We start from the raw sequence: 55,964 nt of genomic DNA, 5'->3' as shown, positions 1-55,964 counted from the left end.
CTGTAAAGAAACGGTCTTCATTACCCCGATGAAGACCAAAACTACGGTCATCCTCTAGAGAAACGGTCTTCATCTACCCCATGAAGACCATAACCTCAGCCATCTGGCAGATAAACGGTCTTCATTAACCGGATGAAGACCGTTTCATCGAGTTTCAAAATTCAAAAAAGCGAACAACAGTAAAGTCATCCGCTTCCAGTAAATTAAATTAAAATGCATTCAATCTAACATGCTCATCAACTATCAAAGTCGGTTCCGTACTATTCTGAATATCCTCCACCGTATACCCTTCTGCGACTTCTACAAGCTTCAATCCTTGCTCCGTCACATCTAGCACGGCACGGTCGGTAATGATCCGGTCCACTACGCCTTTTCCTGTCAAAGGCAGGGTGCAAGCTTTTAAGATCTTCGCTTCCCCTGCTTTATTTACATGATCCATGATAACGATGATACGCTCTGCACCATGAACAAGATCCATCGCACCGCCCATACCCTTGATCATCTTCCCTGGGATCATCCAGTTGGCAAGGTCGCCGTTTTCACTTACTTCCATTCCTCCAAGGATCGCGATATTCACGTGACCGCCGCGTATCATTGCAAAGGATTCCGCACTGTCAAAATAGGCAGCACCAGGAATGGCAGTGACTGTTTCTTTTCCAGCGTTGATGAGGTCCGCATCTACCTTATCCTTTGTTGGATATGGCCCAATGCCAAGGAGGCCGTTTTCAGATTGCAATACTACCTGCTTGTTTTCGGATATGTAGTTCGCCACAAGGGTTGGCATTCCGATTCCGAGGTTTACGTAGTAGCCGCTCTCGATTTCTTTTTCTGCACGTTTTGCGATTTTCTCACGTGTGTTCACTGTTTCTTTTGCCATGTTAGGTTCCCCTCCTCGCTAGTCTCTTGTAGTTACGCGTTCGATTTTCTTTTCCTGCCGGCCGACGATCAGGCGCTGGACATAGATGCTTGGAGTCTGGATATGGTTTGGATCCAGCTCCCCGATTTCCACAAGTTCTTCCACTTCTGCAATCGTCACTTTACCGGCCGCTGCAATCATCGGGTTGAAGTTTCGGGCTGTTTTGTTGTAGATGAGATTCCCCATTTTATCGGCTTTATCTGCTCGTACCAAACTGAAATCCGCTGTGAATGCTTCCTCCAAAAGATATTCTTTTCCATTGAATTCTCGCACTTCCTTGCCCTCAGCAATCGGGGTACCGACTCCTGCCGGCGTGTAAAATGCCGGGATACCCGCTCCGCCTGCACGGATTTTTTCGGCAAGCGTCCCTTGTGGCGTCAGCTCCACTTCTAGTTCACCAGACAGTACTTGACGTTCGAACTCCTTGTTTTCCCCAACGTAGGAACCGATCATTTTCTTGATTTGCTTGTTTTTCATTAAAAGGCCGAGTCCCCAGTCGTCCACTCCGCAGTTGTTGGAGATGACAGTCAGGTCTTTCACACCTGTTTCAACTAATGCCAGGATCAGGTTTTCCGGGATTCCGCAAAGGCCAAATCCGCCGACCATGATTGTTGCACCATCATGGATATCTTTTACCGCTTCCGTAAATGATGTGTAAATAGGTTTCATCGATGTTGCACCTCTCTCTATAGGGTTAGATGTTTTCTACAATCGTTGCTACGCCCTGACCGCCACCGATGCAAAGGGTAGCTAGTCCTTTTTTCGCGTCACGGCGCTTCATTTCGTGTATGAGTGTAACCAGGATACGGGTTCCACTTGCCCCAATCGGATGACCAAGGGCAATCGCACCGCCGTTGACATTCAACTTTTCGGAGTCGAACTCAAGCTCTTTTCCGACTGCGAGTGCTTGTGCGGCGAATGCTTCATTTGCTTCTACGAGATCCATCTCTTCCAGTGTCTGTCCGCCTTTTTCCAAGGCCTTCTTCACGGCAGTTACCGGCCCGATGCCCATGATGCTCGGGTCCACTCCACTGCTGGCATTGGCAACGATTTTCACTAAAGGCTTGATGCCCAACTCGTCGGCCTTTTCCTTGCTCATGACCACCACTGCTGCTGCACCGTCATTGATACCGGAAGCGTTACCTGCAGTCACTGATCCGTCTTTTTTGAAGGCAGGACGCAATCCGCCAAGCTTTTCGGCAGTTGTTCCCTTTCTAGGATATTCGTCAGTATCTATCGTCAGAATTTCTTTTTTCTTTTTCACTTCTACAGGAACGATCTCGTCCTTAAATTTCCCGTCCTCGATTGCCTGGACAGCTTTCTGCTGGCTGTTTGCAGCGAATTGGTCCTGCTCTTCCCTTGTCAAATCATATTTCGTGCAGAGGTTTTCCGCCGTCACTCCCATATGATAATCATTGAACGAGCACCATAGCCCGTCATGGACCATGCTGTCTGTCACCTTTTGGTCGCCCATGCGATATCCGTCGCGTGCTCCTTGCAGGAGGTATGGCGCCTGTGACATATTTTCCATCCCGCCAGCTACCACAATATCCGCATCTCCGGCAATGATAGCTTGAGCCGCCAGATGCACAGCCTTCAGACCTGATCCACACACTTTATTGATTGTCATGGAAGACACTTCGTTCGGAAGGCCTGCCCCGATCGCTGCCTGCCTTGCCGGGTTTTGCCCAAGCCCCGCCTGCAGCACATTCCCCATGATCACTTCATCCACACTATCTGGTGCAAGCCCGGCTTTTGCGAGCGCCTCTTTGATTACTACTGCTCCCAACTGTGGAGCGGAAACATCCTTCAATGCACCACCAAAACTTCCGATCGCCGTCCTGACAGCGCTTACAATGACTACTTCTTTATTTGACATGATTCCATCTCCTCTCGTTTCAATAAATTCTTGATTCCTGTCGAAATTCCTGCTTTTTTTAAAAAATTTCTATTATTCTTGCTTTTATGGCACCCTTCTAACTAAAATTGAACTAACGACATTCCATTTATCAGGAGGCACTCAAAATGAATATTCCTAACAAGGCGACCATCATCGAAGTAGGACCTCGAGATGGCTTGCAGAATCTGAAAACCTTTGTTCCAACGAATGCTAAAATCGATTTTATCCAGCAACTGAAAAAGGCCGGCATCAAGGAAATGGAGCTCACTTCTTTCGTTTCGCCGAAATGGGTTCCGCAAATGGCGGATGCACCATCTGTGATTGAAGAATGTTTGGATGAAGAGACACGGAACTTTGTACTGGTACCAAATCAAAAGGGCATTGACCGCCTGCTTGGCACATCCTGCAAGAATGCAGCGGTATTTGTCGGGGTAAGCGATACATTCAATAAGAAGAATATCAATAAAACCACTGAGGAAAGCCTGCTTGAGCTCCACCCGATCATCGGGGATCTGAAAGAAAGAGGATTCTTTGTACGCGCCTGCATCTCCACCTCCTTCTATTGCCCATATGAAGGAAAAGTGGAGGTGAGCGATGTTGTGGCATTGTGTAAAAGGTTTGAGAGTTTCGGAGTTGATGAACTCAGCGTGGCAGATACAATTGGGATGGCCAATCCAAAGGAATCCTACGAATTATTTTCAGCACTGAAGAAAGCGCTACCAAGCATCATGCTCACTGCTCATTTTCATAACACAAGAGGAATGGCGCTTGCGAATATATTCGCCGCCCTGCAAGCAGGTGTCGACCGCTTCGACACATCAGCTGGAGGGCTAGGAGGCTGTCCGTTTGCACCAGGAGCATCAGGCAATGTTGCGACAGAAGACGTCGTCTACATGCTCGAGCAGATGGGAATCCAAACAGGAATCAACCTCAAAAGGGTAGTAAAAGCACTTGAAAATCTTTTGCCCCACTTGGATAAGCAGTATGAAAGCCAATATTTTAAGCTTCAGGGGACAGGGCCGCTGACTCAGGTTTAAGGACATTTGGAGACAGATCACGTGTCCCACTCCAAACGAATGAATAAAAAACCCTTCCCCTATCCACATTAACAAGTGATATCAAGGAAGGGAGAGTATTCCAATGTCCAAGCACAACAAACAGGGCCCTAGTCAAAAAGGGCAGCCAAACGCAGAGAGTGCTAAGCAGGTTGTATCTGCTGAAGAAGTCGAGCGTGCAACTCATCCTACAAAGCGACAGAACTCCGAGCAATAATTCCAGGGACAATGAACCTGTCCCCATGGACCACCCTTACGTACGAAAAAGAGCCCGCAACGCCTTTTGTTGCGGGTTTTCGTGCTTTTGGCGTGTATAAGGGCACCTGTCATGCTTTATCTATTTTCTGTTCGAGTGATTAGTGTATAATATAATAGAAATAATATGCAGTAAGTGAGGGAGGTCATAGCCATTAATCGGAAATATGTTTCAATAGTACTGGCTGCCTTATTTGGCTTTCCTCTTTATTTATCCATTTTTTTTGATAATAGATTAGGATTTTCAGATTTTAGTGATAGCAGCTATCTTATATTCCATACCATTTTAGAGTTTTCGGCCATATTTATCGCTATAAGTATTGCGCTGCAAGGATGGCTCTTTTTCAAGGGTCCCTCTTCTGCAAGGATATTCATCTTTTCTAGTGCATTCCTGGCGGTTGGTATTTTTGACTTCATACATATATTGTCTTTCATGGATATTACTGGACACCAGGTTGAATTTCCTATTGTAAGCTCTTGGTTCTGGCTATCGGCAAGGCTCACTGAAACGGTACTATTCGTTGTTCTCGTGTCTAAAATGGACAAGCAACCTAACACCCCGGACTTCAGACAAATTCTCATCACACTTACCATCCTTTTCACAGCAGGGGTTTCCATCATCCTTTTCACCCTGTCACCAATCCTGCCTCCCTTATCCCAAAACAGGGAACTCACATCATGGAGCTATTGGTTCATTTCCATCATCACACTTATTCACATTGCGATTTTCATACAAGCTATCTTTCGTACCAAAAGAGGTCTTCACCAAGACACGGAATATATTGCACCAGCTTCCATGTTCCTGATTTTCTCAACTTTGACTTCATTGAGCCAGTTTTTCATAACGGACTGGAGTAACTTCGTCTCCAATATCTTCAAAGTGGTCGGCTACATCTATTTATTCAGGCTTGTTTTTATTCGGTACGGGGAAAGGCCGTTTCAGGAGCTCGAGGAGATGTCTGCCACCTATAAACGTCTCCTCAACAGCGTGGTGGAAGGAATTTATGGCATTGATAAAGAAGGAAAAGTAACTTTTATCAATGAGCCGGCTTCCAGGATGCTCGGATATAGGGAGGACGAACTTTTAGGACGTGTATGCCATCCCATCATCCATCATACGAAATTTGATGGATCAGACTATCCAATGGAGGAGTGTCCGATCTGTCATGCAGCCATAAGTGAAGAGCATACATATGCACCCAATGAACTTTTTTGGAATAAGAGAGGCGAAAGTTTTCCTGTTGAATATTTTACAAGACCCATTTATGAAAACGGGCAGGCTAAAGGGACGATTGTGACGTTTCTTGATTTGACCGATAAGAAAAAGTTGGAAAGTCTCGAAGTACAGCATCAACATATGAAACACGAAGTGGCACTTGCCGCCTCGGTCCAGCAATCCCTTTTGACAGCTTTACCGGACTTCCCGGATGGTGTGGATATCGGCTACCTGAGTATTCCTTTTAATGAATTAAATGGTGACTTTTATACTCTATATCCCAAGGAAGATGAAATCTCCATCGCCATTGCGGATGTTTGTGGAAAAGGTATTCCTGCAGCCATTCAGATGACCATGATGAAATATGCAATGGAGCAAGGCAACACCCCAGATCATGCCTTGACGGAGATAAACAGGTTCTCCAATCAGTATATGGATGATACGTCATTCATAACCATGTTAGCCGGTACGTATCATATCGGGACCCGCCTGTTTCATTATTCATCTGCAGGACACGAACCTGCCCTTCATTATCAGCATCGTGAAAGGAGATTCATCGAACTTTCTACAACGGGTCCAATCTTGGGGATAATGCCAGAAATGGAGTATCAGACTAAAAGCACTTTACTTGATCCGGGGGATTTCATCATTTTATATACAGATGGAATGATTGAAAGAAAAGAAAACCTTGACGATAGCAACAAAATAATAAAGGAAAGTTTTCTAAAATTGGATATATCGAAGAGTGCCCAAGAAATAACACAGGAATTGTTTGATCTTATTAATGAAAGGCAGCCGTTCCCCATCCAGGATGACCAGACACTTATCCTTTTAAAAGCGGAAAACAGGGAGATTAGTATATGATGGAATTAAATATGAATATCAGGGATGTTCTTCTCAATTTTTTTCTGATTTTCACTCCTATATTTTTTTACCAGTACATTGTCACCAATTACACAGCCACAAAGAGCAGATTATTCCTAGGAGTAATCTGTGGGGTTGCCGCTGTTCTATGCATGCACTACCCTATCCTATCAGGAGAAGGATTCCTTTGGGATCTAAGGTGGATCGCACTGATGATAGCAGTCCTATATGGAGGTACTCTTGCAGGGAGTATTACTGCCACTCTGATTATAGTCTATCGGTTCAGTCTAGGTGGCCTGCTCGGCTCTGTGAATGTATTGCTTGTCGCAGTTGTGTTGTTTGTGATTTTCATCCTGCTAAGAACAAAATATTTTCAGAGGTCCCATAGGTCCAAGCTGCTTTTTGCAGTTATGCTTGCCTTTTTCACATGGATTGTTGCTGTATCAGCAATTACCGCTCATTTTATGATTTCCGGCAATATTGATTACATCATCCAAAAAAGCCTACCCATCTTCCTTATTATGGGTGCGTGCTATATGGCTTCCAGCTTTATATATATCTATTTTTCTGAAGAAATCAGAAACTATACAAGGATGAAAGAGAATAGCTTTCAAGCAGAAAAGCTTAATCTAATTACCGAGCTTTCTGAACTTTTGTCGTTTGAATTGAAGCGGTCCCTTGACACTACAAGTGAACTGTTGGAGAATGCTCAAAATGGCAGTGACTATCATAGAAGAGCAAGCATTCCAAAGGCACTTAAAGAAATAAAGAAAGCAAAAAAAGCGATTAATGGTTATGTGAATTATTCCAGCCAGTTTTCAGACATCAATCCAAAAGCGCCGCTTTATCAATTGGCACTGGAAATCAAAGATTTATTGACCCCCTATTCCAATCAGAAGAAAATTACTATCGAGCAGTTGATCCCTGAATCCTTCCATGTAGAGGTGGATGCCATACGCATGAAACAACTGCTACTGAATCTGGTGAAAAATGCAGCAGATGCTACACCCAAAAATGGAACAATCAAAATAGAGGCTGCCAAACGAGGCGAAAAAATATACATCATCATCAGTGATACAGGCATAGGCATGTCCAAATCCCAACTGTCCAATCTCATAGACTTCGGCGCATCCACCGACAACACCGGCATCGGCCGCGGATTGATGGTGACCTTTCACCTCATCCAGGAAATGGGCGGCACCCTATCTTTCAACAGCACCGTCGGCAAAGGAACAACAGTAACAATCAAATTAGGAGCCTAGTAACTGGTCCCTGGTCCCTCTTCTCAAATGATACCCAGCAATGGATAATTACGCTAAAATATTGGTAATCTAGTAAATGTCAGGAGGATAAGGATGATAACCGGTATCCATCACGCGCAAATCACCATACCAAAAGGTGCGGAAGAAGAAGGCAGAAATTTTTACTGCAAGATACTTGGTTTAAATGAAATAGAAAAACCAGCTCCGTTGAAAGGTCGAGGCGGTTTTTGGCTCCAAGTGGGAGATCGTGAGGTGCATGTAGGAACCGAAGATGGCTTTGATCGCCACACGACAAAGTCCCATATCGCCTATCAAGTAGAGGACGTGGCACCATGGCGAGCAAAGCTTAAGGAAAATGGAATCGCAATACTGGAATCTGTCGCCATTCCAAATTATGACCGCTTTGAATTCCGAGATCCATTCGGGAACAGGGTCGAAATTATTGCTTCTGTATAACAAATAAAAGATCAGAAGCCAGTGCTTCTGATCTTTATCCTTCTACGCCCTCATACCATTCCATCCTGTCGCTACCTACCAATTCTTCTATCGTTTTCAGATGATCATTATCGCTTATAATTTCATAACCACTAAAATGGGTTTTATCTATAGAAAACATCAGCTTATCTGTTACCAAAAGATTATCTTTTTCGTTCACAACAAGCATTTCGACAATATATTTACTGTTTAGCTCATATTTCGAGTAGTTCGTCTCCTTCAATTCCAGCCCCTTCAAATCGTTAAGCAGTCTGTCAACCAGCTCTTCATCCTCTAATGTCATTTGTCCAATTGTTTTCCAGGAATCTTTTTCAGAATCACTCTCCATATCCTTCACCTTTATTGTAATGCTCCTGATTTCAGAATCATCCTTTATTGTGCCAGAAGTCATTTCATGGAAGTCCGTGTACTTCATTTCGTTCTGAAGATACCCCACACCTATTGCCACTATGATCAACGCGATTCCGACTACTACCTTTTTGCGGAAAGACAGCCAATAGAAGGCTCCGCCTATAAGGATAGCCAAAACAAAATAATCTGAATAATACACTAACCAGCCTAACATCTGCTCCATACGATTTCCCCCCTTTTGTGCCAAGGTCCGACAATTTGCTCTCTAATTAATGTACGTTCGATTTCGAAAAAGGTTTCAAAATGGTAGCAAAGTCTCTCCCTTCTCCGGGAAACCATTGGTACCAGCTCACTTTTTACATCAATTGTTCCCCAACAGGAAAAGGTAAACATAACCCGCAAAGAAGGAGATGTCGATTTGATAATAAAATATGCAACAGCTCTAATATTTTCTATACACTTCCTAGTCCCTTTTCCCTTGATTGAGCCCCAAGCAACAGCCATGCCAAAACCTCCCGAGCAATCAAGGGAAGAACTGTACCATGATATGTTTCTGACACTACTTTCAAAAGATATAAATGAAGCTGTTGCTAACTACTATTCGGATTATTTAACCACCTCTCCGATGGTACATGGGTACATGGTGGATGTAGTCAGTGCGGAGAGGGAAGGTGGATACCGCTCCTTCGGTTTCACAGTCACTCTTGAAGTGACACCGGTGGTAGGTCCTCACCTCTCAGTAGGAATTGAACGGCTTATTTTTGATATTGGTCCACGAGGAGGAAAGCTGCTGGAGTATGAACATTTAGAGACCCATGAGCTTCCTGATAATTGGAAGCATATTATGAAAAACAGTTCACCTTAAAATAAGAGTTATTCCCATTTCCCTCCCGGCTATTCCAAATGGTAAACTAAGGTATATATATCCATTTTGGAGGTTTGCTCAGTGAATCAACTTAAACGGTTGTTTATAGTACTTGGCATCATTCTTTCCTATGTGCTGTTTGTCGGGATCTTTTTCACAAACAAAGTAATGTATATACGCAAAAAGACTAATGAAGAAATCCTCGAACGCGAAATGAGGCTTGGGCATTATAAGGAAGAGGTCCTCTCCACCCTTCCAAAAAAAGAACTCACCATCCCTTCCCCTCTTGGCTATAACATTTATGGGGAATTATACGATGTACCAAATTCCAACAGATTTATGATCTTCAGCCATGGAGTGACACAGAATACCCTGAATTCCATCAAATACATGAATATCTTCCTGGAAAGAGGCTGGAATGTTGTCCTGTATGATCACCGCCGGCACGGGAAATCCGGTGGGAAGACGACGAGCTTTGGTTTTTATGAAAAGCATGATTTAAAAGCGGTGGTCGACTGGGTACGGGAACAGGCACCGGAGGATGCAGTGATTGGGGTCCATGGTGAATCGATGGGTGCTGCGACATTGCTGATGTATGCTGGTGGCCTTGAGGACGGTGCTGATTTCTATATCGCTGATTGTCCATTTTCCGATCTTGAGGAACAGCTTACCTACCGATTGAAGGCTGACTTCCGGATACCAAAGCAGCTTGTCATGCCGATTGCCAATACGTTCCTGCGCATTCGCGACAAATATTCAATCCGGGATGTTTCCCCTATCAATGTAATTGAAAACATAGACAATCCGGTGCTTTTCATCCACAGTGAACCCGATGATTTCATACCGATCATGATGACGCAGCAGCTTTTTGAGAAAAAGAAGGATAAAAAGAAGCTGTATGTAGCAAAAAACGGCAGCCATGCGATGAGCTACTCTGAAAACCGCGAAGAGTATGAAAAGGCGATTGATGAGTTTTTGGAAGAGATCGGCTACGGAAATCAAGAGAAATTTCACCAGGAAGAATAATTTCCCTCTTATAAAAGAACGCTATAATTAGCGATGACTTTTAAGGAGAGATTTTAATGGACGAACAGATCAAGGAATTAAACGCATTCTTGGAAGGCGAATTCATGGGCATCCATGCGTACGAGCATTATATCCAGAACACACAGGATGAAGCAGTGAAAAAGGACCTCCAAACCATTCAGCAGAACCATAAAATGCACGCCATTTTTGTGGCAGAGCGCATCCAGAATCTTGGTGGGACTGCAGTCGATGATGTTGGATTGGTCGGGGCATTCCAGGAGCGCGTTGCCCAGGTTAAAGGATATCCCAAGGATAAGGAAGCAATTATTAAGGGAGCCATCAAAGGCGAGGAATTCGGATCCGATATGATGGCCGAGTTTGTAAAAGGTGACCTTGACCAGGAAAGCCAGAGCATGGTGCAGTCCATTTTAGCGGAGCATAAAAAGCATGTCGATATGCTGAACAAGCATTTATAACAGTGGGCTTACAATGAAAGCAGGACGGAGTTTTCCGCCTGCTTTTTTGATGTTTTGATTGCTGGGAGCGGTTTTTTCACCGTTGCACCATTAAATAATTATCCGGTTTGCGTTTTTTTAGAAATACAGCACCATCAAATCCTCATCCAGATAGCTTCCATTCACGTTCAATGCTCTTTTGTCCTTGCCATAACACTCAAAACCAAGTGATTGATACAGCCTTTTAGCTGGTTCATTCCCAGATGAGACAGTCAGATACACTTGTTTGATTTGCTCGATGCTTTTCGCCTGCTCGATGGCCACGTTCATCAACCTCTTTGCTACCCCTGTACCGCGCTTTGCACCCGTGACATATACAGCATAAATATTTGCCCTGTGCTTCATCTTCAACTTTTCTTCCAATACGAGACTGACCATGCCGATCAGATTCCCTTCATCAAATGCTCCATATGTATAGGAGGATTCCCCCTCCAGTCTGTTTCCATATACTTCAGGGCTTCTGACGCTTTCTTCCTCATAGCTTGAAGCAAAAGCTTCAGGATTCTGTTGCAGCGCTTCCAGTCTTAATGCAAAATAACTCTCTGCATCTGATCTACCCAGCTTTCTTATGTCCATGAGGCTACCTCCTATTCTGTGAGAACCTTTTCTTTAAAAGCATATACTTTATATTTCCCATTATCGGATGAGTATGCAAGGATGTTGTTATCAATCGGAGCACTTTTGAGGTATGCTCCAATACAACCAGTGGTGCATCTATGTCCCGATAGAAGTATATTCACTTCCTGATCACGATGCTGATCCTCTAATTCGTGCATAAAATCAAATATCCTCGTCAAGTAGTCTTGCATGTCCTCTATACCTTGATATATTTTTCGATCAGGAACGATGCCATCCATTTTCACTTCGCCCTTTTTTAGTCCATCCGCTTCCCCGACATCATAAACATCAAGCCTACTATCGATCTGAGCGCTTTTACCCGTAACTAATTCAGCTGTCTGAATTGCCCTTTCCTGCGGGGAGCTGTATATATAGTCAAAGTGGACATGCTCAAGCTCGTCCCGGAGTGCCAACGCCTGCTCCACTCCGATTTCGTTAAGCGGCAGACCGCACCTTCCCTGGATCCTTCCTTCTTTATTCAAATCTGTCTCCCCATGTCTGATCACATAAATCATCCATTTCTTACCTCCATTTCATCCAACACTCGCCGCCACAAATTGGAATATTGCTCCTCGTTAGTATCCTTCATCGCTTCTGCTCTTGAAGAAACGATGTCGTCGTAAACGATTGGATGGCAGAATTGTGATTCTGTAAAATCAAAGCGTTCTCCATCAATGTGATTGTAGAAGTGCCAACCTTCCTCCAATTTTGTTTTTAGGATTCTCCCGCCATAAAAATTGTTCACTACTAAAGCACTCACTCCACACTGACCTTTTGCCGGATTATTCTCCGTCCACTTTGTGCTTGAATCGGTCGACCAGCTTGCGAATAAAGCATCAGACAGTTTCTTCATTTCTCTGTTCATAAGAAGCATTCCTCTCTTGGAATCTCTGCTTCACAAAGCCGTTCCAATCATCATCTGTAATCGAATAGAGGACGGCATTCCGGATATAGCCATTGGCAAGAATCCTTTCTTTCCGAAGAATCCCTTCCTTCGTGGCACCGAGCCTTTCGATGGCTTTTTGACTTCTGACATTACGCTCGTCAGTTTTTAGCTGTACACGCATCAGCTTTAATGTTTCAAAGCAATATTTCAACAGCAGATATTTGCAATCGGAGTTCACAAAGGTCCTGCGGTAGTCCACCCCATACCAGGTCGACCCGATTTCGCATGACTTGTGCACCTCATTCAGCTCATATATCCGTGTGGTTCCGATGATTTGACCTGTCTCCTTCAGGATGACAACGAATGGGACAGCGAGCTTTTCCTGATAGAGCTTTACCGCGGCAGCCACCCACTCATCCATTTGCTCCTGCTCTCTTACTTCCAACAGCATGTATGACCAGGTTTCAGGGACATTGATTTTATACAACTCGATTGAATGCTCCTGTGACATCGGGACGAGTCTGATTCTTTCATTCTCCAACGTCAGCTGCCTTGAAAACAACATTTCTTTCATTCTTGTCAGCTCCTATCCTACGATTGTATAGAATATTCTACCAACTAATGTTGCATTTGTATTGCTTTTTTAATCTAAGGTGGAAAAATAAAAAACAGCCACATGGACTGCTTTTCTTCAACTCAAAACCTCATCAATTGTAGGTATCGACTTCGCCGCACCTTTTCGCGAAACCGCTATGGAAGCGGCCTTTGAAGCAATCCTGAGAGCATCTGGCACTTTACCGTTTTTAAAAACGTGTGCCAGAAAGTATCCCAGGAATGTATCGCCTGCAGCTGTAGTGTCCACCACCTCGACCGGAAAAATATCCTGCCGGAATTCTTGAGTGGCATCACGGTATACAGAGCCGGCAGCACCAAGAGTGAGTACCACCTTCAATGTAGGATAATCATTGATAAGTTGATCAAGTATATCCTTTGGCTCGCCATGTCCAGTGATTTCGCGCCCTTCCACTTCATTGAGAATTAAATAATGCATTTTAGATAGATCAATCTTATTTACCGATTCATCCATCGGGGAGGGATTTAATACTACTGCAAACCTTTTTCGATAGGCAGACTCTATCAGGTAGTCAAGATGGTTTATTTCATTCTGAAGTACCAGAACATCCCCTTCCCCAAATTCTGCAAGAACCTTATCGATTTCAGATTCTGTTATCTCCCTATTTGCGCCCCCATATAACAGGATGCAGTTCTCTCCATGTTCGTTGATCTGGATGATGGCATGGCCGGTAATCATTCCTTTTTCTGATATACCCTTGACCTTGATTCCTGCTCGTGATAATTCCTCTTTAAGGGAATGACCGTCCTGGCCTATCTTGCCGGCATGATGGACATCCGCTCCGGCCCTTGCCAGCGCGATGGATTGATTCAGCCCTTTTCCGCCGGAATATTCGGCATATCCTAAGGAAGCAAGTGTCTCGCCTGCTGTGACAAAATGCGGGACCGTGTAGACTTTATCCTTGTTTAGCGAACCATAGTTTAAGAACTTCATTCCACTCCACCGTGTCCTTGAAGACCCTGCATCCTCTTTCCCCAGCGAGCGAGGGCTCTCAGATGATCCACAAGCTCCTCCCCTTCCACAGTAAGCGAGTATTCCACTCTTGGAGGCATTTCTAAATACTGTTTGCGCACAATCAGGCCATTGCTTTCCAATTCCTTTAACGATTGTGAGAGCATCATGTTGGTTATTCCTTCTACAGTCCGCTTCAGTTCATTATAACGGAGCGTTTCGTTCTGCCTGATTGCCCAGAGAATGGGCAACCGCCACTTACCGCCTATCATATTCCTCGAATAGGTAAGAGGACAATTTTCCAATCGGGTATTGCCTTTTATATCTCTATCCATATTGAATCCCCCTTACTCAGTTTTTTCTTACTAGGTCAGGTGAAACTGCGTACTTGTCATCATCCACTTTTATACTAAAATGAATATATATCCATTACAAAAGAGGAGAAAGAATCATGAAGCTTACATATGAAACGATTAGTTTTAACGATATCGAAATCCTGCGGGAACCATGCAATGCACTCATGGACTTTCAGAAATCAAAAGCAACGATCACCCCTGAACGGTTTGACGTGATGAACTTTGATACACGATTGCTTCCCTCCATTGAAAAGGCCGTTCATAATTATATAGTTGTAGTCAAAGATGAGGAAAAAGTAGTCGGCTATGTGTACACCAACGTGTCTCAAAAGGAAGTTTACGTCAGTGATTTTGCCACATTCTTTGATCTCTCTTCGGTAAAAGCGGACCTTGTCGGCTGTCTATCACAATTTTATATCGATGAAGGATATCGTAAGTATGGCATTGGCTCGAAGCTCTTTCGAATGTCCATGGAATGGCTGGATCAGTTCAAGGAAGTGGAGGATCATTTCATCTTCGTGTCCAACGGCAATGACCATGCCCTCGAATTTTATCAGCAAAAAGGCTTTAAAGTGAGTCATGACATTCTGGATGGGTTCATTACGGTACTTAGAAAATGATCTAGAGGCCTAGAAATATTGATCCGCAATGGATGGGGGCTGTTTTGGAATCTTGAGGTTGTTTATCCCTTCATATTGTTCTTGAAAAGGATTCAACCGATAACCCAAAAGCCTTCATTTTATTATGTGATCACTCTACCTCTCACGTTTATGGATATTGTTTTTATACAGTATCGGGTTATCAAGGTCATCATTATTTACTACTACATCTGCAAAATGTTGTGGAGCATGCTCTTCGAGGTACAGCTTAGAGGCAGCATGATACCTTTTTTTAAATATCTCTTCCGCTTTTATCAAACTACCAAATGCTTTTTCTTCCCTTTTCGATCCCCTTTTTCTGGCAATCTCAAAATCTGTTTCTACAAATATTTTAAAATCAAATTGACCGATCAACTCCTGCTTGAATAAAAATGTGCCATCCACGATTAACACGGAGTCTTCTGTTGCTGACTCTTCATTGGACGAAATATATTCATCTTTTTCCAAATTAAAAGATGCAGGTTGGTATCTAAGGTGCCCAGAATCTCCAAGGGGAATCAGCAGCTTTTCCATAAAAGATGTATAATCATGCGCATCGTTGTAATAGCCAATCGCTGAATCTTTCCCTTGTTTATAGCGAATTGTCTTTGGGTTATGAAAATGATCAATACTAGTTCTGATAACTTTTTCCCCCCTGTATTCCAATGCAGTTGCAATTTCATTTGCAAGAGTTGTTTTACCTGATGCTGTAATACCGCTCACTCCCACTCGCACAGGATGAGGCAGATGAATGTCACATATAGTATTTAGTAGAGTTTCAATAAGCTCTGACCTTCTCATCAAAGTCACTCCCAATTCCAATCATCTTTTTTCAAACAAATACAACTCACCGTTATTGGCAATCTTGAATTCGGGCCCTCGGAATCCCCTTCTCAACAACTCTTTTCGCAAAAGCATCATGACGCCTCCATGGCTGACGATGAGGGTGTTTTCTTTGCTGGAAAGTATTTTATCCAACGTATCACTTATTCGTGTTTGCAATTCCCTTTTACTCACAGGCTGCGACTTATGGTTAAATAGCCAAGCCATGCGGATGGATAATAGATGAAGTTTGAGGGGGAGCCTTCTATTGGGCGGGAAAATCGGCGCCACGGTTATTTCCCTGAGCTCCTTCAAAAGTGTAATATCTCCCTTAAAAGCTTTTTCTGCCGTTTTTACGGCCCGTGGGAGATCACTCGAGTAGCATCTCTTCCAATCTATATTTTTTAAATCCAAATCGTTCTCTTCCACTTCCGATGCATCATATTCCTCCACCCACTTCAGGAGTTCCTCGGCTGTCACCCGATTGTCCGGGTACCCCCGTGTCACCTTGAAGTGCCTGATTAGACCGACCTTCATCCTGCCAGCTCCGTTCTTTTTTGAATATTTTCATTTTATCATTAAAATGCTTTCATCTACTCAATAATTTTATATAATAAGAGGTACTAAGAATGAAAAAGGGGCTTATAAATATGCTTGAATATTTTACTGTCACCATCACTCCCTTCGAGTCCGATAGAAGGGTCAGTGTCCTATTGCCGAAAAGCTACCATACTTCTGAAAAACGTTATCCTGTTCTATATATGCATGACGGCCAGAATCTGTTTCTCGATGAGGAGGCAAGCTTCGGTGTGAGCTGGGGGTTGAAGGATTATCTCGAGCAGAGCGACCTCGAAATAATCATTGTTGGGATCGACTGCAACAGGGAAGGATTTGAACGTTTCAATGAGTATGCACCATGGGAAAACCGGGAGTTGGGTCAGCGGTTATTTGATGATGAGAATCTTACTGGCGGTAAGGGTAAGGAATACATCGAGTACATCACGCACGAACTAAAGCCAAGGATAGATGAGAAATATCGGACAATCCCCGATGATACAGCAATGGCAGGCAGCTCCATGGGCGGGTTGATATCCACTTATGCCGGTTGCAGATATCCAAATATCTATAAAAGGATAGGATCCCTCTCCTCCGCTTACTGGATCAATCAGACCGAAATCGAAGCTTACATAAAAGAAAGAGATTTGACAGGATTGGAACGCTTTTATTTAGACATTGGAACAAAGGAAGATACTTCATTCATCAATCATCAGGTCTACATCGATTCGAGTCAGGCGGTATATGATTTGTTGAAGGAAAAGGTGGCGCATGTCCGGTTCGAGATAATCGAGGATGCAGTCCATAATGAAGCGGCATGGCGTGCAAGGCTGCCGGAGTTTCTGGGCTACCTTTATGAAAAATAGGCAAAAAATTGATGACCGGATGTTCGGCCACCATGAATCTGGCTATACTATGAAGGACAGATGAATACGGGTGGATCGGCTAAATCCCTGTGGAGAATGGGGGTGGCGCCGCATGAACGAACTGCAAATCTTTTTAACGTCCGGGATGTTCATTCTGGAATTATTGAGCTTTGTGGTCGTCCTGATCGAAATCAATCGAAAAAAATAATCCACCCGTCCAAAGCTTGCATGTGCAGTACGGGTGGATCTTTTCGTTTGCCCACAGTAGCTGTGCCACTGCAGCATTCATCTGTCAGGAGTCAAAGCGTTGGTCTCGCTTTGACTCCTTTTATTATGTGTTCCTTTATATTAAATTATTTTCACAATCCGGAAACAATAAACCTCTCCTCCATCAGTAGAGCATTTTCAGGAAGAATTTAAATGAAAGTCTGCTTCACAATCCCTTTCCCATCCTCCACTTCCACTTCAGCAAATGAACCGTTGATCAGCGTGATTTGTGGTGGTATATGGCCGCAGTCTATGTCATAGAGCACAGGTACCTTAATGTCTCCATATAAATCCTGATAGACATCTTCTATTAGATAATCATCCACCGGCGTATTGGCAGGACTTCTTCCGAACATGATGCCTGCGCATCCATCAAACCAGCCTGCAAGCTTCATCTGCACCAATGTCCTTCTTAGATCCGTCGTTTTCATATTACAGTTTTCGAAGTACCATATTATTGGTTCACCATCTGTAAAGCTGCTGCGGAACGTTTTCACATCTCCAAACGGTGTTCCGATCATATGCCGCACAATATCGATGCAGCCACCAAGCAGGCGCCCGGACATCGTTACACTTCCACCTGCAACAGACTTCCAGCTCGTCTCTTCGGTCAAGTGGAATATCATAGGTGAGGGATTCTCGTGATGCCATTCCTTTTGGAACTTTTCAGAAGAATACTGGACGATGGAATTGCCTTTTTGTGTAGCCAACACATTCCTCCACATTGCAGTGGTCTTATCCGAATATTCGCCGCGCAGGTCCACCAGATTCGTTCCATGTGCAGTTGCTATCCCGGTTTTCAAAGTAATGGCAAGCAGCAGCATGCTCGTATCTGAATAACCCATGACCCACTTCGGATGTATCTTCTCAAAATCAATGTGTTCCAGGGTTTCTATCAATAGCTCACCGCCCCATGGTGGAATGATGAGATCAATATTCTCGTCCTCCATCATCCTTTGAAAATCTTCTGCTCTCTTTTTGGCAGAAGCAGACCTTGTCTTCACATCTGTCCAGACTATCTCACTGCAAATAACTTCGTATCCTTCCGCATTTAACCTTGAAACTGCTCTCTCCACGATATGGTGCAATTCTTCAGGAACACCGGATGAAGGTGCGGTCACTCCGATAGTTGCGCCCTTTTTTAGTATTGGATATGTAATCATGCTCCTCACCTCGCACGCCTTTCTTTCCACTCACGATCTAACATACTATACGTTACCAAGTCTTCATAATGGTCATATAGCCACTGCCCGTCCCGTTTAATTCCTTCTTTTGCAAATCCCAGCCTATGGGGGACTGAAATGCTTTTAGTATTACCGACCGCACATTGTATTTCCACTCTATGAATCTTCAGGCTATCAAACAAGTAATCCAGCAATGCCGAAATCGATTTTGTAATGATACCATGACCCTGAGCATCCTCGGCAAGAAAATAACCGATACTCGTAGATTTGTTCTTCCAGTCGATATAATGCAGACCGATCATCCCCACAAGCTTTCCGTTAAATCTGATACCAGCGTCAAAGCCATTGTTATCTGCATAGTTTTGTAGCCAGATCGGAATGACCGGTTCCAAATCATCTGGTGACTGACGTTTATCCACCCACAGGAGCCACTTCCTAAGATGTTCGCGATTGGCATCAATCAAAGTAAATAACTCTTCTGTGTGATGAAGCTGAAGCAATTCGATGGATATCTCTTTATCTACTTTGTACGAAAACATCCTTACTCCCCCAAATCATTGATTAAAACCAATAATGATGCATATCCTTTAGAAACTTTCCTGTAATGGGGTACCCGGAATTGTCCCCTATAACGGAATCTATTCCACAATAAGGACAAAGAGCAGTATCCCCATTATCGCACCACTCTTCTATTTCTTTTGGGCTGAAGATTTTCAAGCAATAAAAGCATCCGCATACCTTACCCGATTCCAGTTCTTTTCTATGCCTGCTGCTGAAGCTGTGTGCTTTTTTAAGCGCATTTTCCATGTTCTGATCCGCCTTCCACTTATATATTCATGACAAAATACTTGAGGCGGTTTTAATTAAATATTTAAATAAGCATTCTCTTTATAGTCTATTTCAACTTCAGGCAATTCGCACATTTTTATGGCATTTGTAATGCGGCGGCTGAGTTCCTCTTTCATCTGTTCATACTGCTCAGATGTGATTGACTGTTGCCAAGCCAATTGTTGGTGAAAAATATCGCTTTCCTCCGTTTTTTCCAACGGATTCAAAGCCATCCCGCCTTTCGTTACTTGAGCGTTCGTCTGCGCACACATGTTCAGCAGCAGCACTTCTAGAATTTTTGTTTCACGTTCATTTAATTGAAGGCCGCTCAATTTCACTTTTACGTCTACCATTGCAATGTTTATATGAATCTCCACCTTAAATCAGTTTCTATTTTTACTTAAGTTTCGACAAAATCCTGGTAAATCCTTCTATTTTAAGTGAAAATTCTATTGATCTTTGCGGCTGATTCCTTCATCTAGGATCAAGACGGTTCGCACTTATCGGTTGGGAGATCAGATTTAGCGCTAGAGCCGATAAATAGACGGAAATATTCCGCTTATTTAGTAATTACTATTAAAAAAGGCTGAAATAGACGGAGAAATTCCGCCTATTGGCTCGAAAAATTCAAAAATGGATGATTTTGCTGTGCATAAGCGGAAAATCTTCCCTTATTTTCCCCGCTACAAGCTACAATCTGCATTTAACCGGAAAATCTCCGCTTATTTATATTATTTTTATCATGCTGCTGGTCGTTCGGCATGAACTCCCGACCTTTCCGCACGAGCTCCCAGCACCCTGACCCAACTCTGCCCAAAGAAACGTTTATTGAATGACTCTACTATATCCCAACACGCTCTTTTACATATCCATTTATTAAATCCTGATTAATAAACGGCACAACGGGCAGGATTTCCTTTAATCCTTTTTCAGAAACTGCCTTCAGCGCAATTTCGTTTAGCACCTTTTGATCAATAAAGGGGCATATAGGGACAATCGATTGGATGCCATCCTTTTCAAAGCTTTGTTTTGCTATGGAGGAGATAAAATCTTTTTTTAGGAATGGCGCAATGGCACTTATTTGCTTTATTCCTTTTGTTTCAAATTCCTTTTCGGCGATGCTAGCTAGCTTGTCCTTGCTGATGAATGGGGCGATGGGAGCCAAGGATTTGATTCCTTTCTCATCATTTAATGATTTCTCGGCACATTCGTTGATGATTTCCTGGCTTAAAAAAGGCGCGATGCCGACTAATGCTTGAATTCCTCCTTTTTCAAACTCTCTCTTGGCACACTCATTAAGCACTTCCTGGCTTATGAATGGAGCAAATGCAGCAATGTCATGCATAGTGAGCTCCTCTGTTAATCCTTTAAATACTTCATCTGCCTTTTCTGAATCCAGCAGCGGCGCAACATTGGAAAACTCTTCAACGGAAACTACGTATTCAGTCTGATCCCCTTCGATAATCTGGTTGATCAGCGTACTTCCTTTTTCATTATTGAGGAGCTCATCAATACTTACCTCTAGAATGCTTGCGAGTTCTGGTAACTTTGCAATATCCGGCATCGTTTCGCCACGTTCCCAGTTGCTCACAGCCTGATAACTGACACCAAGCTGATCTGCCAAATTCATTTGTGTCAGCTTTTTTGCCTTTCTCCAATTTGCAATCTGTACCCCGATTTTCTTCATATTGAACACTTCCATCACCTCTTCGTTTTGATACTTTTATTGTAAGTTTTTCCTTCAACTATGTATATCAAGTTATGATTGAGTTGTTTTGATACAACAAAAAAAGCCCACCTTGCAACAATTGCAAAGCGGGCCTTCCATTCTATCCATTAAAATGTTTCGTATGCAACCACTTCATCAAGAGGTAAGCGCAATGTTCCGTGTGCCTCTGCGGCAGCTTTACCAACCGAGATCAGCATCACCGGGATGTAGCGTTCTGGAACGTTGAACTCCTTTTTGAATGCTGCGCGGTCAAATCCACCCATAGGAACAGTATCATAGCCAAGGTCTTTTGCAGCAAGCATCAGTTGCATCGCCGCAAGAGAGCTGTTCATCACAGCTTCGTCACGAGCGAATTGATCGTTCGTATAAGCACCATGAATTTGGCCAGTGAGCATTTCTTTCACTTCTGGGGTCATGTAGCCTTTGTTCACGACTTCCCCGTATACTTTTTCCGCATTATGGTTCGCTTCCAAGTCTCCAAGAATGGCAATGGTTACAGAGCTGTCGACCACTTGCTGCTGGTTGTATGCGATAGGCAGAAGTTTTTCCTTTTGTGCATCTGACTGGATGACAAGGAACTTCCAATGCTGCAGGTTCCAGGACGATGGTGCTGTGATTGTCGCCTCAAGGATAGCTTGCAGATCTGCTTGTGGCATTTCATATTGGGTATATTTACGAACAGAATGACGTTCATTCATTACAGAAATAGCTGAATTTTTATTGGTAGTAGTCATGAAGAAATCTCTCCCTCTTCTTGTTGGATTATTATTTACTTAACATTTTTATCATATACATATCTCGATGTCAAAATGTTTGCTTTCGAGATATTTGGGATATTTATGTACAGGATGAATTTTTTAGCAGGAAAGTAAAATTCATCATTCTTTGCTATTGACCAAATGAAAATGTTCCATATAAATGTCAGGCTTAAAGTAGTGACCAACCGCTTTGTTCCATTCCTCAAATAGTTCCGAACCTACAAAACCCCTCATATGATCGTCCAATGTCTCCCACTCCACCTGCACCATATATTTGCCTTTAGTTTCAATGCATGCATGTAAGGAATGAGAAATATATCCTTTGGACTGCGCGATTGACTGCACTCCTATGACGAAATCTTTTTCAAAATCTGCTTCCAAACCCTCTTTAATATGAAAAAATGCTACTTCTGTTATCATGTAAATACTCCCTTTCTTTTATGTCTAGCTAGATTCTACATCATATCATTCCCCAACAAAAATACGATATAAAAGATAAATCTTTTTTCCTATCTTATAGACAGCCTACCATGTCCTTTCGCTCATTTTTCAAAAAACACTTCTGAAATGATACCGCTTTCCGATAGGATAGATGGGGAGAAGATCTCCCATTTCCTAGAAGAAATGGAGTGGTGGAATGAAAAGGTTGGTGTTGATTTTGCTTATTGCAATTCTTGTGGTACCCGTTTCTGTAAATGCAGGGACGATCGGCGGTAAAGATGATCCCGGCGGAGTTCCAGGGCAGTGGTATGTCGGGGATACTCCAAGCTATGTGGATCCGAACAAGCCCGTGATCGTATTTGTCCATGGAATCAACAGCTCTTCTAAAACCTGGTGGGAAAACAACAATATGTATCAGACTGCGTTGAATAACGGCTATCAGACGGCATTCATTGATGTTCATCCAGATAAAAACATGTGGGATAACGGTTCGATTGTAAGTGCGAGAATCCGTGATATCTACAACCATTTTGGAAATAAGAAAATTGTCATCGTTGCCCACAGCAAAGGCGGTATCGATTCACAAAATGCCCTAGTCCATTACGGGGCATACCCTTATGTATCAAACCTCATCACCTTATCCAGTCCTCATTACGGTTCACAGCTTGCAGACCTCGCATACAGCGGCTGGGCAAGTTGGCTATCCAGTATTCTTGGAAGCAAAAACGATGCAACCTATTCGCTTCAAACAGGCTATATGAACAGTTACAGACCTCAAATTGATAACCACACAAATCGTTCTCGCAATAAAATCTATACCTTGGCAGGCACAAAATGGGGAAGCTTCGGCTCATCCCTGTATTGGGGCGGATTGTACTTAAGCTCCTATGGCTCCAACGATGGCGCAGTTACCGTTGCAAGTTCACGTCTCCCATACAGCACGGAGGTCAAGGTGAGCAGCTGGAACCACACTACCGTACGCGAGGGCGGCACGTTCCAGTATTTCCGGCCATATTTGACGACCACTCAGACAGCAGGAGTTGCTGCTCTTAGCGAGGTAAGTGCGACGGTCGAGCCTGTTGAGCAGGAGCCTACCAACATCAGTGCCCTGCACCGCGGTGGTGAGTTTCAAGTGGAAGGAAAAGAAACATTCTTTGTCGAGGAGAATGTACAGAAGATCGACCTTGATTGGTTAAGTGACAAACAGACCAAAAAAATCGAAGTTATCAGTCCTACAGGTGTTGTGTACCGTGACTTCAAGCATGCAGTTGATCAGGATATTTTCAAAGGCGGACATCATCACACCTTCCAGATCTCCAATCCCGAAGCTGGTGTTTGGACGGTAAAAGCGAAGAAGGATAAGGCAGCCTACTTGATGACCGTCGGCTTCCATACCGAGCTGAACGAAGAAATCATTCTTGAGGATTCAACACTTGAATTGAAGAATAAAGGAAACAAAATCAAGGACTTCAACGTGGACGTAAAAGTAAACAAAGATGGGAAAGCGAAGCAGAACTTCGGAATGAAGATGGCCAATAAAGGAAAAGTGGCAATGAACTTTAAAGAGGAAGGCGTCTATACGATTACGCTTGATGTAAAAGGCGTAACAAAGGACGGGAATGCGTTCGAGAGGACGATCGTGAAATCTGTGTATGTTGATAAGAACGGAAATAAGTATTAAACAATGAAAAAGCCGGGGACTTTGCTGATTGTTTGTCAGCATGGTTTCCGGCTTCACTATTATCAGCGTTCAGCATTTCTAGTTAATTGAAGATAGTTCAAACTGGCATAAATGGTCAGCAGACCTCCCGAAACGATCAATGCCGCCATCATCAGTTTCCCTCCTTCAGTAGGAGATCCTCCCACAAGCATCGCTCCACAAAAAAGCATCACCGCAATCCCTGCCGAATAAACCGAAAGTATCCCCTTTCCTTTCATCCACCTTTTCCCCACTGCAAAAAGGATATAAACGAAGCTAATCAACATCAAAATTGGAAAAAGGGGTTTGTATTTTAACGAATATATGAAATAATCGAGCTGTGAGATGTTCTCCCGTTCCACTGCCCCGTGATTCCACCATGATGTGATTTTTGCGGTACTATCCCATTCAAATGGCCTTTCCACCAAATCACTGCCTTCATACCAGGATGCAAAAGTTGCGATGCCAAATAGCATAACAGCTAAGCAGAATATTACCATACTTCTTACTCTCATCTACTTCCCTCCAATTATCTACTCTGTTTTTTCTGAATGTCTCATACTTTCCTATTACTGAAACGTTTTAAGGACTGAAATAGTTTTAACCTCACTACAATTTTATCTTTTTTCTATATCAATTGTGTTTTATGAGAAAAAGCCCCCTCAACAGGAGGCTCCCCTTATTTGACGCTTTCTTTTTTCAATAAATGCCCAATCACCGTACATAGCATCATCAATCCAACAAACAAACCAGTATTCCCAGTTTCCATCCCCAAAAAACGCGGGCCTATAAAGAGTTCCAGGATAAATATCAGGATGGCTCCTATTAAGAGAATCTTATAAATCATCATCGGCCACTTCCCAGTTCATTATTAATTCCCTCTTTCTCCTTCATTGCTCAGCTTTTCCACTTTTTCCTCCAAACGATTCAGTTGAATCGTCCGCTGCTTAATGCTTCTGAATACAAAAGCCACGAACAACACAAGCAGAACAAGAAAACCTAAACTAAACAGTTGAAACAGAGCGTCCCCTAAATTAAATGCACCCATATTTGTCACCTCTATAAAGAATATTTAACGAATATACGAAAAGTACATGAAAAAGTTTCATAATCCGTACTGTAGCCTGCAACATACCGCACCCTATCTTCCATCTACACGAATCCACTCTTCCTTGCCTGTTTTTGCTGAATAAAATTTCCCCTTTTCAAAGTAGTCCAGTGCAGGATTCATATGGACCAGTTCGAATTTTCCGGTTATGGCGGAATAGATCACCACGGTTTTTGATAATCCTTGCTTGTTGAACGTTTCCAACGGAACAGCTATTTCAAGGTCCTGCTTTTCAATATCCTTATAGGACGGAACATCCTGATTATGGCGAAATGTATCTATTTCACCTGTTCTTGCATTTACCGTCATTACTGTATCCTGTTCAAGCGGAGTATAAAGCGGATAGCCTTTATAATTAGGTATTATTTTGAAGCTATATAGCTTATAGTATTTACTTTCATTACTGGCATTTCCCCCGATCGGTACCAGGTCGTACGTGAAGTTGCTGCCATATATTTTCTCTACATGGCCTTTCACCTTTTCCTCCGTTTCATCTTTCGCCAGAGTTGGACCACCAAGTTCTGTAGGATAGCTACGCACCTCCAGCAATTGCCCAGTGATTCCATCTATCGCACCATCATATTGCCCATCAATATGAAACTGATAGGTGTAGGGACTATCGTTTAAAGGACTCTCTTTTCTCAATTCCACCTTTTTCTCGTGAACGTCCAATATATGGGCCACATGTTTTGCGAGTTCCTTTTCATCCATTGGCTGCAGTTCCTCTGGAAGCTTGTGAAAACGAGTATAACTGTCACTCAGGTTATTAATATCTTTGTAAAATCTGTCGAATTCTTCCACGTCGAGTGTTTCAAAATATGAGCTAAATCCATGCTTGAATTTTCGGTATTGCCTGTTTGACAGTTGGTTGAGTTCGTCAAAATATTGTTGCGTGACTTGATATGCCGCCTCATCCGTATCCGACCACATCCCCTGCTCAAAACGGAATTGCATGATTTCAAGCATCGAGTTGAAGTTTGAGGTGTTGATGCTTAAGTAATATTCCGTGTTGTTTAGTTGATGTTTTTCGAAAAAATTAAGGTGCTCCTCGAGCGCTATCATATCTACAAAAAGTTGATTCACGGCACGGCTTACATACTCCAGTTCACTATGTTCTGGTTCTTTCACTATATTAAACATAATAGGCAGTAATTCCTGACTTCTGTAGTAATTTTCAAATTCCAATATCAACTTTTCTCTTCCACTTTTATAGTCACTCACAAGCAGGGTCAGAATGATTGCGGTTAATACTGCAGTGATCCACTTATACCTGGTGAGTCTGATTTTCATCCTGACCCTTTCATCCACCGTGTTCGGAACTTCAGTATTTTCCAGTTCCTTTATATGATCAAAAAATTCTTCTCCTGTCTGATAGGTGTTCCTGCATGCTTCACATTCACTCAGGTGGGCATCGACTGCCTGTTTGACTGCAGGACTTAATTCGTTTTCCATATATAAAGGGTACAGATCACGGACTACTTCATGTTCTAGCTTCATCGTTCCTCCCCCACCTCCCTCTTATAGATTTCGCGGAACTTTTTTCTGGCCCTATAGATGCCCACCTTCACCTGTGCGATCGACTCATTGGTGATTTCTGCGATTTCCTCATAGGTCTGTCCGTTCCCATCACGCAACAGGATATAGGTCCGGTAATTTTCAGGTAGCTTCAACAGAATCATCTGAATCAGCATCTTATCCTCTGCATGTTTGTACGGATCATGCCGGACAGCCGCCCTTTCATCCAACGTCTCAGATTGCACCTCCAACTGAGTTTGCTTTTTCCCGTTAAAATTAATGTAGGTATTCCGGGCAATCTTAAAAAGCCACGTTTTCATGGAAGCATCCCCCCTATAAGTGGAGAGGGATTTGAATGCCCGAAAAAAAGTCTCCTGAGTCAGATCCTCGGCAATATGCCTGTTTAGTGTGGAGCGATATAAATACGAATAGATCGCCTGTTTATGATTTTCATATATCTCTATCCTAGGGTCGGACATCACATTTCCCCTCTCTCCCATATACAGACAGTCTTATCCGCCGAAAGTTACACCTAATATTTAGTTTTCCATATATATTTTACCAATTGTCCATCTTGGATACTACTGAACTTGAAAACTAGCTGTTGCATAGAAAAAAACTCAGGTCATCTGAACTGAGTTTTGAGCTCTTACTGCATAGATTCATACGTATTCAATATTGATTGTATGGAATAGAGGTTATGGATGATTTTTATAGAATTTATTATAGATAGTAAAGAGCAAAGGGGTAAATGAACATTGATTGATCAAATAATACCAGCATTGATTGCTTTTGCAGTTGTTACAATTTTATCTCCACTATTTATTGCCGTTTTGAGAAAACTTAATCTCATTCAACCCATAAGGAAAGAACTTCCTAAAGGTCATCAGTTAAAAAAAGGCACTCCACTAATGTTCGGCATCATTCTTTTTGTAGGAATTATAGTATCACTACTTTTTTCGCCTACTCCATTGATGTATTTTTTGTGTGTTACTTACATTCTTTTTAGTTTCATAGGGTTTTTGGACGACTTTTGGAAAGCCTCTCGTCAAGATCCAGGAGGGGTATCGGGAAAGACCAAACTCATTCTTCAATTTACTTTTACAGGTACTTTGCTTTTTTACGTGATCAACGAGCTAGGTGTGGATACCAGCATCAGTATTTATAAAAATATTTCCTTGGATCTTCCAATGATGTTATATGTCATTGTCATCACCCTATTTGTCGTTGGTTCTGCAAATGCCATTAACTTTACGGATGGATTAGACGGTCTTTTGGGAGTTGTTGCAATCCCTACATACTTTTTCTTTTTTATGGTTTCAGACAGTCCAGAGGTGCAGATTTTTTGTTTAGTTATGATTGGATGTTTACTTGGTTTTCTCATTTATAATATTTTCCCTGCCAAAGCATTTATGGGGGATACGGGATCATTGGCCATTGGGGGTTCGCTTTCATTTCTTGCAGTCATTGAGAAAGTTGAAATCTTGATTCCCATTTTATTCTTCATATATTTTGCTGAACAGCTCTCGGTCATTTTACAAGTTTCATCTTTTAAACTTACTCATAAGCGCATTTTCAAAATGACACCTATTCATTATCATTTTGGCTTAAAGTACGGATGGTCCGAAACGACCATTGTCGCGGTATTCGGATTTATTTCTTGGCTTTGTGCATTTATCTGTTTAGTTTATTGGAAATTCCTTCTATATCCATAAATAAAGTCAGAATCATCCCAATCAATATTAGAGGTAACCAGGCCACGCACAATGCCGCAAACAAATACCAAGGTCGAAAATCTGCCACCACATAAATTGATGCACTAATCAATACTCCGATAATCAAATAAACAAGGATGATACCCATTTTGTCACCGCACTCCTTTTTAGTATTATAAAAGTGTGCACGGATAGGGGTTCTACATTTTGGAATAATATTATTTTTTTTCATGTTAAAACGATCTTCGAGTTGAAGATCGTTTTAATCTGGAATAACATATTCATATTCCCGTATTCAATCGTTTCAGGATTTCTCAAGTTTTTTTTCCTAGAGAAAAACCATCAAACAAGCGCCCTCCATGGGACTCTAATATCCCATCCACAAGTTGAATGATTTTGTTTTTATTACCTGTTTTATAAAAATCATCAAAAGCGTCGACAAAACATTCTGCGAACTCCATGTCAAATTCCCTTAATGACCTTACAATCCATTTTGAAGCGCCAACCCACCTATCATTGGTCCTCAATACAAATTCACTTACTAATTCAGCAAGTGTACTCGCGATAAAAATTTCTTCTGCTCTATTCTTACTACCAATCAAGTCGTCTAATGCATCAGATATAAAATACCTTTTAGTCTCAATCGTCTCTGTTGACCATTTCTCTGGACCTTTGGCCAATAAATCTTTCGCCTCTTTTTTTATGGACTCCATGATCCCATTATCTTTTAAGACTATGCCTTCAGATACCATCCTTGGCATCGAGGGTCTGGCCCTTTCATAATCGCTTTTAAAAAACTCTTTATAAGAAATGAATCTATGTACAAAAACTTCAATATTCCACCCAAAATCAATCAGTGACTCTCTATATGAGGAATGGAGGTTTTTATCGAATACTACAATGTCAAGGTCAGATGTTTCCGTTTCCTCACCTCGAACCACACTCCCTGCCAATAAAGCCCCGTCACAATCGGGAAAATGCTTACTAATAAACTTATGGGCTGCATCTATTGGGTCTATTCTATTAAAACTACTCATTGCGCACCTCTTAATAAGCTTTTGGAACAAGCGTTTAAACGCTATTGTTCAATATGATCTACTTTGAATTTATAAAATAAATTAGATTATCAGTCCATTCGCCAAATTCATGAATGAAACCTTTTCTTATACATTCGAATTCCATTCCAATGCTTTCTGCTAATTTTATTGATGGAGTGTTATCAAGGTTTATATGGGCCTCTATACGATGATAATTTAATTTCTCAAATGCAAGTTTAATTGCTGCTTTTACAGACTCCTTACCGTATCCTTGTCTCCAAAACTGATTATGAATGGTATAGCCAAATCTTGCCCATTGAAAATCTTCCCTCATAATAGTAGAAAAGTCTATTGCACCAATATGAGCATTATCTTCTTTTCTAAATATCCCGAATATGTACACCTCATCATTTAAAGCCATCTCCTGATGCTTATCTATCAATTCTTCAAACCATTGTACAGATACTCATATCAATTTTTCCATCATCGTATTTATGTTGTGAAGGCATCCTATTATTATATTGATTCAGCCAATTCAAATAATCTTCCTTAATAAATGGTCTGATATTTAATCTATCTGTCTCTATGTTGTATGTGAAACCATTCAAGTAAACACCTCATCTTATATCACTTTTTTAACATTGACAATTCATGGTTAATAACATCTTTTATTTCTTTGTTTCCTATTGCTCCATTATGAAAAGTATTGGAATCAGCCCAATAAAGTTGCCTAAATAAAACTCCATTTTCAAGTTCAAACTCTAAAAATATACGTTTACCTTCCATTTTACCTTCTTTATTTAATGTTTGGATATCTTCCAATTTTAATTTATACCAAGCATCCAGGAATTTATTTTTGGAAGGTTGCGAGAATGTATGTATTCTACTTCCATCTTCTGTGCTTTCAATATAGATATTCTTCACCAACTTATTCATTGGATATAAATCCCCTGCCGTCTTTGCCCTTAAGTTTGTGTCTGCTACAAATACCTTATCATTTGCAGCAACAACTAAAGCAGTTGGATATCCTTTAATTTCATAAATTGGTGTGCCCTTTTCTAAATATGCAGCATCGCCATTTTTCATTTTATGGTTACTGCATGCACTATCAGCCATCTTATAGTCTACTTTTCCAAGCTCTCTGCCTATTTCAAAATCAATGGGAATATTCTCATCAGCAGGCTCGGGGAAATGATGTTCGTATTTTATATCATTGATCATGACCATATCAATCCATTCAATTTCAGCATCAGGACAACCTCCTATTGAATTGAAGTTGCTACAAGAGGATAGCATCATAGTGAAAACTGATATTAAGGTCATATATTTTAGAGTTTTCATCCAATCTCCCTCTCCCTCCCTTTATAAATACAGGAGATTACATGATTGTTGAAAAAGTTTAATCTTCAGGTGTCTCCCACGCTTCATCAGGAATAAATTTTCCATATCCATCACGAATGAATGCCTTACCTGGTTCAGAGTTAAGAAAAGGGATGATTTCTGGGTCATAATTACATATTGTATTCACTTGATAAACAGAATGGTTATCAGGATTATTCATATAATCATCATCTTCATCCCCAGCCATAAACCTCCAACCACTGTCTGGATTATCATTTTGATACGGGCTTTCCCTATACATAAACCCAACTTTGCAACCATCTACTGTAATTCTGTCTGTAGCAATACATCCCTCATTAGAATTGATTAATCGTTTTATTTCAATTCCAGGTATGTAAAACCGTTTTTCTTTATTTGGCATTAATGTCCCCCCGGTTTTGGAAAATTAAATTGTTTTTATAACCTGAGGTTATATATCGCTATTATTAACATCGAGATAATAATCACCTTCAAAATAATGAGAGATTTTTTTTGGAGAATTAAGCAAACTACTCTTTGTAAATACTGTGAACCCTACCTCTTCGATATCGACAAAGGTTTCGACTTTTTCAACATTCAAGTTTTTAAATTCTAAAGGTTTATCTCCCCAGTGTTTAGGGGGAATTAATTCTTGTTCTGATAAACCCTTCCCGTGAAAAATGAACACATTCAGTCCATTGCAAACCAGTTCTTCCGTAAGCTTACTTATGATAGGTAATTTATCTACAGAATCGACTTTGATAACGGCTCCATCAGAAAGAAACTCATGAAAGGAAATTTTATTTGAAACTAAAGTTTGCTTTTCGTAACCAAAAATCATTGCATTTAGTACAAAGAAAACAGGAAGACCGAACATCTTATGTACTAATAAATCAATTAAGTCTTTGGTAATGCCAGTCATTCCAATCGATATTGATACAAAGTCATCTTTGGGAAAATTATAACCACTAATGATGCTTTGATCTGAATATTGCACAAATTATTCCTTTTTCAATTTCAATCCTCCTATGCCAAGTCTTCTGTCTCATTTATTCAAGAATAAGTATAATACTTCATAACCATCTGGTGACTTTATTATTAATTGGGAATAAGTAACTAAACATAAGCCGATGAACACTTCTTCATCCTTTTCCTTTTGATGAAATTTTGTCACTTCAAATTGCTCTGGTAAAAATAAAAGATAGTTGCCTACAATTCTTTCCCACAAATTATGTAAGAATTCAATATCTTCAATACTTACAATTTTCGTAGAAGGATTAGAATGACTTCCCCCTTCCCACCAAAGTACAGTGGACTTATCCGTTCTATAAATTGTTTTTATATAATCGAATATCTTTACTAAGATTTCTTTATTAGCGTCTGCTGACTTATTGTCAATTAAGACCTTTAATTTAGATTTTTCTCTTGTATTTTCCTCTAAACCGATTATATCGAGAAATCCTTCACTTGGATTTGTCACATCTATCACCTCAGTTTAATTTCATCCGAACAATGCTTAACTATCCTGCTCAATATTGAAAAAGCGTATCCGTTTATTCCAGATACACTCCATATAATTAAATTCAGCAAAAATGATAAAGGATAGCTTTCGCTACCCTTTATATATTTGATGTTATTTAACTAATTCGAGAATTTTTGAAAACAGGATAGGATTTTCATCAACTCCGAACTTTTCACATAGTTTTCTGTGCACCTCAATGAACTCAGGAAGTATTGATCTCATAACACTAAGTATTTGCTCTGGATCTCTACTGCTATGCCACCCCTTTAACAATTCCTGCTGCCTTTCTGTTAGTTTACTTCTCTCTCCTTCTATTTTGGCCCAATCTCCAGGATTATTAGGTGGATATCCTTTATCCATATACCATCCAGTTGCAATAGACCATCTTATCCAATCTAAACTATTTAGAGCATAGAAGATTTCATTCCTCTTACATCTTCTATAGGTTTCATGAACATATGCCAAAAACTTATATCTCCAAACATCAAATTGCTCAATATTCATTTCATAGTTCAAATGTTGTGAAGCAGCTAGGACACTAGATAGTAAAGATTGGTGGTCTTTAATGATCTTGATGTTTTTTAGCCATATTGAAGGAACAATATCTTTACTTGTATAATAAAAAGAATCAACTTTTATAAAAGTATCAAAGTGAGCTATACTATACGTTGCACCCGGAAAGTCCTCAAAGAACAACACCTTTCCCCAGTTTTTAGCCCTTTCTCTTTTGTTTTGTCTGTATTGTTCAAACAAGACATCCTTAACTACAATACGGAGGTCGATATCTGAATAAAGGTCTGTGTTTCCTTCTCCTATTGAACCACCATAAAAGAATGCTAATACGTTTTGGTCCTCTAATAAATCTCTTTCTATTTTTCGCATTAATTCTTCCCGGCTTTTAGGAATATGCAAATCTCTTAATTTTAGTTTATTTTCAAATCCCACACATAAAAATCACCTCAATTTTTTAAATATTATAACATTTCATCACCTAAATATTCACTTTTTCCTTTAATAGTTATCTCATTTAAATACCCTATTGCTTACTACCATTTGTTTTAAATAGATTAATTAACTCAATCCTTTTCCCATAACTAAAAAAGACGCCTACCCAAAGCGTTCTATTGTGGAATAAGCAAACCTTAAACTGGTAAAGAATGGTCCTAGTTAATAATTCCTATATAATTTAAAATCAGGATAAAACATCTTAGGGGAAACAATATGTGGTTAACGATACTTTTAGGGATTATTGCAATTTTAGGCTTATTACTTATGTGGTTTTCTGTTTTTGGGAAGAAAAATGCTATTGAAAATATGACTATGGGCGGTTCTATTAGCTTGTTTGAACTGATTTTTGATCTTCTTATTGAGCTTTCACCAACATTAGTAAAAAGAATTTTACTATTCATTTTAGGGCTAGCTATTGCGTTTTTCTCTACAATGGGAGTAATTTATTCATAAAAGTGATGAAACTTCTATTTTTATAGGGAAAAGAGAAAAGGACTGCCGAAACAGTCCATTTTTCTTTCTCAATTTTCATGCCCGATTCTTGAGGGTTAGGACATATCTAATTAAATATCTGAAATACCATTGTAGTTTAATGTTCTTTCAAATGGCGGTTAGACCAAATATACCAAACTGCCATATAATGATTCCGAATATAATAAATAACACTGCTTCTCCGATACATAACACGAAATATCTTGATTCCTTGTCATCCTTCCACCAAAAAAATGCTTCGATAACTTGAAATAACGCAATAAATAACAAACAGATTCCTAAAAATAACATCTGTGAAATATTCTCTATATGCTGAAGGTAAAAAAGGAAAATCAAAATAATAATGATGATAGGACCTAAAATAATATTAATGCTTTTGTGTTTCTTATTCACGAATCCCTCTTCATCATGATATGGCTCTTTTTTTACTTTGAATGTCTTGATAAGAGTGGCCTTTAATAAAAATTTCACACAATAAAACATCGCTCCAAAAAGTAACAGTTTTGTACCGACCATCTAATCCTCCTTATTAATCCCTTCGTTCAATTTTCCTTATTGTTGATCATGGAAAGCATGACGCTTCTTTAAATATAAAAGCTTAATGAATTTATATACTATTATTCCGATAACAAAAAAGATAATTGTACCAATTAACACTCTAGTAGACGATACGCTAACTACAAATGTATCAATACTGGTCTGTTCAACCTCTATTACTGTCCACCAATCACTTTCGTCTGAGAAATAAATAGCAAAGAAAAGCCAAGTCAGAAATGAAAACCAAGTAAATAAAAATACACCTATTTTTCTCCCCATCAAGATCCCCCTAATTGAAACCTTTCGTGCAATAAGTTATTTCAAATTTAGTGAATCTTAAATATAAAATATCAAAGCTGCTATGCCTAATGAAACTAGTCCCACCAAACCAGAAAATAACCCTATCTTTGTTCTAAAATTTCTGTGGCTTGTGGTCTCGGAATGATAATTAGCTCTTTGTTGTTGTCCGCTTGTCCATACCCCCAAAAAAACTCCTGATATAACCATACCTATAATTCCAATTACAAGAAAAGCCTGTACCATCTTTATCACTCCCCCTGCTATAATATACCTTTGAGAAACATAAATAGTTTCAAATATCAGAAAATAAAAAGTAAAAAAAGAGGTGCGTAATTTTTCAAAGTACTGCTCTCTATTGCGTAAGACTCTATTTTAAGAAATTGATAAAACAATTCCCTAATCTACCCATTTCTTGATTCCATTTATTTCAAATACCAACCACTTACTCAATATAAATTTTCCATAAAAAAGAAGCTTACCTATTTTTTGATAAGCTCCCTTTAGTTATGTAACACCTTATTAATAAATTCTGTTTTTGCAGCTGTATATGTTTCACGGTCACTTTTATATTCCTGTGCTAAGTGACTTTTAATTGCACCGTATTCATTTGCAAGGTCTGAGTTAGTTCTTAATTTATTTCTAAACTTAATTAGTTGATCCCAACGTTCTTCTCCTTCTGCCATCAGTTGTAAATGTGCTATTCGTTTGTCGTTCTTCACTTTTACAAAAAATCTTCTCCAAGGCCGCTTATCTAATTCGGGAGGTACATAATGCCATTCGTGTGATTTTAGCGTTTCCGCAATTTTATTGAGAGGTTCCAATGATGGAATTGAAGCCATTAAGTCGATAATTGGTTTTGCTGGCAAATTAGGAATTGATGTGCTGCCAATATGTTCTACTTGCTTTACACCAAAAGCTGAAAGTAGAATGCAAAGTTCCTCTCTTTCACGAATCCCTTTGTACTTCCAATCAGGATCTGGCTTTTTTATCTCAATTGTTTCAAATGCCCACACCGGAATTTTTGTATGCTCCTTACTATTGTCCATTGATACTCCCCCCTCTTGTTTTCTTCATCATTGCTGTCCTAGTAATATTATTTCAAAATTCGTAAACAGTAATAGCATATTCTCTCACAATAGTTGAATACCATATGTTAGTTTTTTAAGATTACATATTTACCATTTATCAATTCAAGGATATAAAAGTTAATAAAGGTGATTATAGGAATGAAAAAAGCAAATACAAGAATACCTAAACTTGAAAAAAGTCCTTCTAATTCTTTAAAGTTGAATATTTTGTAGAAAACAATTGTAGCTAGTGATAATAGAAGCGTATTAATCAAAAGCCCTACTAGTACACCTAACCGTTTACTGGATTTTTTTGAAAATATCCAAATTGAAAATGAAGTAGATACTATTAAAGAAAATACTAAAGTAAGATATACCGCAATATCCACAAAAATCCTCCTTACTCCCGTTTTACTCTTTAACCCTGATGATTAACACCAATTTTTTCAAAAGATTCTTGAGGGCCCAATTTAGTAAAAGCACTTGCCATCGGTTGGTTAGTTCAAGAAAGAAATTATATTGACTCTACAACAGAGGTCCATGCAGAAGAAGTAGGATCAATAATTTTAAAATGCTCTATATCCGGGAGAATGACTAGCTTTACGTTCTCCCACTTTTCCACGGCAAATTTGTAATAATCCTTACTTAAATCTGCTGGGACATGGAGATCCGACTCACCATGTATCAATACTTGTTCTACATTTATTGGCAACAATTCAATTGGGGATGTCATTTTATAACGGTCAGAAACTTCTTCAGGAGATCCATCCAATAGTGCAGCTACGTGACTCTTCATTTTCTTTTGCTCATGGATTTCCCACATCTTGACTAAGTCTGTCACTCCAGCTAAACTGATTACTTTTTGAACAGTAACTAGAAGCTCGTTAAAAAGACCATCGATTGCACTTAATCTAATTCTTGAACCTAACCAAAGTGCTAAATGGCCACCTGCCGAATGACCGATAACAGTAACTTTTGACAGGTCTATAGGATATGTCTCAGAAATTTTTGATAGATGGTTTATTGCATCAATCACATCATTAAATGTGCTGGTCCATCCTTCTCGATCTTCCCCGACTCTACGATACTCGATATTCCAAGTTGCAAATCCTCTTTTGGTCAAATCCGCAGCAATTGGATTATTCTCTTCTAAGTTATATCTTGCTTGCCAAAATCCACCGTGAATCAATACTATTACAGGACATGAGTCAGAATTCTCAGGGACTCGCAATATACCAAATTGCGAGTGGTGTTCTCCGTAGTAAATCTTTAATTCATTCTCCATTTGTACACCCCTTTGCTAAATCCTAATAGTTGTTAAATTCGATAAGATTAGCCACCCTTCCTTTTATTGAAGAGTGGCTATTAAGGTTTATATTTTTCTAACCGGGCTCCATATCCTTGAATAATGAATTCGCTATCAACCGCTTAAGTAAATTGTATTAATCTCATCTTCAGTAATTTCACCATCTGCACATTTAACAAAGTAAGACTTTGCTTTTGGTCTTGAACTAACAGATTTAGTTAGTGTTTCATTGACAAAATGAAGGGCGGCACCGTCATCTACTGCGTATCCTTCTTTCATTTTCCCTTCTAGGATTAATTGGTGATAAGAAGGCTTTCTTTTATTCTCACCATCATAATGCGGACAATTACTTCCCTTCAAATAGCCTAAACAATCTAGTTTATACAACGGGGCATTTAATGGGTCAGTTAAACCTTCTTCAAACCAACATATTGCACCAGCACTTAGTCCGGCAAGTATGACTCCTTTTTCATAAGCCTTTTTTAGAACTTGATCTAAGCCCCATTCCTTCCACAAAAGAAGCAAATTTCTTGTATTTCCTCCTCCGACATATATAACATCTTGCTCAAGAACAAACTTTTCTAAGTCTATAAATTCTGGCTCAAATAATGATATGTGAGAAGGTTGGCAAGGCAATAGCTTAAATGCGCCATAAAATCTTTCTATATAATTTGCTTGGTCTCCGCTGGCGGTCGGAACAAAACAAACCTTGGGAAAGTCTTTTTTCACTTGAGCTAAAATGTATTTATCCAGTAGTGGGTTTTCTGGTTCCATTGAAAAACCCCCACCACCCATTGCAATAATCTGTCTCATCCCTTCGCCCCTTTGGTATGTGATTTCATGATTCAATTTGATCATTAGGGTAAAACCGAAAACAAGCTGCCATGATAGGCTGAATTCCATTAAATCATCAAGGGTATGTTTTTCATTTCATAGATTTTTTCGAGAGTATGGACATGCGTCGCCTTCTCGCCATCATGCTCTGCGTGGAGATATCCCTCGACAAGCCTGTACCCGAATACGAGAAGGATTATCTCATAAACACAATGATCGTCGATCCGGGATACATCCGCATACTCCGAAAAGCCTTTGTAATACGCAGGGATGCATCGCTGGTAGTATTCGACCATGTTATCGATATCCGGTTCATCCGCGATCAGGCTTGCGAGATCCTCGCCCAGGTAGCCCCATCCGCTGGTATCCCAATCGATAAGCGCGAAATCCCCGTCGGCATAGATAAGGTTGGTAATCCAGAAGTCCCGGTGGCAGAGCACGAGGGGCAATTTTTCAATACGGGCGAATATCTCGTCTGCTTGCTCATCGATATCGATGAGCATTTGCCGCAAATGCAGAGGCAATTCACAGTCTTCTGATCTTATATAATTGAAGACGACCGGCCATGATCGGTAATGCATATACGTATTCTTCATGAAATCAGGATGGCTCAGGTTGGTCAGGCTCTGCAGCACAGCGGGTTGTTCCGCATATAGCTTGCCTTGATAGCGCCCTAGCTCCAGCGCGGCCTTTTCGTACATATCAGCTGTCAAGTCTAAACCGGTGACGCCATCGATATATTCCAGCCAGAGATGGTATTCATTATTTTCGGCATTGAATTCGCCATGATAACATATCGGCCAACGGAGGGATTGCGAGAATGTTTCTCCCAAGTCAGACGAATAGAGATCATATTCCCGACGCCATGAACCCGGATCCCCGTAACGCTCCCATTTGTTCTGGATTTTCAGCACTAAACGGTAAGGCAATTTTTCGCCATCCACGGTTTCGGCAATCCCCGTTACCAGGTACACATTCCCTACAGTTCCCCCCTGTAACGCCATAGTTTGGTAGTCAGTAGAGATGATATTCGTCTGGAATTGTTGGTTTAAAACAAAGATCAGCTTTTCAAGTTCTATATTCATTTGTTCCTCCGTTTTCTTCTTTTTGATTTTAACAGATAAACGTTTATATTAATGAAATTTTCAAATTATTTATAAGGCAATTAAGTTCAGATTAAACTTCCTTCGACTTCAATTAGAGTGTCCCATCCAACTTCTGAATTCTTGAGTCTGAAAGTAAATATACATCACCAAGGATGTCGATTTTGTCTCCCTTTACACGTACAGCGCAATCTTTGTTTGACACGTAAATATCCATTTCGTTCGACAAGGGGGACAGTTCGCTTTGAACCTGTTCCATGTTATTTTCAAGATCAAAATGAGACAGGACGCCAAAATCATTAAGGCCGATCCCATTGTAAGCTGTGCTTTTTTCAACTTTGTATCCTAGTTTTCTCGAGCATATCCATTTGGCGGACATGTTGATTGCGCCAGCACTTGCTCCGATTACTACTGCTGTGCTTTTTTTAATCAAATCTGACAATCCATACTCCCGCAAGAAATCATTTTGTTTAAGAGTGTTTCCGCCTAACAAGAATATGGCTGAAGCGTTTCGAATTAACGTTTGGGCATCTTCCTTCTGTAGACGAAAATTAATTAAATGGTATTCATCAAACACAATCCCGGCCCGGTCAAGCCACGAGCGTTCAGTAGCACCATCGTCTTCGTATTCAGCTGGATTCGAGCTAATCATAACAAGTGATTTTCTATTAGTTATATCCTCCTGTAAAACCCTGCCCAAATTCTCTGGAAAGAAATTGCTAAACCATCCTAAATAATAGTGAGTTTTCATAAATGCCCCCGCAGCAAGAAAAATAAATTCATATCATGTGTTACCCATTCACAAATTATTTCTTTAAAAAATCATTTAATTACCTGATAGATTTTAAGATGCCTCTTCAGTAGATCCTTGCTAGGCACTGTTCAATATTTTTCTGGAGTGGCAGCAGTCTAGGATTACCGTTAATTTTAATGTAAAAACTTTTTAAAAATGTTTTTATGTTAAACACTAAGAGCCAATAGTTCTCGATTTCAATCTGTGCCTTCTGTACTTTTAATTCAGTCGGCAAGTTTTCTATTAATTCTTCTATTTCTTTTACATTCAATCCTCTTTCTAGCATTTCAAGAATTGGAATCAATATCCTTTCATCCTCATCGTGAACATAGACACTACTGGATATAAACAGTTTACTCCACAATGTTTTTAATATTTCTGAGTAATTATCTTTATCTAGCTTTGGATTTTTCACCAACTCTCCAAAAGTGTCAGCTACATGAGCAATACTGTGTGCCCATCCTTTACCTGCAACATAACCTCTTAGATCTTCCTCAAGATTGATGTACTTAATTAAATTCTCTTTAATGCTATAGATTGTGCTTGAGGGTAAAAAATCCCCTGTATTATCCCTGAACAATATTAATGCTATTAAAAGTGTAGTAAACGCTCTTGTGAACACTGTGTCAGTATCCTTTTCACCGATTCCTTTAAAAAGTGGTTCATTCAAACATGCTTCTAAGAGTTCAATTAATAGTTCAGGTTCTATTTGATGACTCTCAATAATCAATCTGTAAAAAGAGGTATAAATCAACTGGTCACGGAGTTCACTATCCGTTGAACCGATATGCTCCAGCATAGATTTTAATAACAAACTCCTATCTACCTCATGCCAATGACATTTTCCAGATTTAATTTCAGTTAAGATACACTTTAGTTCACCTTCGTCCAATAATACTTTCCCAGATGATAAATTCATCATTTTCCCCTTTGTCATGTAGATTAATGATTCAATATTCCTTTGCCCTATTCTCGAACCTATAAAAAGCTTCACTACTTTTAATTAAGTACGCTGTCTATTTCTTCAAATATTCATCATAAAGTAAATTCATAGCTTCAACAATCTTGTTGTCAGCAGCCTGATTATTAAATCTATTAGGTAAATTCATAGCCCCTACTGCATAAATAAAAGGGTTGTCATTGAAGTCTCCGATCATGCCAATATCAATCACCACATTGTCCAAGCCACCCGTCATATGGTTTAGATGGTGTGGGGGAATATGGTTTATATCTCCCTTTTGTCTAACCAGACCATTAATGATTGGTGTCCAAAGGAGAGGTTGTGTCTTGTAGCCTTGAAAAATATGTATCATTATCTCAAGTAAACTATTTAGCTCACCTTTGTTTTCAAGATCTCTTGGATTCTCAGTAATATTTATTGACGGATAATACGACTGGATGGACCTATTTAACTTTTCCCATCCACCACAAAAATTCACAATACATTTAGCAACATCGCTATCATGACAAGCAATCATTACTTCAACCGCCTCCCTTAAAGGAAGTGATTCTCTATTTTGTAGATGAGGATAAAGTTCCTTGCTATCTTCTTCTGTATTAAACGTGACTTCTTCAACTAAGTCATCCCATTTAAAGAAATCATCATCTACCCATTTCGCTACACAAAATCCTATTGCTACTTTTGCTGCTGATGCGAGCGGCACTATGAGTTCACTATTTAAAGAAATATTATTTCTTTGTCCTTTGCTGGTATATATTACGATTCCGACTTCTTCTGTATCTATTTCTTTAAGTTTATCGATAACTTTGTTCAAATAAATTCACCTACCTCATTTCAAACTCAAGTCTTTAATGCCAGATTACCTTATACCAATTATTTCAAATGCGGATCGTTAACTCAATGATTATTTACAAAAAAAAGAAGCTTATCTTTATGACAGATAAGCTCCAGATAGTGGAATAAGTCATTTATAAAAGTTAGGGTTTATCTCCTGTAAGCCACGCAAATAGGTATCCGATAAATACTATTATTAAAAACAGTAATATCTTTGCAAACTTTATAATTTTATTAATAAATAAATTAAGCCTTGTTTGTTTTTTAGATTTAAAAATATCTAAAGAGATAAAAATATGGAGTAGTAATAAAAAAGTATTCATTATTTACAACCTCCAGGGAGTCTTACTATCTCAACATTCAATATCATTGTCAAAAACATATTCAAGGAGGGGAACCGTTTCGTAACAAACTCTTCAAGATAATTGAAAAACTTTTAAATAGGAGTAATATATTTGCTCTCCTTGTTTTTTCTATCTTCAATGGTTTAAATTACGTTGTTTAATAATATTCTTAATCACGAAAATGATGCCAATAATGAAATAGAGTATTCCATTGCTCACAATGACTATACCTATGAAAGCAGCTCCAAAGGCTGCTCCTACACCGTTTCCTCCCATACTTTGATCAACCTTTACAAAAACAAAGCCCGATATAAAAGCAATTATTGGTCCTAGAATTCCAATAATTAAACCAGACCCCCATAAAGGCATTTTTCCTTTCCTGTACAAAGTTATAGTTAAGAAATTTAAAGCTATTAGACTCAATAATAATACGCTCCAAATTGCTCCATCGCCACTCATATAAGTATCTCCTTCAGAATTTATAGGATAAACTCTTTTTCAACAGTACTGCCAGATTGTTTAGTACTAGTCATTCAAGAATTGGACGCATACTTATTGTATATTCATTTTAATAAGAAGCTTATCTTTGTTACAGATAGGCTCCCAAGCAATATCGATGTACCATTACTCTCCATTTATGTTTATTTTGATGCTTAGAGGAACTTTTCTAGCCAATCAAATACCCGTTGGTAATAATCTTCTATGTTTTCATGGCGCCATGAACTTTGATGATGATCTTCATCATAAAGCACAAGCTGTGCTGGTTTATTCAACCTCTTCAGCGCGGAAAACATCGGTCCTGCCTCTGCATGACATATGTGGTCTCTTGTACCCTGGACGATGAGGACTGGGGTTTCGATTTTATGAAAATCAAATATGGGGGAATTTCTGATATAACGATCCTGGTCGTCCCACAACGTTGCACCCATATTGAATATCCCCCCCTCTATCATCCCGTAATTGGAAGTGGTATCAGGATCCCAAGAATCAAATTGTGTATAGTTGCTTATGATATTGGCGACCCCCGCTGATATGATAGCCGCTTTGAACAGCTGGAGTCTTGTGATCGCAACCAGTGCGGAATAACCTCCGAACGAGTGACCGATTATGGCAATCCTATCTGGATCAATATCAGGATGTTTCACTAATGCTTCCACTGCATTTTCTATTGCTTTGGTGATTTCATCCGCAGGCTCATGACTCCAGGACCTGGGTAGATCCGGTAAAAAGACAGCATACCCTCTGGATGCAAATAGTTGATGGTTGTCACATTTTGTTTGACTCAGTCCAAACAACCGGATACTCTCGGATTGCATCGAACCGGCATAGACCCGAATGACGACAGGAACAGGTTTTTTTATGTTTTTGGGTAAAAGCAATGCACCTTTTAATTCACGATCGCCGGTCTTCCAGCGAATCAATTGAGACGTCCCAAGCAGTGTAGAGTTTATCTGGTTCAGTTCGATAGTCTTTTCAGTATGTGTTAATAAATCAAATACTTTCAAAGCTGGTGGTTTGTCTGCGTCCTGATGGAAATAGGCTATTGTATTCTCACCAGAAGCACTTCCGCTTTCGTACCAAGGAAGATGTCCCGCTTGCTCTTCAATTAATATGGTTTCCTCCCCTGTCCTAAGATCCACCCTGCAAAAACCATCTTGGATACCATGAGGATTATGGGTTTGTAGTAGTATCTGATCATCATCGGTTACAGGAAATCCAGCAACAACAATTCTTTCCCCTTTTATGGTGATTTCCTCTAATCCGCCTGTATCATGACTGAAACACCATAGTTTATCGTTTGCAATGAGAACGACCTTCCCATCATTGAACGGCTTGGGTGGCTCATAATCATGCCCCAGATGATTCTTCTCATTTTTGTAGAGCAGCTCCACCTTCCCGGTATAGGTATCTACATGCCACAACCCACCATCAGCTAAATGGCCACTCGTAGTATAGTAGATTGAATGATTAGCAGCCCAGCCGAAAGTCAGCCCATAATTCATGCGGATACCACCAGCGACACATCTGGGGGGATCTCCGGAATCCAATGAACAGATCCATAAATCAAAATTATTCTGTTGGGAATCCATCCTTTCTTCACCAGTGCAGCTTGTGAAGGCTAGTGACCGGCCATCCTTAGAAAGTTCCATGGCGACCGGTCTCAGTCCACTACATAAAAGTGTGGAAGTTCCGGTTTCTATGTTTATTTTGCTAATTTCTGCCCGATAACGGTTCACCCAGGTATCATCATCAATATTACTTCCAGCCTTCCTATCACTCATGGAATGAAACACCTTAGGCTTATGATCTGGGGATAGGAGGATATCTTCGTCTGTAACCGGATAGAAATCCGCACTTAAACCTTCTGGAGGTAATGACTTCACGATAATATCTTTTCCATCCTTGCTCCAAATGGGTTTTTCAAAACCGAAGAAAGGGCAGACAATCAGGGCTGATGCTTTTTTCAATCCATTTTCCTTGGAATCCCATAACCATAGACATGCCTTACCATCAATATCTGCAAAAAATGCCAAGGTTCTGCCATCAGGGGACCATACCCCTGCCCAGCTGCTATTTCCACTCTGTGCTACCGGAAAAGCATGTCCCGTCTCCATATTGCATACCCATTGGGTGGTACCCTCCACTGCCATTGATACTCCTTCAGATTCTCGCCCTGCTGCTTTTCCTCCCAGGCAAAAAGCCAGCCATTTGTTATCCGCAGATATGGACATCGGGATCATGTATGCCGGTTCCTTTATATTCAATATTTCACGTACTGTTAATGTTTGTTCCATGTAAAAGCCTCCAAAATAGAATTTTATAATCAGGTTCGATTCTATCCAATTATCTGGAGCCTTCTTCAGGAAGATGCACTCTTGGAATCCATTTAATCTGAAGAATCCATCTATCAGCTTCTATCATTTTCATTCTCCTTTCTTCAGTCCTGCTGGAATGCGGCACTTTGATTCCCATTAATCTTATGTACTCTTTAATCGCGAAAAAACACCTTTGTATCCAATTCGAATTTTTATTGATCTAGCATCCATTTCACAGCATCCAATAGATTTTCAGCTACAAAATCAGGCTCCACTTCTTTCCATTTATGACGGTACGCAGCGAGTGAGCTCCTGCCCCATCCTGTCAAAACCAATATTTTGGTTGCCCCCACTGAATGTGCTGCCAGCATATCCGTTTCTCCAACATCCCCAATAAAAACGGTTTTTGATAAGTCTATGTTATGTTTTTTAGCAGCTTCCAATAATAATCCCGGGTTTGGTTTGTGGCAGTCACACCGTTCAGTATGACTATGCGGACAAATGAAAACATCATCAAAGCCATAGGACATGAATTCATCGGAAAAATCATTGATTGTCGCTTCACCTCTGCTGATCCTGTGCTGGTTCGTACAAGCAAACATTTTTATTCCATTGTCCTTTAACAGCTGAAAAGCAGATAGACTGAACGGATAAGGAGTAAATTCCTTTGGATGAATAAAATGCCCCGTACCACCAATGGTTCCATCGCGGTCAATAAATACAGCTTGAATATCTTTCATTTTCAGCAAAAAAATCACATCCTAAAAAAATCATCCTCTGTTACCTAATACCAATTATTTCAAAAAAACTTAATTTTCACAAGATTTTTCCCAAAATAGGAATCTTATGCTCCTTCTTAAAATTTTTGTGGGTAGTATCTTTACATTTGTTTAAGACATTGATAAGATATTTGATAATTTAATAACCAAGAATTGTAATTGCGATGATGAGAAGAGTAGATAAAATTAATTCTTTGCAGAGAGCTCCGGAAGCTGAAAAGGAGTAGGAATGATTTATCGAACCAAGGCTCTGAGCATTCACATTGGAACTTTTTTAGGGATAGTGTGACAGGTGCTCCTGTTATAGGGCTAGGGTATACGTATTGAATTAATACCGTACCTGATGAGGTTAATATGGCAACATATTGACAAACTGGGGTGGTACCACGGATATAAAATCTCGTCCCCAAGACTAAATGAGTCTTGGGGACGAGATTTTTTTTATTGGATAAAAACACTAATAATCTTGGGAGGGTCTAATATGGACGGGATAACGGAAGCGAACTTTAACAGTTTGGAAAGGGTCATTGTCGAGGATTTGGAAAACGGAGCATACAGTAGAACGATTTGCACAAGGTTCCCTCCAGAACCGAATGGTCATCTTCATATCGGAAGTGCCTATGCGATTAATATGAACTACCGGATTGCTCAACATTTCAATGGAGATTTCAACCTCCGCTTTGACGATACGAATCCTTTAAAAGAAGAAAGCGAATATGTCGATTCCATCATTGAAGACATGAATTGGCTCGGCTATCCTCCCGGTGATCGGATATTTTATGGATCTGATTATTCTAACGAGATATACGATGCAGCAATCAGCTTAATAAAATCCGGAAAAGCATATGTGTGCGGATTGTCACAGGAAGAGACCAGGGAATATCGTGGGACCCTGACAGAGCCCGGGAAAAATAGCCCATATAGGGAAAGGCCAGTAGAAGAAAACCTCGAGTTATTTTTGAAGATGAAAAATGGTGACTTTCAAACAGGATCGATGGTGTTAAGGGCAAAGATTGATATGGCATCCCCAAACATGAATATAAGGGATCCAATCCTGTATCGGATTATCCATGCAAGCCATTATAGAATGGGTAGCCAATGGTGTATTTATCCCATGTATGATTTTGCCCACCCGTTACAGGACGCTATTGAAGGTGTCACCCACTCATTCTGCTCGATAGAGTTCAAAGATCATCGCCCATTGTACGAATGGGTGCTGGCAGAACTGAATATTAATCAACCGCCAAAGCAGAGGGAGTTTGGAAGAGTTAATATAACCGGCGTTGTGACTAGTAAACGGTATTTGAGGGAATTGGTAACAGAAAATGTCGTAGATGGATGGGATGACCCGAGATTGCCTACTATAAGCGGGCTAAGGAGAAGGGGATTCACTCCAGGCAGCATAAGAAATTTCATAAATGACATCGGTTTTATCAGGCATCAAAGCATTGTGGATATTGCCATGCTGGAAAGCACACTTAGAAACGAGTTGAAAACAAAAGCGAATAGTGCGATGGCGGTATTGAATCCTCTAAAGGTTACGATAACCAATTATCCTGAAGACAAGACCGAACTTGTATCAATTGAAAATAATACAGAAAACAAAGAGTTAGGCCACAGGGATGTTCTCTTTTCAAAAGAGCTGTATATAGAAAGTGAGGACTTTATGGAAGTGCCGGCTAAAGGATTCAAAAGACTATCCTTACATTCCGAAGTCCGCTTGAAGGGTGCCTATTTCATTAAGTGTAATGAAGTGATTACAGATGATGCAACAGGGGAGATAGTGGAGCTTAGATGCACATATGATCAAAAAACCAAAAGCGGAACGGGGTTCACCGGAAGAAAAGTCAAGGGGACGATTCATTGGGTTTCCGCATTGAACAGCGAAACTGCGGAGGTTCATCTTTTTGAAAAACTGTTCGAAGATGAAGACATTGTAAAGGATAAAGAAAAAACATGGGAGCAAAAAATCAATCCTAAATCAAAAACAGTCCTTAAAAATTGCAGAATCGAATCCTGGATGAAAAATGCAAAAGTCGAAGATAGATTCCAATTTCTACGCCACGGTTATTTTTTCCAGGATAAGCACTCAACGGAAAATAAGCTGATCTTCAACAGGATCGTACCATTGAAGGACTCCTGGACAGGAAAGCCCGGAAGATAAAGGTCAAGTTACACCGAAAACAAAACGGATATGAAAAAGCAGGAAGTCCATGATTCCCTGCTTTTTCATACCTGTTAAATTAATTCTTCAATATATAGATATACCTCGAATTAAACGATTGAATCCCATTTTTCAATATCCGATTTTTCATTAAACAAAATATCTCTTTGTTCGGTCAACGTTTTGATTGCCACGACCCTTGCATTTTTCTTAATTGAATAATTTGGCCTGTATGATAAGCATCATGAAGCATTATGTCCAGTAATTTCCGCTCAAGTGAATTTTGATCAAGCTCTTGGTCGGAAATTTTACTCAATATATGTCTTAAATTGCGTTGAGCGTTTTCGGAACGTTCAACGACTTTCCTCCATTCCTTGTCATCATTAGTTTGATCTGTAAGATAAAAGGTTTCATCACCGTCGAGATTATGTGTCCATTCACGGCCCTCCAAGTTTGCAGCAAGTCTCTCTTTGTAATAAATAAGATGATTAACGTTCTCCCAAATGGTTTTAGTTGCCTCACCAGATGGTTTCCAGATAGCCTGTTCGGCTGTAAGTCCTTCTAGAGAATCTTTAAACGGTGCATACCAACTCTCTTTATCGAATGTTGAATCAAGTACGTTTAAAAGAAAGTCAATTCGTTTCAAAGTCATCTCCTCCTTGAATATTTAGAATTCCAGAAAACCAATAAATAATTACCTCTGTAAAGATTCTGCATTTTTTTAAAACATCCTGCAATTTCTTATTCAACAATCTTGCCCAAAAATGAAAAATGAGCACTGATCCTTGTTACAGGATAGCGCACGATAGTTGAAGATTAAGAAGCAAGAGTCATTATACTATATCTAAAAACTGTTGAACTTCTTTTGGAGATTTAATCATGATAACTTGTTTATCTTCAGACAATTGTTCTAGCTTTTTTAGTATTCCTGGTCTCTTAGTTATTGGATAATCCCATATCCATTTAATAAAATCTAAGTCAAATCTTTCTTCGCAACCTTCTCCCATATCTGGTCGTATTTTATTTCTGTATTGCAACATCCTTTTAAAAGCACGATAGACACAGATTGTTCTATGAATATCAAGGAAAATTATAGTATCTGCGGCATTCAGCCTGATCTCCATTGTCCCACCATAGTTTCCATCAATAATCCATTCTTCTTCTTTCATTAAATCATTTTGGACTTTAATTTGTTTATCCTTTGGTACCCCAACCCAATTAGGTTTCCAAAATAGGGCATCAAGATGGTATACGTTTATTTTTAGTTTCTCTCCTAATTGCCTTGCCAGTGTGGATTTCCCTGAACCACCTGAACCTATAATTACAACCTTTTTCATAAGAACCCCCTAATAAAACAATCCTACTTTTTTAACAAAGAATGGGAACTGCCTCACAGCAGCTCCCTTGTGCACTTTTGCTCCATTTAATTAATTCTATTTTTTTATTTTACATATATAAAACGGATATTCAGGGAAATCATCGTAAATATCGTGCTTTTCTAAGAGATGATCTGTCTTTCTTATGTATTCTTCTATCACTTCAAAAGGGGAATATTTTAAGTTCGCCATAATCATAAGGTACCTACTCTGTTTTAACAAACTAAAACAGGAATCTAGACATTTTTCGAATTCGCCGATTTCATTAATAGCTGAGCCGATAAGTGTAACAATGTCAAAATTCCCTTCAGGTAAATCAGGATCAAAAATGCTCTTACATATTACTTTAGAAGGATTTGGGTGTCCTTCCCTCGCTTGTCTATATGCAAATATTTCACATGTTTCTTTATCTATTTCAATGCTTGTTAAGTTTCCTTTGTCTTTTATCCAATAACCTAAATAGTCATCCCAATCGCCCGTACCTATTCCCACATTACAAACTTGCATTCCTTCAGTAATCGCAAAGGATTTCCTTATATAATCTCTTGTTTTCATTTCAGTATGGATACATTGTGGAGAGGTATTCCAGACACCAGCTTCAGGACTTTTAAGTTCAAGATAATATTGAAATAATTTTTCATCCATATTATTCATTGATTTTCCCCCTTTGTTTTCACTTTACTTAATCAAATGCCATTTAGTTTGAGTACATTTATCTGTATCTGGCACTTTAATAATGCTGATTATGGCAGTATGCAAAAACATGCACTTTCTTAATAAGAACTTGCAGAATTTCGGCTCATGGTTGATTTAGCTTATTGAGCAAACCCTCCTAGATTGCTGAACAGCTTTCTCAAACTCAATATTGCTTTTACGTATTTATTTCTTTCTGTATATTCTTATCACTTTCAATCCTCGCACTTTTAAAACTCCATGTACCAATGATAGTTGAGATGAATAATAAAGCTCCTGAAAACAAATAGGCAAACTGCGCTCCAAACAAGTCAACGATTAAACCTATAAGAAAAATAGAAATAGAGAAGATTATTTGATTTAATGTCGCACGTGAAGCAATAACAGATGCTAATTCTTTTTTTCTAATTCCAGTTGTATATAGCTTCAGAACGCTCCTTTTGCTAAGAAAGTACTTTTTCTTCTAATGTTTTCAACATATTTATTCCAGCGACTTCAAATCCAAGCTCTTCATATAGTTTTCGAGCACCAGTATTACTTCCAAATACATGAAGTTTAAAGTAGCATACTCCTTTTTGCCTAATGATACCTTCAATATGCTCCATGATTTTAGTTCCTAAACCTCTTCCTCTAAGCTCTTCAAATATAAAGATTTCATAAAGAAATGCACTCTTTTTTTTCACTTCAATTTTTATCCAGGCATAACCCGCTATTTGTTCCCCAGTATAGATATTAAAAAGATGATGGTTTGGTGTAAAAAGTCCCTTCGGAAGCAAATTATTTAATTGTTTGATTGCCTTAAGAGATGTTTCTTCACCCAGTTCATGGATGTTCCGGGATAATACATCAGTATACCTTTCAATTTTATTTTGAAAGTAAATGTCAAAATCTTTTTCTGACATTTTTCTTAATTTTACATTTTCCATAAAGTCCTCCTACTAAATATTAAATTCCAAACAAATCACCAGAACACCGACTAGTCAGATTTCCCTTTCCAACTCAAGGTCGGAAAATTTATTATTACTTTCCAAAGTTCTTATTACACCAAGCAGGGTAGTTATATCTTTTTTTACATTGAGGACAAAGAAACTAAATACATAAAAAGCAATAAGGAAAAGCTAGTTATTACAGTTAAGGTAGATAACATAAACATTTTGATTTCTTCCTTATGAGTAATTACTCCTTTAAACCCAAAGAATAATCCTATAAGAATTAGTGAAGTCCATATTAACTTTACTGTCTGCAATGGGAACAAAGTATAGAAGTTTATAAGAAATAGTGGAAAAGTCAACAATTGAACAAACGTAATGAATAAGAGAGTTTTCATCTAACACCTCCATGGTCCACAATCGTGCCCTCTATGGAGCGATCAAGCTCAACCGGCAATTCTTCAGCAATTGCCCCATTAATTTAAAAATCAATTTAGGGAGATTGATTGAGATATTGTCTTCTTTAAGTCATCTATGATTGTTTGATTATTAGGAGTCATATTCGGTAAAGAATTCAGTTCAAAAAACTGCAAACTCTTAGTTTCCTTTTGATCTGCTATAGGTGTACCTTCAAATTTTTTACATATGTAAATAATGTTAACAAAATAGACTTCATCACCATTTGGATAAATATAATGTTGTGATTCTCCAGAATAAATATTAAAAAATTCTAGGTTCTGTAATCGTAAACCTGTCTCCTCAAATACTTCTCTTTTTACAGCATCTTCTACAGATTCTCCTACTTCTACTGCTCCTCCTGGATGAGACCAATTATGGTTATCCGTTCTATGCTGCAATAGAACACGGTTCTGTTCATCTAAGATTAGACAGCCTGCCACGCTTACAACGAGGGGCATAGTGCCAACTTTTTCACGTACCTTCATAATATAGTCAAGCATTTTCTCACTCCTATTCATGTAATCAACTGCTCAACTAAAGCTCCCAGTCAGTTAAAGAATTAACCTAAATTTCCTCTTTCAGTAATTCTGTTAACCCATTTGGGTAAAGCACCTTTTCCCCTGAAAAAATTTCTTCTTTAGAAATCCATTTTGCATAAGTAATTTTATTCCCTTCAGATACTGTAAAATATTCTTGCTGATATAAATTCGTATCTTTAAAATCAACTAAGTATATCTGTGTTATTTCGTGTCCTACTTTTTCGTCTATTTTAAATATATTTTCTATGCATGAAATATATCCTCTGACAACAACTTCAACGCCTAATTCTTCACTAAACTCTCTCACCAATGTCTCATTTGACCTTTCGCCGAATTCGATTGTACCGCCTATGGGGCGGTAATAAGAACCTATTCCTTTTGAGTGCTTTCCTTCCTGCTCTTCCAAAAGTATATAGTTGTCCTTCATAATTATTCCTAGTGTATTTGCTCTTGGATACATCAATTACCCTCCCCTGAAAATAACGCTATCTAGTAATTTCTAATGAGAGTATGAAAGTTTCTTCTTTCTCAAACCTCCCAGTTTGCTTAATTCCAATTATTTCATAATCTAAAAATCCCTTCAATAAGATATTTTCCATGGCCAATAAAATAAAAGAGCGCTGATCCTTGTTTACAGGATAGCGCCCTTTTCATGAAGACTTGAATTTGAGAGAACTTGTAATGTGATCTTCGATTAAAGTTCCTAGATTGCGGAAGAAAAAGCAAACTTGTGTTATGACTTTCAGTTCAATTTAGCGGCATTTTTAAGTGAAGCATCTAATATATCACTTATTTTATTGTAATCAAGTGACCAATAATAACCACTACTTTCGAACATAACGGTATTTTCCATAACCCAAAAGCTACCGCCATATATAACCTTATCATTTGTTCGAATTAAAAGTTCTTGATATCGTTTGGGTTTTTGTTGAGGAGGGTAATTAAAAGATTCAACTTTTGAATGTTTTTCCATTTTTGAAACATCCTCAGCAATTTCCATAACCAGTTTTTTATCTGTAATTTTATAAGAATGATTATCTGTTGAAACAATAACTTCTTTTATATCTTTGTTAGCAAGGTTAAATCCCCAAATTGACAAATGAGTTTGCTGATAAAAAACAAAAGTTCCAATTGTTATTAAAATAATAAATGCTAAAACACTCCATTTCTTTATAGACACCAATCCACCTCCTACTATATTCACTTTGAATTTAACTTATTAATAGTAATCTTATTCCACAATCCTGCCCGATTCTTAAGTAAAGAGCGCGAACTTTGCTGTAATCGCTTCCGTTAATCTAAATATATTTTTTCACACACTTAACCCATTTTCATTAAGGAGCTACTTCCAAATAGCCATATCATAGGGGTTAAAACCACGAGCAAAAATAAGCCAGTGAACATATACTTGATGTATTGTTTTCTATTTACGCCTTTTCTTAATTCCCATAGTCCCAATGTTATAAAATATAGTCCAACCAAAACCGAAACGATTGGAAGTACAATAATCAAACTACCCATTATGACATCTCCCTTTATAATCCTTCTTTAACTCTTCTACCCTACTGTTTATTACCAATTATTTCAAACTTTAGGCATATACTCAAGATATATTTTCCATAAAAAAGAAGCTTATCTTGTTGCAGATAAGCTCCCTATTGCAATGATTGTCTATTCTTAACATACTTTCGGTACACATTTAATGGCTTGCTTTGAAGGAAAGTATCTGCTTTGTGACAGTACACATTGGTGACTAATAAAATTTCATCATTTTCATCAAAAACCCTTTTAAATATATCCGTACTACGCTCATAAACTTGTATAAGATTAGCCTTTGCCTGAAAAGATAAATCAGGGTTGGAAATTTCAAAACGTATTCCATATCTCCAGGAATAAAATAATCCCGGCGCTAAAACGAGATCTTCAAAATGTTTTTTCATAAATTGCTCTAATTTATTCGAAAGGTCATACATGCTAATTCCCCAGTCGGTTTCAATTTTTATGCTATAATCTGGACCTAAAAGGCAAATTGAGCACCGATTCTTCTTCAAGAATGGCGCACTATATTGAAAATTGAAATTTCCTTCAAAGCAAAAAGGATCTGGAAGAGCTTACTTTCAGATCCTGTCCATATTGAGGCTTTATATTCCTTTAGCTTCACATCAAACTCTTATGAATTTTTCAGTAGTAACTAATTATTAATTCGCTTGTTAACTTCAATCGTAATGAACTCCGGCAAATAATTGGGAGTACATCCTTTTGATACCATTTCATCTTTGTAAAGACCCGTCTTCTCACCAATTTTAATACAACGTGCTCGATACTTTTCATCATAAACGCCTATCCAGCCTGCGGTAAAATTCATAGCCCATTGAACTTCCGGTTCTTCCTGCGTAATAGTAGCTTCAATTGCAGATAGTAACTCTGCGGTGTTATCAGGCGGTGTTTGTCCAGTCCATCTCAATCGCGCTTGAAAATACCAGAAAGCTCGCCTTTGAAGAGCAGAAGGACTATTTTCCCATGACTCCATCAATGCAATGTTCTTCTTGTCTTTAGTGAGCTGATTAGCCATTAACCAATCCATTAAGTTATTTCGCTCATCGAATGTGTGAGTCTGCATATCCTTATCGAGCTTATTTAGTAAATCTTGTGAAAGAAGTTTTTTGTCCATAATTAAGATTGCCAATAGTCTGGGCAAATACTCTCCGGTTGACCAAAGTTCCATAGCTAGTTCGTGATCTTTTTTAATGTCCTTGGCGATTTTTCGTAAGTCGCCGAGCTTAGTTTTACTATCAATCCGAGCTAGAATATTTTCTGCTTTTGATGAGCGTTTTATTTCTGTGCTTTTATTTTTATTCATTTGACACAACTCCTTATTAAAGCACTGGAATTAGCATACTATTTTCTTAATTAACTCTTAGTGTTTTTCTTCATCCAACTCCGCCTATACCTTCTTCACAAACTCCGATTTCAGCTTCATTGCCCCGAAGCCGTCGATTTTGCAGTCGATGTCATGATCTCCTTCGACGAGGCGGATGCTTTTTACTTTTGTTCCGATCTTCAAGACAGAAGAACTTCCTTTTACTTTCAGGTCCTTGATCACTGTAACGGAATCCCCGTCCTGGAGTACATTGCCGTTGGCGTCCCTTACCACTTTTTCCTCTTCGCTTGTATCCGCTTCGAGCGTCCACTCATGGGCACATTCGGGGCAGACCAGCATATTTCCATCCTCATATGTATATTCAGACCCGCAATTCGGGCAATTTGGCAATTTTGACACGTTTCTCTCTCCATTCTGCTTTTTCAGTAAAGCTTTATTTTCTATAGTGGCATAGTCACTTTTGAATGACAAGTTTACTAATCCCAAAAAAGATGCCCCATTCACTGGGACACCTTTATGTTTGCGGTAGAATGATATCCACTATCGCCCCGCCGCCTTGCTTATTATAAATGATCATCTCGCCATTATGAATGGTTTCCACTATCCGCTTGCAGACCATGATCCCAAGGCCGTTGCCATCTTCCTTAGTAGTAAGGAACGGTTGACCCGTTCTCTTTAGGATATGCTCAGGGAATCCGTCCCCATCATCCATAAAACGGATCAATATACTTTCAGGGTTGGGTGATTCGACCGTTATGTCAATCCTTCCATTGTGGCCGACTGCTTCCACACTGTTTTTTACCAGATTGATGAATACCTGCTTAAGCTGATTAGCATCACAATAGATAGGCTCAATATCTTTAAAACTATGGGTGATTTCGATATTTTTGCTTATGGCGAAGCTTGATAAGAGCACCCCGATTTCTTTAACAAGCTCACGGACATCATACCAGTCCTTCGCTTGTACTGTCGGTCTCGACAGTACAAGAAATTCGTTTGTAATCTGGTCAATCCTCTCAATCTCATTAAGCATGATGGCCGGATATGTATCGTTGTACCTATTTTCCTGAACAAGCTGTACGAAGCCCTTTAATGTGGTGAGCGGATTTTTTATCTCATGCGCCACTCCCGCTGCCAAATGTCCGATGATGGAGAGTTTTTCGGCATTTTGGATATAGGACTCCGTCTTTTTATATTCCGTGATATCATGGAGCTGTATCAGGGTCCCTTCCTGAAATGGGAAAAAGTTAACAAGGCAGGTTCTATTTTCTGCATCATTCTGGAGGATAACCTTGTAATCTTGTATTTCCTCTCCATTTTTTTCGTATCGTTCATGAACCTCCCCTAGCTGCTCCATCTCACTGATGGAATGAGGTATCTTGTCCAGGATCGCTTGCGCTTTTGGATTTACTTTTACTATATTTCCACTTTCATCAAGGACGATGTACCCGGTCTTGGATTGTTCAAGAATCATCTGGTTCATTTCATCAAGATAGCGGTTCCGTTCGCGCAGGTCCAATTCCCGCTCAATCGAATCCACC

The 55,964-nt window shown here is 39.5% G+C and carries 71 protein-coding genes, 1 pseudogene and 1 other annotated feature (1 of these 73 running past the window's edge); of the genes and pseudogenes, 15 read left to right on the top strand and 57 right to left on the bottom strand.

Annotation, left to right across the window (positions count from 1 at the left end):
* Positions 1-208: 208 nt before the first annotated feature.
* Genes JOC95_RS14750 through JOC95_RS14740 form a run of 3 tightly spaced genes read right to left on the bottom strand, consistent with a single transcriptional unit; the run spans position 209 to position 2,795 of the window.
* On the bottom strand, positions 209-877 hold the full coding sequence (locus JOC95_RS14750) for a CoA transferase subunit B (RefSeq protein ID WP_204417895.1): 669 nt from the start codon (positions 875-877) through the stop codon (positions 209-211).
* An 18-nt stretch (positions 878-895) separates the two neighbouring features.
* Positions 896-1,585 (bottom strand): CoA transferase subunit A, encoded by a 690-nt coding sequence (locus JOC95_RS14745; protein ID WP_204417893.1) that lies wholly within the window; start codon positions 1,583-1,585, stop codon positions 896-898.
* A 25-nt stretch (positions 1,586-1,610) separates the two neighbouring features.
* Positions 1,611-2,795, bottom strand: coding sequence for an acetyl-CoA C-acetyltransferase (locus tag JOC95_RS14740; protein WP_204417891.1), 1,185 nt, complete (start codon positions 2,793-2,795; stop codon positions 1,611-1,613).
* Positions 2,796-2,941: 146 nt separating this feature from the next.
* On the opposite strand from JOC95_RS14740, the gene JOC95_RS14735 reads away from it, so the two are divergent.
* The 5 genes from JOC95_RS14735 (at position 2,942) to JOC95_RS14720 (ending at position 7,924) form a co-directional block, all read left to right on the top strand.
* Positions 2,942-3,853 carry a hydroxymethylglutaryl-CoA lyase gene (locus JOC95_RS14735; RefSeq protein WP_204417889.1) on the top strand — a complete coding sequence of 304 codons (912 nt, stop codon included), beginning with the start codon at positions 2,942-2,944 and terminating at the stop codon, positions 3,851-3,853.
* A gap of 103 nt (positions 3,854-3,956) precedes the next feature.
* On the top strand, positions 3,957-4,088 hold the full coding sequence (locus JOC95_RS21565; protein WP_263629668.1) for a hypothetical protein: 132 nt from the start codon (positions 3,957-3,959) through the stop codon (positions 4,086-4,088).
* 174 nt (positions 4,089-4,262) lie between these two features.
* On the top strand, positions 4,263-6,206 hold the full coding sequence (locus JOC95_RS14730; RefSeq protein ID WP_204417887.1) for a SpoIIE family protein phosphatase: 1,944 nt from the start codon (positions 4,263-4,265) through the stop codon (positions 6,204-6,206).
* On the top strand, positions 6,203-7,468 hold the full coding sequence (locus JOC95_RS14725) for an ATP-binding protein (RefSeq protein ID WP_204417880.1): 1,266 nt from the start codon (positions 6,203-6,205) through the stop codon (positions 7,466-7,468). The genes JOC95_RS14730 and JOC95_RS14725 overlap by 4 nt, the downstream gene beginning before the upstream one ends.
* 93 nt (positions 7,469-7,561) lie before the next feature.
* Positions 7,562-7,924, top strand: coding sequence for a VOC family protein (locus JOC95_RS14720; protein WP_204417871.1), 363 nt, complete (start codon positions 7,562-7,564; stop codon positions 7,922-7,924).
* A 34-nt stretch (positions 7,925-7,958) separates the two neighbouring features.
* Here JOC95_RS14720 and JOC95_RS14715 read toward each other — a convergent pair whose 3' ends face one another.
* Positions 7,959-8,537 carry a hypothetical protein gene (locus JOC95_RS14715; protein WP_204417862.1) on the bottom strand — a complete coding sequence of 193 codons (579 nt, stop codon included), beginning with the start codon at positions 8,535-8,537 and terminating at the stop codon, positions 7,959-7,961.
* A gap of 195 nt (positions 8,538-8,732) precedes the next feature.
* On the opposite strand from JOC95_RS14715, the gene JOC95_RS14710 reads away from it, so the two are divergent.
* The 3 genes from JOC95_RS14710 (at position 8,733) to JOC95_RS14700 (ending at position 10,681) form a co-directional block, all read left to right on the top strand.
* Positions 8,733-9,179: a DUF3888 domain-containing protein gene (locus tag JOC95_RS14710; RefSeq protein ID WP_204417860.1), complete on the top strand. Its 447-nt coding sequence runs from the start codon at positions 8,733-8,735 to the stop codon at positions 9,177-9,179.
* Positions 9,180-9,260: 81 nt separating this feature from the next.
* Complete coding sequence (locus JOC95_RS14705) at positions 9,261-10,205, top strand: alpha/beta hydrolase (protein WP_419096248.1); 945 nt, start codon at positions 9,261-9,263, stop codon at positions 10,203-10,205.
* Positions 10,206-10,261: 56 nt separating this feature from the next.
* Positions 10,262-10,681 carry a ferritin-like domain-containing protein gene (locus tag JOC95_RS14700; RefSeq protein WP_204417858.1) on the top strand — a complete coding sequence of 140 codons (420 nt, stop codon included), beginning with the start codon at positions 10,262-10,264 and terminating at the stop codon, positions 10,679-10,681.
* A gap of 117 nt (positions 10,682-10,798) precedes the next feature.
* On the opposite strand, the gene JOC95_RS14695 is transcribed toward JOC95_RS14700, so the two are convergent.
* From JOC95_RS14695 to JOC95_RS14670, 6 genes are all read right to left on the bottom strand, one after another.
* Positions 10,799-11,296, bottom strand: a complete 498-nt coding sequence (locus JOC95_RS14695; RefSeq protein ID WP_204417856.1) for a GNAT family N-acetyltransferase — start codon at positions 11,294-11,296, stop codon at positions 10,799-10,801.
* Between the two features lie 11 nt (positions 11,297-11,307).
* Complete coding sequence (locus tag JOC95_RS14690) at positions 11,308-11,853, bottom strand: histidine phosphatase family protein (RefSeq protein WP_204417854.1); 546 nt, start codon at positions 11,851-11,853, stop codon at positions 11,308-11,310.
* Positions 11,850-12,203, bottom strand: a complete 354-nt coding sequence (locus JOC95_RS14685; RefSeq protein WP_204417852.1) for a YunG family protein — start codon at positions 12,201-12,203, stop codon at positions 11,850-11,852. The genes JOC95_RS14690 and JOC95_RS14685 overlap by 4 nt, the downstream gene beginning before the upstream one ends.
* Positions 12,175-12,798 carry a GNAT family N-acetyltransferase gene (locus JOC95_RS14680; protein ID WP_204417850.1) on the bottom strand — a complete coding sequence of 208 codons (624 nt, stop codon included), beginning with the start codon at positions 12,796-12,798 and terminating at the stop codon, positions 12,175-12,177. Before JOC95_RS14680 ends, JOC95_RS14685 begins: the two co-directional genes overlap by 29 nt.
* A gap of 117 nt (positions 12,799-12,915) precedes the next feature.
* Positions 12,916-13,791 carry a ribokinase gene (locus JOC95_RS14675; protein WP_204417848.1) on the bottom strand — a complete coding sequence of 292 codons (876 nt, stop codon included), beginning with the start codon at positions 13,789-13,791 and terminating at the stop codon, positions 12,916-12,918.
* Positions 13,788-14,144 (bottom strand): winged helix-turn-helix transcriptional regulator, encoded by a 357-nt coding sequence (locus tag JOC95_RS14670; protein ID WP_204417845.1) that lies wholly within the window; start codon positions 14,142-14,144, stop codon positions 13,788-13,790. Before JOC95_RS14670 ends, JOC95_RS14675 begins: the two co-directional genes overlap by 4 nt.
* Before the next feature lie 116 nt (positions 14,145-14,260).
* On the opposite strand from JOC95_RS14670, the gene JOC95_RS14665 reads away from it, so the two are divergent.
* Entirely contained in the window at positions 14,261-14,785 is a 525-nt protein-coding gene (locus JOC95_RS14665; protein ID WP_204417843.1) for a GNAT family N-acetyltransferase, read from the top strand.
* Between the two features lie 135 nt (positions 14,786-14,920).
* Here JOC95_RS14665 and JOC95_RS14660 read toward each other — a convergent pair whose 3' ends face one another.
* Both JOC95_RS14660 and JOC95_RS14655 read right to left on the bottom strand, forming a co-directional pair.
* On the bottom strand, positions 14,921-15,604 hold the full coding sequence (locus JOC95_RS14660) for a nucleoside/nucleotide kinase family protein (protein WP_204417841.1): 684 nt from the start codon (positions 15,602-15,604) through the stop codon (positions 14,921-14,923).
* A 21-nt stretch (positions 15,605-15,625) separates the two neighbouring features.
* Positions 15,626-16,162, bottom strand: a complete 537-nt coding sequence (locus tag JOC95_RS14655; protein WP_204417839.1) for a histidine phosphatase family protein — start codon at positions 16,160-16,162, stop codon at positions 15,626-15,628.
* 92 nt (positions 16,163-16,254) lie between these two features.
* Here JOC95_RS14655 and JOC95_RS14650 point away from each other — a divergent pair, with 92 nt between their 5' ends.
* Together JOC95_RS14650 and JOC95_RS14645 are read left to right on the top strand one after the other, a co-directional pair.
* The gene (locus JOC95_RS14650; RefSeq protein ID WP_239582929.1) at positions 16,255-17,046 is read left to right on the top strand and encodes an alpha/beta hydrolase; all 792 of its coding nucleotides are present in this window, start codon (positions 16,255-16,257) and stop codon (positions 17,044-17,046) included.
* A 112-nt stretch (positions 17,047-17,158) separates the two neighbouring features.
* Positions 17,159-17,254 carry a putative holin-like toxin gene (locus JOC95_RS14645; RefSeq protein WP_204417830.1) on the top strand — a complete coding sequence of 32 codons (96 nt, stop codon included), beginning with the start codon at positions 17,159-17,161 and terminating at the stop codon, positions 17,252-17,254.
* A gap of 208 nt (positions 17,255-17,462) precedes the next feature.
* Here JOC95_RS14645 and JOC95_RS14640 read toward each other — a convergent pair whose 3' ends face one another.
* From JOC95_RS14640 to JOC95_RS14610, 7 genes are all read right to left on the bottom strand, one after another.
* The gene (locus JOC95_RS14640; protein ID WP_204417828.1) at positions 17,463-18,476 is read right to left on the bottom strand and encodes a S66 family peptidase; all 1,014 of its coding nucleotides are present in this window, start codon (positions 18,474-18,476) and stop codon (positions 17,463-17,465) included.
* A 5-nt stretch (positions 18,477-18,481) separates the two neighbouring features.
* Positions 18,482-19,036 (bottom strand): GNAT family N-acetyltransferase, encoded by a 555-nt coding sequence (locus tag JOC95_RS14635; protein ID WP_204417826.1) that lies wholly within the window; start codon positions 19,034-19,036, stop codon positions 18,482-18,484.
* Positions 19,037-19,058: 22 nt separating this feature from the next.
* Complete coding sequence (locus tag JOC95_RS14630; protein WP_204417824.1) at positions 19,059-19,304, bottom strand: cytoplasmic protein; 246 nt, start codon at positions 19,302-19,304, stop codon at positions 19,059-19,061.
* 56 nt (positions 19,305-19,360) lie between these two features.
* On the bottom strand, positions 19,361-19,702 hold the full coding sequence (locus tag JOC95_RS14625; protein ID WP_204417822.1) for a hypothetical protein: 342 nt from the start codon (positions 19,700-19,702) through the stop codon (positions 19,361-19,363).
* A gap of 464 nt (positions 19,703-20,166) precedes the next feature.
* The gene (locus JOC95_RS14620) at positions 20,167-21,012 is read right to left on the bottom strand and encodes a helix-turn-helix domain-containing protein (RefSeq protein WP_204417820.1); all 846 of its coding nucleotides are present in this window, start codon (positions 21,010-21,012) and stop codon (positions 20,167-20,169) included.
* Positions 21,013-21,161: 149 nt separating this feature from the next.
* Positions 21,162-21,788 carry a nitroreductase family protein gene (locus JOC95_RS14615; protein WP_204417818.1) on the bottom strand — a complete coding sequence of 209 codons (627 nt, stop codon included), beginning with the start codon at positions 21,786-21,788 and terminating at the stop codon, positions 21,162-21,164.
* Positions 21,789-21,932: 144 nt separating this feature from the next.
* The gene (locus JOC95_RS14610) at positions 21,933-22,232 is read right to left on the bottom strand and encodes an antibiotic biosynthesis monooxygenase family protein (protein WP_204417816.1); all 300 of its coding nucleotides are present in this window, start codon (positions 22,230-22,232) and stop codon (positions 21,933-21,935) included.
* A gap of 217 nt (positions 22,233-22,449) precedes the next feature.
* On the opposite strand from JOC95_RS14610, the gene JOC95_RS14605 reads away from it, so the two are divergent.
* Positions 22,450-23,934: an esterase/lipase family protein gene (locus tag JOC95_RS14605; RefSeq protein ID WP_204417814.1), complete on the top strand. Its 1,485-nt coding sequence runs from the start codon at positions 22,450-22,452 to the stop codon at positions 23,932-23,934.
* Between the two features lie 62 nt (positions 23,935-23,996).
* Here the strand turns inward: JOC95_RS14605 and JOC95_RS14600 are convergent, their stop codons facing one another.
* The 5 genes from JOC95_RS14600 to JOC95_RS14580 form a co-directional block, all read right to left on the bottom strand.
* Positions 23,997-24,467, bottom strand: a complete 471-nt coding sequence (locus tag JOC95_RS14600; RefSeq protein WP_204417813.1) for a YjdJ family protein — start codon at positions 24,465-24,467, stop codon at positions 23,997-23,999.
* 164 nt (positions 24,468-24,631) lie between these two features.
* A complete protein-coding gene (locus JOC95_RS14595) occupies positions 24,632-24,802 on the bottom strand; it encodes a hypothetical protein (RefSeq protein ID WP_204417810.1) in 171 nt (56 codons plus the stop codon).
* 21 nt (positions 24,803-24,823) lie between these two features.
* Positions 24,824-25,000, bottom strand: coding sequence for a DUF4083 domain-containing protein (locus JOC95_RS14590; protein WP_204417802.1), 177 nt, complete (start codon positions 24,998-25,000; stop codon positions 24,824-24,826).
* A 93-nt stretch (positions 25,001-25,093) separates the two neighbouring features.
* Positions 25,094-26,557 (bottom strand): zf-HC2 domain-containing protein, encoded by a 1,464-nt coding sequence (locus tag JOC95_RS14585; RefSeq protein WP_204417800.1) that lies wholly within the window; start codon positions 26,555-26,557, stop codon positions 25,094-25,096.
* A complete protein-coding gene (locus tag JOC95_RS14580) occupies positions 26,554-27,054 on the bottom strand; it encodes an RNA polymerase sigma factor (RefSeq protein WP_204417797.1) in 501 nt (166 codons plus the stop codon). Before JOC95_RS14580 ends, JOC95_RS14585 begins: the two co-directional genes overlap by 4 nt.
* A 279-nt stretch (positions 27,055-27,333) precedes the next feature.
* Here JOC95_RS14580 and mraY point away from each other — a divergent pair, with 279 nt between their 5' ends.
* Positions 27,334-28,290 (top strand): phospho-N-acetylmuramoyl-pentapeptide-transferase, encoded by a 957-nt coding sequence (gene mraY / locus JOC95_RS14575; protein WP_204417795.1) that lies wholly within the window; start codon positions 27,334-27,336, stop codon positions 28,288-28,290.
* Positions 28,291-28,604: 314 nt separating this feature from the next.
* Here mraY and JOC95_RS14570 read toward each other — a convergent pair whose 3' ends face one another.
* From JOC95_RS14570 to JOC95_RS14540, 7 genes and pseudogenes are all read right to left on the bottom strand, one after another.
* Positions 28,605-29,327: a nucleotidyltransferase domain-containing protein gene (locus JOC95_RS14570; RefSeq protein WP_204417793.1), complete on the bottom strand. Its 723-nt coding sequence runs from the start codon at positions 29,325-29,327 to the stop codon at positions 28,605-28,607.
* Positions 29,328-29,385: 58 nt separating this feature from the next.
* Positions 29,386-29,935 (bottom strand): annotated as a pseudogene (locus JOC95_RS14565) (GNAT family N-acetyltransferase).
* 19 nt (positions 29,936-29,954) lie between these two features.
* Positions 29,955-30,668: a hypothetical protein gene (locus JOC95_RS14560; protein WP_204417791.1), complete on the bottom strand. Its 714-nt coding sequence runs from the start codon at positions 30,666-30,668 to the stop codon at positions 29,955-29,957.
* Positions 30,669-30,726: 58 nt separating this feature from the next.
* On the bottom strand, positions 30,727-31,089 hold the full coding sequence (locus tag JOC95_RS14555) for a DUF2185 domain-containing protein (protein ID WP_204417789.1): 363 nt from the start codon (positions 31,087-31,089) through the stop codon (positions 30,727-30,729).
* A 48-nt stretch (positions 31,090-31,137) separates the two neighbouring features.
* Complete coding sequence (locus tag JOC95_RS14550; protein ID WP_239582928.1) at positions 31,138-31,683, bottom strand: hypothetical protein; 546 nt, start codon at positions 31,681-31,683, stop codon at positions 31,138-31,140.
* 48 nt (positions 31,684-31,731) lie between these two features.
* On the bottom strand, positions 31,732-32,166 hold the full coding sequence (locus JOC95_RS14545; RefSeq protein ID WP_204417786.1) for a hypothetical protein: 435 nt from the start codon (positions 32,164-32,166) through the stop codon (positions 31,732-31,734).
* Between the two features lie 153 nt (positions 32,167-32,319).
* Entirely contained in the window at positions 32,320-33,153 is an 834-nt protein-coding gene (locus JOC95_RS14540) for a nucleotidyltransferase domain-containing protein (RefSeq protein ID WP_204417784.1), read from the bottom strand.
* Between the two features lie 276 nt (positions 33,154-33,429).
* Here JOC95_RS14540 and JOC95_RS14535 point away from each other — a divergent pair, with 276 nt between their 5' ends.
* Entirely contained in the window at positions 33,430-33,669 is a 240-nt protein-coding gene (locus JOC95_RS14535; protein WP_204417776.1) for a hypothetical protein, read from the top strand.
* A 147-nt stretch (positions 33,670-33,816) separates the two neighbouring features.
* On the opposite strand, the gene JOC95_RS14530 is transcribed toward JOC95_RS14535, so the two are convergent.
* The 15 genes from JOC95_RS14530 to JOC95_RS14465 form a co-directional block, all read right to left on the bottom strand.
* The gene (locus tag JOC95_RS14530) at positions 33,817-34,224 is read right to left on the bottom strand and encodes a DUF4181 domain-containing protein (protein ID WP_204417774.1); all 408 of its coding nucleotides are present in this window, start codon (positions 34,222-34,224) and stop codon (positions 33,817-33,819) included.
* A 36-nt stretch (positions 34,225-34,260) separates the two neighbouring features.
* The gene (locus JOC95_RS14525) at positions 34,261-34,524 is read right to left on the bottom strand and encodes a hypothetical protein (RefSeq protein WP_204417772.1); all 264 of its coding nucleotides are present in this window, start codon (positions 34,522-34,524) and stop codon (positions 34,261-34,263) included.
* Between the two features lie 57 nt (positions 34,525-34,581).
* Positions 34,582-34,788 (bottom strand): DUF5316 family protein, encoded by a 207-nt coding sequence (locus JOC95_RS14520; protein WP_204417771.1) that lies wholly within the window; start codon positions 34,786-34,788, stop codon positions 34,582-34,584.
* A gap of 257 nt (positions 34,789-35,045) precedes the next feature.
* Positions 35,046-35,591, bottom strand: coding sequence for a GrpB family protein (locus tag JOC95_RS14515; protein ID WP_204417770.1), 546 nt, complete (start codon positions 35,589-35,591; stop codon positions 35,046-35,048).
* 107 nt (positions 35,592-35,698) lie between these two features.
* Positions 35,699-36,001: a hypothetical protein gene (locus JOC95_RS14510; RefSeq protein WP_204417769.1), complete on the bottom strand. Its 303-nt coding sequence runs from the start codon at positions 35,999-36,001 to the stop codon at positions 35,699-35,701.
* A 125-nt stretch (positions 36,002-36,126) separates the two neighbouring features.
* Entirely contained in the window at positions 36,127-36,897 is a 771-nt protein-coding gene (locus JOC95_RS14505) for an alpha/beta hydrolase family protein (RefSeq protein WP_204417768.1), read from the bottom strand.
* Between the two features lie 135 nt (positions 36,898-37,032).
* Positions 37,033-37,731: a Type 1 glutamine amidotransferase-like domain-containing protein gene (locus tag JOC95_RS14500; protein ID WP_204417766.1), complete on the bottom strand. Its 699-nt coding sequence runs from the start codon at positions 37,729-37,731 to the stop codon at positions 37,033-37,035.
* Between the two features lie 89 nt (positions 37,732-37,820).
* Positions 37,821-38,837 (bottom strand): aminoglycoside phosphotransferase family protein, encoded by a 1,017-nt coding sequence (locus tag JOC95_RS14495; protein WP_204417764.1) that lies wholly within the window; start codon positions 38,835-38,837, stop codon positions 37,821-37,823.
* A gap of 112 nt (positions 38,838-38,949) precedes the next feature.
* Entirely contained in the window at positions 38,950-39,606 is a 657-nt protein-coding gene (locus JOC95_RS14490) for a Type 1 glutamine amidotransferase-like domain-containing protein (protein ID WP_204417762.1), read from the bottom strand.
* A 106-nt stretch (positions 39,607-39,712) separates the two neighbouring features.
* Positions 39,713-40,570: a DUF2785 domain-containing protein gene (locus JOC95_RS14485; protein WP_204417746.1), complete on the bottom strand. Its 858-nt coding sequence runs from the start codon at positions 40,568-40,570 to the stop codon at positions 39,713-39,715.
* Positions 40,571-40,664: 94 nt separating this feature from the next.
* The gene (locus JOC95_RS14480) at positions 40,665-41,423 is read right to left on the bottom strand and encodes a serine hydrolase (protein WP_204417744.1); all 759 of its coding nucleotides are present in this window, start codon (positions 41,421-41,423) and stop codon (positions 40,665-40,667) included.
* Between the two features lie 499 nt (positions 41,424-41,922).
* On the bottom strand, positions 41,923-42,246 hold the full coding sequence (locus JOC95_RS14475; RefSeq protein WP_204417742.1) for an ABC transporter permease: 324 nt from the start codon (positions 42,244-42,246) through the stop codon (positions 41,923-41,925).
* A 194-nt stretch (positions 42,247-42,440) separates the two neighbouring features.
* Complete coding sequence (locus JOC95_RS14470) at positions 42,441-44,582, bottom strand: S9 family peptidase (protein ID WP_204417740.1); 2,142 nt, start codon at positions 44,580-44,582, stop codon at positions 42,441-42,443.
* A 49-nt stretch (positions 44,583-44,631) separates the two neighbouring features.
* The gene (locus tag JOC95_RS21560) at positions 44,632-44,760 is read right to left on the bottom strand and encodes a hypothetical protein (protein ID WP_275580567.1); all 129 of its coding nucleotides are present in this window, start codon (positions 44,758-44,760) and stop codon (positions 44,632-44,634) included.
* A 55-nt stretch (positions 44,761-44,815) separates the two neighbouring features.
* Entirely contained in the window at positions 44,816-45,343 is a 528-nt protein-coding gene (locus JOC95_RS14465; protein WP_204418111.1) for an HAD-IIIA family hydrolase, read from the bottom strand.
* A gap of 194 nt (positions 45,344-45,537) precedes the next feature.
* Positions 45,538-45,793: a binding site (T-box leader), on the top strand.
* Between the two features lie 70 nt (positions 45,794-45,863).
* Here JOC95_RS14465 and JOC95_RS14460 point away from each other — a divergent pair.
* Entirely contained in the window at positions 45,864-47,546 is a 1,683-nt protein-coding gene (locus JOC95_RS14460) for a glutamine--tRNA ligase/YqeY domain fusion protein (protein WP_204417738.1), read from the top strand.
* A 175-nt stretch (positions 47,547-47,721) separates the two neighbouring features.
* Here JOC95_RS14460 and JOC95_RS14455 read toward each other — a convergent pair whose 3' ends face one another.
* From JOC95_RS14455 to JOC95_RS14405, 11 genes are all read right to left on the bottom strand, one after another.
* Positions 47,722-48,192: a DinB family protein gene (locus JOC95_RS14455; protein WP_204417731.1), complete on the bottom strand. Its 471-nt coding sequence runs from the start codon at positions 48,190-48,192 to the stop codon at positions 47,722-47,724.
* A gap of 187 nt (positions 48,193-48,379) precedes the next feature.
* Positions 48,380-48,883, bottom strand: a complete 504-nt coding sequence (locus JOC95_RS14450) for a DNA topology modulation protein (protein ID WP_204417728.1) — start codon at positions 48,881-48,883, stop codon at positions 48,380-48,382.
* Between the two features lie 96 nt (positions 48,884-48,979).
* A complete protein-coding gene (locus tag JOC95_RS14445; RefSeq protein WP_204417726.1) occupies positions 48,980-49,576 on the bottom strand; it encodes a methyltransferase domain-containing protein in 597 nt (198 codons plus the stop codon).
* Positions 49,577-50,058: 482 nt separating this feature from the next.
* Positions 50,059-50,541: a GNAT family N-acetyltransferase gene (locus tag JOC95_RS14440; protein ID WP_204417724.1), complete on the bottom strand. Its 483-nt coding sequence runs from the start codon at positions 50,539-50,541 to the stop codon at positions 50,059-50,061.
* Positions 50,542-51,032: 491 nt separating this feature from the next.
* Entirely contained in the window at positions 51,033-51,503 is a 471-nt protein-coding gene (locus tag JOC95_RS14435; protein WP_204417722.1) for an NUDIX hydrolase, read from the bottom strand.
* A 64-nt stretch (positions 51,504-51,567) separates the two neighbouring features.
* Positions 51,568-52,002 (bottom strand): NUDIX hydrolase, encoded by a 435-nt coding sequence (locus tag JOC95_RS14430; protein ID WP_204417720.1) that lies wholly within the window; start codon positions 52,000-52,002, stop codon positions 51,568-51,570.
* 282 nt (positions 52,003-52,284) lie between these two features.
* Positions 52,285-52,722: a hypothetical protein gene (locus JOC95_RS14425; protein ID WP_204417717.1), complete on the bottom strand. Its 438-nt coding sequence runs from the start codon at positions 52,720-52,722 to the stop codon at positions 52,285-52,287.
* Positions 52,723-53,197: 475 nt separating this feature from the next.
* Positions 53,198-53,593, bottom strand: a complete 396-nt coding sequence (locus JOC95_RS14420; protein WP_204417715.1) for a DUF3885 domain-containing protein — start codon at positions 53,591-53,593, stop codon at positions 53,198-53,200.
* A 140-nt stretch (positions 53,594-53,733) separates the two neighbouring features.
* Complete coding sequence (locus JOC95_RS14415) at positions 53,734-54,402, bottom strand: DNA alkylation repair protein (protein WP_204417713.1); 669 nt, start codon at positions 54,400-54,402, stop codon at positions 53,734-53,736.
* Between the two features lie 84 nt (positions 54,403-54,486).
* Positions 54,487-54,822, bottom strand: coding sequence for a zinc ribbon domain-containing protein YjdM (locus JOC95_RS14410; protein WP_204417711.1), 336 nt, complete (start codon positions 54,820-54,822; stop codon positions 54,487-54,489).
* A 115-nt stretch (positions 54,823-54,937) separates the two neighbouring features.
* On the bottom strand, positions 54,938-55,964 hold the 3' portion of the coding sequence (locus tag JOC95_RS14405; RefSeq protein WP_204417709.1) for an ATP-binding protein. The gene runs 515 nt beyond the window's last position; 1,027 of the gene's 1,542 nt are visible here — the last part of the coding sequence; its start codon lies beyond the right edge, outside the window — the gene reads right to left on this strand; it ends in the stop codon at positions 54,938-54,940.

This window comes from Sutcliffiella tianshenii (genome assembly GCF_016908565.1).
Classification (GTDB): Bacteria; Bacillota; Bacilli; order Bacillales; family Bacillaceae_I; genus Sutcliffiella_A; species Sutcliffiella_A tianshenii.
This window is presented reverse-complemented; position numbering and strand designations above follow the sequence as displayed.

Bases quoted from the DNA above. Each gene is read 5' to 3' on its own strand.
- JOC95_RS14630 (WP_204417824.1), bottom strand. From the start codon at position 19,304: ATGGAAAATGCGCTTAAAAAAGCACACAGCTTCAGCAGCAGGCATAGA.
- JOC95_RS14620 (WP_204417820.1), bottom strand. From the start codon at position 21,012: ATGAAGAAAATCGGGGTACAGATTGCAAATTGGAGAAAGGCAAAAAAG.
- JOC95_RS14685 (WP_204417852.1), bottom strand. From the start codon at position 12,203: ATGAACAGAGAAATGAAGAAACTGTCTGATGCTTTATTCGCAAGCTGG.
- JOC95_RS14570 (WP_204417793.1), bottom strand. From the start codon at position 29,327: ATGAGTAGTTTTAATAGAATAGACCCAATAGATGCAGCCCATAAGTTT.
- JOC95_RS14465 (WP_204418111.1), bottom strand. From the start codon at position 45,343: ATGAAAGATATTCAAGCTGTATTTATTGACCGCGATGGAACCATTGGT.
- JOC95_RS14415 (WP_204417713.1), bottom strand. From the start codon at position 54,402: ATGAATAAAAATAAAAGCACAGAAATAAAACGCTCATCAAAAGCAGAA.
- JOC95_RS14595 (WP_204417810.1), bottom strand. From the start codon at position 24,802: ATGATGATTTATAAGATTCTCTTAATAGGAGCCATCCTGATATTTATC.
- JOC95_RS14675 (WP_204417848.1), bottom strand. From the start codon at position 13,791: ATGAAGTTCTTAAACTATGGTTCGCTAAACAAGGATAAAGTCTACACG.
- JOC95_RS14735 (WP_204417889.1), top strand. From the start codon at position 2,942: ATGAATATTCCTAACAAGGCGACCATCATCGAAGTAGGACCTCGAGAT.
- JOC95_RS14715 (WP_204417862.1), bottom strand. From the start codon at position 8,537: ATGGAGCAGATGTTAGGCTGGTTAGTGTATTATTCAGATTATTTTGTT.
- JOC95_RS14560 (WP_204417791.1), bottom strand. From the start codon at position 30,668: ATGAAAACTCTAAAATATATGACCTTAATATCAGTTTTCACTATGATG.
- JOC95_RS14665 (WP_204417843.1), top strand. From the start codon at position 14,261: ATGAAGCTTACATATGAAACGATTAGTTTTAACGATATCGAAATCCTG.
- JOC95_RS14535 (WP_204417776.1), top strand. From the start codon at position 33,430: ATGTGGTTAACGATACTTTTAGGGATTATTGCAATTTTAGGCTTATTA.
- JOC95_RS14525 (WP_204417772.1), bottom strand. From the start codon at position 34,524: ATGGGGAGAAAAATAGGTGTATTTTTATTTACTTGGTTTTCATTTCTG.
- JOC95_RS21565 (WP_263629668.1), top strand. From the start codon at position 3,957: ATGTCCAAGCACAACAAACAGGGCCCTAGTCAAAAAGGGCAGCCAAAC.
- JOC95_RS14680 (WP_204417850.1), bottom strand. From the start codon at position 12,798: ATGAAAGAAATGTTGTTTTCAAGGCAGCTGACGTTGGAGAATGAAAGA.
- JOC95_RS14435 (WP_204417722.1), bottom strand. From the start codon at position 51,503: ATGCTTGACTATATTATGAAGGTACGTGAAAAAGTTGGCACTATGCCC.
- JOC95_RS14475 (WP_204417742.1), bottom strand. From the start codon at position 42,246: ATGAGTGGCGATGGAGCAATTTGGAGCGTATTATTATTGAGTCTAATA.
- JOC95_RS21560 (WP_275580567.1), bottom strand. From the start codon at position 44,760: ATGGGAATCAAAGTGCCGCATTCCAGCAGGACTGAAGAAAGGAGAATG.
- JOC95_RS14500 (WP_204417766.1), bottom strand. From the start codon at position 37,731: ATGAGACAGATTATTGCAATGGGTGGTGGGGGTTTTTCAATGGAACCA.
- JOC95_RS14640 (WP_204417828.1), bottom strand. From the start codon at position 18,476: ATGATTACATATCCAATACTAAAAAAGGGCGCAACTATCGGAGTGACC.
- JOC95_RS14440 (WP_204417724.1), bottom strand. From the start codon at position 50,541: ATGGAAAATGTAAAATTAAGAAAAATGTCAGAAAAAGATTTTGACATT.
- JOC95_RS14660 (WP_204417841.1), bottom strand. From the start codon at position 15,604: ATGAGAAGGTCAGAGCTTATTGAAACTCTACTAAATACTATATGTGAC.
- JOC95_RS14530 (WP_204417774.1), bottom strand. From the start codon at position 34,224: ATGGTCGGTACAAAACTGTTACTTTTTGGAGCGATGTTTTATTGTGTG.
- JOC95_RS14700 (WP_204417858.1), top strand. From the start codon at position 10,262: ATGGACGAACAGATCAAGGAATTAAACGCATTCTTGGAAGGCGAATTC.
- JOC95_RS14505 (WP_204417768.1), bottom strand. From the start codon at position 36,897: ATGGAGAATGAATTAAAGATTTACTACGGAGAACACCACTCGCAATTT.
- JOC95_RS14470 (WP_204417740.1), bottom strand. From the start codon at position 44,582: ATGGAACAAACATTAACAGTACGTGAAATATTGAATATAAAGGAACCG.
- JOC95_RS14695 (WP_204417856.1), bottom strand. From the start codon at position 11,296: ATGGACATAAGAAAGCTGGGTAGATCAGATGCAGAGAGTTATTTTGCA.
- JOC95_RS14635 (WP_204417826.1), bottom strand. From the start codon at position 19,036: ATGTTTTCGTACAAAGTAGATAAAGAGATATCCATCGAATTGCTTCAG.
- JOC95_RS14520 (WP_204417771.1), bottom strand. From the start codon at position 34,788: ATGGTACAGGCTTTTCTTGTAATTGGAATTATAGGTATGGTTATATCA.
- JOC95_RS14515 (WP_204417770.1), bottom strand. From the start codon at position 35,591: ATGGACAATAGTAAGGAGCATACAAAAATTCCGGTGTGGGCATTTGAA.
- JOC95_RS14655 (WP_204417839.1), bottom strand. From the start codon at position 16,162: ATGAAGGTCGGTCTAATCAGGCACTTCAAGGTGACACGGGGGTACCCG.
- JOC95_RS14580 (WP_204417797.1), bottom strand. From the start codon at position 27,054: ATGTCCGACCCTAGGATAGAGATATATGAAAATCATAAACAGGCGATC.
- JOC95_RS14740 (WP_204417891.1), bottom strand. From the start codon at position 2,795: ATGTCAAATAAAGAAGTAGTCATTGTAAGCGCTGTCAGGACGGCGATC.
- JOC95_RS14750 (WP_204417895.1), bottom strand. From the start codon at position 877: ATGGCAAAAGAAACAGTGAACACACGTGAGAAAATCGCAAAACGTGCA.
- JOC95_RS14485 (WP_204417746.1), bottom strand. From the start codon at position 40,570: ATGATGAATTTATCATCTGGGAAAGTATTATTGGACGAAGGTGAACTA.
- JOC95_RS14720 (WP_204417871.1), top strand. From the start codon at position 7,562: ATGATAACCGGTATCCATCACGCGCAAATCACCATACCAAAAGGTGCG.
- JOC95_RS14605 (WP_204417814.1), top strand. From the start codon at position 22,450: ATGAAAAGGTTGGTGTTGATTTTGCTTATTGCAATTCTTGTGGTACCC.
- JOC95_RS14460 (WP_204417738.1), top strand. From the start codon at position 45,864: ATGGACGGGATAACGGAAGCGAACTTTAACAGTTTGGAAAGGGTCATT.
- JOC95_RS14430 (WP_204417720.1), bottom strand. From the start codon at position 52,002: ATGTATCCAAGAGCAAATACACTAGGAATAATTATGAAGGACAACTAT.
- JOC95_RS14555 (WP_204417789.1), bottom strand. From the start codon at position 31,089: ATGCCAAATAAAGAAAAACGGTTTTACATACCTGGAATTGAAATAAAA.
- JOC95_RS14590 (WP_204417802.1), bottom strand. From the start codon at position 25,000: ATGGGTGCATTTAATTTAGGGGACGCTCTGTTTCAACTGTTTAGTTTA.
- JOC95_RS14670 (WP_204417845.1), bottom strand. From the start codon at position 14,144: ATGGATAGAGATATAAAAGGCAATACCCGATTGGAAAATTGTCCTCTT.
- JOC95_RS14745 (WP_204417893.1), bottom strand. From the start codon at position 1,585: ATGAAACCTATTTACACATCATTTACGGAAGCGGTAAAAGATATCCAT.
- JOC95_RS14450 (WP_204417728.1), bottom strand. From the start codon at position 48,883: ATGAAAAAGGTTGTAATTATAGGTTCAGGTGGTTCAGGGAAATCCACA.
- JOC95_RS14615 (WP_204417818.1), bottom strand. From the start codon at position 21,788: ATGACTACTACCAATAAAAATTCAGCTATTTCTGTAATGAATGAACGT.
- JOC95_RS14650 (WP_239582929.1), top strand. From the start codon at position 16,255: ATGAAAAAGGGGCTTATAAATATGCTTGAATATTTTACTGTCACCATC.
- JOC95_RS14495 (WP_204417764.1), bottom strand. From the start codon at position 38,837: ATGAATATAGAACTTGAAAAGCTGATCTTTGTTTTAAACCAACAATTC.
- JOC95_RS14585 (WP_204417800.1), bottom strand. From the start codon at position 26,557: ATGAAGCTAGAACATGAAGTAGTCCGTGATCTGTACCCTTTATATATG.
- JOC95_RS14490 (WP_204417762.1), bottom strand. From the start codon at position 39,606: ATGAAAACTCACTATTATTTAGGATGGTTTAGCAATTTCTTTCCAGAG.
- JOC95_RS14690 (WP_204417854.1), bottom strand. From the start codon at position 11,853: ATGATTTATGTGATCAGACATGGGGAGACAGATTTGAATAAAGAAGGA.
- JOC95_RS14610 (WP_204417816.1), bottom strand. From the start codon at position 22,232: ATGATAACAGAAGTAGCATTTTTTCATATTAAAGAGGGTTTGGAAGCA.
- JOC95_RS14445 (WP_204417726.1), bottom strand. From the start codon at position 49,576: ATGAATAATATGGATGAAAAATTATTTCAATATTATCTTGAACTTAAA.
- JOC95_RS14725 (WP_204417880.1), top strand. From the start codon at position 6,203: ATGATGGAATTAAATATGAATATCAGGGATGTTCTTCTCAATTTTTTT.
- JOC95_RS14645 (WP_204417830.1), top strand. From the start codon at position 17,159: ATGAACGAACTGCAAATCTTTTTAACGTCCGGGATGTTCATTCTGGAA.
- JOC95_RS14600 (WP_204417813.1), bottom strand. From the start codon at position 24,467: ATGAGAGTAAGAAGTATGGTAATATTCTGCTTAGCTGTTATGCTATTT.